Raw genomic sequence first — 56,273 nt, 5'->3', positions numbered from 1 at the left:
CGAGTGTCGGCCATCCAAATCGCCTTAAGACAGAACGTCGAACCGAGACGTAGAACAATGTCGAGCGACTCCGAGAGCGCCGACCGAACCCGAGCGCACGTCTTCGTCTCCGGTACGGTTCAGGGCGTCTACTACCGGGCGAACACCCGCGACGCCGCCCGAGAGCGCGGCGTGGACGGGTGGGTTCAGAACCTCAGCGACGGCCGGGTGGAAGCCGTCTTCGAGGGACCGGAGGACGCGGTGGAGTCGATGGTCGTGTGGTGTCACACCGGGAGTCCCGCCGCCGAGGTGGACGACGTGGAAGTCGAGTACGAAGCCCCCGAGGGCGAAGAGGGGTTCCGCATCCGGCGGTGAGAGCACCCGACGCCGGGTCCGGACCCGACGGGGCCAGCACGACTTTCCGCGTCAGTCGCGTACTGCTCCCGGTCAGCTATGCGCGAGAACACCCCGGAAGTCGGCGTCGAAATGCGAGGTACCGAGACCGAACCACTGCCGCAGGGGGCCGAGGGCGACGGAACCGACCCGGGCGAGCAACTCGTCCTCCGCGTCGCCGTCCCCGTCGTGAATCCGCAGTCGAACACCCGCGACTCGACGGTGGACGACGACGCCCTCGTCGGCCGGATTCCGGTGGCGAACGCCGACACCCCCTGCGCGGACGACCTGCTCGACGCGACGATGGTCACGGTCCTCGAAGAGCGCGTGACTGCCTACTACCCCCGCGAGAGCGAGGACGAAGTCGTCGCACTCGTCTGGGCGGCCGCGACCGACGACTGGCGGTGCGAGGAGTGGGAACTCGACGGCGAGTTCGAGGTCGAATCCGGGCGCAGGGACGACGACGAGGCCATCCTCTGGGAACCGGACGGCTCGATTTAATCCTCCTCGACCGTCTCCGCGTCGGCGGCGTTGGTCATCACGCTCCGCAGGCCCTTCAGGGCGTTGTGCTTGCGGGTGTACCCTTCGCCGCTCGTGGCGATGACGTTCCCGTTCCGGTGGACCAACCGCCAGCGCCACTCCTCGGCCCGGTCGGCGAACACCTCGAATCGGGCGAGACTCTCCCGGGGTTCGGCCGACCCGACCGGGAGTTCGACGGTCTCGTCTCCGTCGTCGATGGCGGTATCGACGTCGGCGATGTCTGCATCGACGGTATCGGCAGCAGGAGACGAGTCGTCTCCGTCGCCGGTGTCGGCGTCACCGGCGTCGGACTCCGCGAGCGAATCGTCGCCTTCGCCGTGCGCGCCCGCCGGGGTGTCGTCGGCGAACGGTTCGACCGCGGTTTCCTCGTCCCACTCCAGTTCGACCTCCAGACTCCGGCCGTCGTCGGTCTCGAACTCTATCTCCAGTTCGACCGCGTCGGGAACTGCGATAGCGATGGCCTCCTCGTCACCGAGTCGAATCGAGCCAGCGGCGACTCCGTCGGCGATTCCGCGGAGGAGTGTCGCAACGTCTTCCCGGTCGGCCGTCCGTTCGAGTGCGTATTCTTCGGACACGTCACTACTAACGGACTCCCGCGTAGTAAAACGCCGGAATCAGTCAGCGAGTGTCGTCGGAGTCCGGAGTCCGGTGCGACGGCGTCCGTTCGTCGCCCTGCTGTTGACTGCGACTCTGATTTTGGCCGTGGCCCTGCTGTTGGCCGCGCCCCTGCTGCTGGCCACGACTCTGCTGTTGGCCGCGACCCCGCTGGTACCCTCGACCGTATCGAGACTGCTGACCGCCGCTCCGGGACTGCTGACCACTACTCCGGGACTGCCGACCCTGCGTCCCGTGACGTTCGGTGCCCAGTTGGCTTCGCTCCTGCCACGACGACTGGGTCTCGGTCCCCGACTGCTCGCCGCCGGGGCCTCGCTCGGTGCGCTGCTGGGACTCCTCTAACCGACGGGAGTAGGTCTCTCTGGGATGGGCGGTCCGTAGTTCGGGCTGTTCGCTCGGTTGCTGGTGGGGCTGTTTGGGCGGCGTCTGCTGGTGAGACTGCTGAGGCGAGGGGCGCTGCTGAGGCATCTCGGCGGGCGCGTCGCGACGGTGGGACTCGCCTCGCTGTCCGGACTGTCGCTCCTGTCCGGAGAACTGCTCCCCGCCGTGCGGGTGGTTGGCGTGACTCTGTTCGTGGCGGGCCTCGCCGCCGAACTGGAGGCTGTGGCGGCTCCCCTGTGTCTGCTGGCCGCCTCCACGCGTCTGCTGGCCGCTTCCCCGTGTCTGTTGACCGCCCCGGCCGGTCTGCTGTCCGTATCGACGCTGCCGACTCTGCTGGGGCTGTCCTCCCGTCTGGGACTGTCGGCCCTGCCGGGACTGCTGGTCTCCTCGCGGGGCCACGTCCTGCTTGCGTATCTCCTCCTGTCGGTTCTGGCCGCCCTCGCGTCGCGAATCGCCGCCGTAGCGGAGACTCGCCTGTCCGGACTGGGACGGGGGACTCCCGGATTCGGCACCGGCCGGAATCGTAGTCTCCTGCCCCTGAAGCTTCTGTTTCACGTCGGACTCGACCCGTTCGGGGCTTCGACGGCCCCCGCCCCGCTGGTCGCCGCTTCGTCGGGCGGATTCGTCGCGACGCTCCTCTCGGCCTCCCTGTCGGTATCGGTCGTTGGACATCAGTACTCTCCCCGTGAGAACCACGGCCCCCGAGTGCCTTATTGATGCTGGCTAGGACGCTTCGGGAACCGGAATTTAGCTGTGAATTTGTTTCTTGAAGAAACCTCTGGGATTCTCTAATCTTCCTGTGGGTCGGTGCCGGGCAATGTCACGTTCGACGACTCCCACGAACTCCGCCCGGCCAGAGCCGAGTCCGGTCGGGGGTCGCCGCCGAGCGACCGGCGTCGCGCGTGCCGACGACAGGACTTAACGCGCTCGCCGACCAACGCCCCGACATGATTTCGGCAGACCGGATGGCGCAGGTGGACGCGAACGCGGCCGCCCTCGGCGTGCCGCGAAAGCAGTTGATGGAATCCAGCGGCAACGCGGTCGCCCGAGAGGTACGAGCGGTCGCCGACCCCGGAGCGCGCGTGGCGGTCGTCGCCGGGCGCGGGAACAACGGCGGCGACGCCTTCGTCGCGGCCCGGTTTCTGGACGGTGACGGGTCGCACCCGTCAGCACGTCGGAACGGTGATTCCGACGGCGGGTACGACACCTCGGTCCACCTGCTCGGTCGGGCGGAGACGATAGCGACCGACATCGCCCGCGAGAACTGGGACGCCCTCCGACGCGGCGAGTACGACGCCGAGGAGGTCGGCGATTCGCGCGACTTCGACCTGCCCGACTGCGACGTGGTGGTTGACGCCATGCTCGGCACCGGCGTCACTGGGGCGCTCCGCGAACCCGAGGCCACCGTCGCCGAGCGAATCAACGACGCGGACGCGACCGTCGTCTCGGTGGACGTGCCCTCGGGCGTGAACGCCGACACCGGCGAGGCACTCGGCGCGAGCGCCGACGCCACTGCGGTCGAGGCCGACCGCGTGGTCACGTTCCACGACGCGAAACCCGGTCTCGACTCGCTCGACGCCGAGGTGACGGTCGCCGACATCGGCATCCCGGCGGCGGCAGAACGACTCGTCGGGCCGGGCGACCTGCTCCCGGTCCGCAGTGGGACGAAGGGCGACGACGCCCGCACCTACGTCGTGGGCGGCGGCCCGTACACCGGTGCCCCGGCGCTCGCGGCGCAGGCCGCGCTCCGGACCGGCGCGGACCTCTCGTTCGTCGCCGCGCCCGACCCGGTCGCGCCCCAGATTCAGGGGTACGCCGAGGACCTCATCGTCCAGTCGTACGACGGCGACCACCTCACCCCCGAGCAGGTGCCGGACCTCGTGGAGACCGCCGAGAGCTACGACGACGTGGTCGTCCTCGGTCCCGGTCTCGGGAACGCCGACGAGACGCTGGAGGCGGCGAAACGGTTCCTCGCCGAGTTCTCGGGCCGGGCGGTCGTGGACGCCGACGCGCTCCCCGTGGTGCCGGAAGTCGAGACCGACGCGACGCTGGTCTGCACGCCGAATCGCAAGGAGTTGGCCGAGATGGGCGGGCCGGAGGTCGAGAGCGCCGACGCCCTGCGCGACCACGCCGACGAAATCGAGGCGTTCGCCGACGAGTTGGGCCACGTCGTGCTGGCGAAGGCGAAGGACGACGTAATCAGCGACGGCGAGCGCACTCGGGTCTCGACGGCGGGGACGCCCGGCATGACCGTCGGCGGCACGGGCGACACGCTCGCGGGCACCGCCGCGGGCCTGCTCGCCACCCACGACCCCTTCCAGTCGGCCTGCATGGCCGCGTACGCCAACGGGCGGGCGGCCGAACTGCTGGACCACCGGCGCCACGACGGCCTGCTCGCGTCGGACCTGCTCGACGCGCTCCCTCGCGCCCTGTGGGGTGAGGACGATGAGTGAGAACGACGGGGAAGAGACCGGTGAAGGCCGCGATGCGGAGTTGACTCACACCGACGACGAGGGCGAAGTCCAGATGGTTGACGTGGGCGACAAGCCCGACACGGCGCGGCGGGCGGTCGCCGCGGGCGAAATCAACCTCCAACCCGAGACGGTCGAGGCCATCAGCGAGAACGACGTGAGCAAGGGCGACGTACTGGCCACCGCACGCGTCGGCGCGGTGCAAGCGGTCAAGCACACGTGGGAGACCATCCCGATGTGCCACCAGATTCCCATCACGAACGTCGAGACCGATTTCGAACTGTTCGCCGACCGCGTGACCCTCGAAGTCGCGGTCGAGACCACCGGCAAGACGGGATGCGAGATGGAGGCGCTGGAGGGGGTGACGACCGGCCTGAACGTGGTCTGGGACATGGTGAAGGCCGCCGAAAAGGACGACGACGGCCAGTACCCCGATACGTCCATCGACCGCGTGCGGGTGGTCGAGAAGACGAAGACCGAACTGTAGTCGCTCGGCGGCCGGGTCGTCGCCGTCGGTCGTTCCGCTTTAGTCGCCGTCGGGGTTACGTCCGTCGGGGTTCGACTCACCAGTGTCGCCGTCGGTTCCGCTGCCGTCGGGGTTCGACTCGCCAGCGTCGCCGTCGGTTCCGCTGCCGTCGGGATTCGACTCGTCCCCGTCGTTCGGTCCGTCGCCGTTCTCTTCCTCGCGGTAGTCCACCTCCTCGTCGAGCGTCCGCAGGAAGTTCGGCGGCGTCTCCTCCGACGGGCGTCCGCGAGACACGTCGTACCAGTAGCCGACGCTCGCCACTGCGAAGAGGGCGACGATGAGCGCGCTGACGGCGACGGGCGTCAGGCCCCCGAACGGCGGCACGTCGTACAGGACCAGTCCGAGCAGACCGGTAGAGAACGCGGTCAGCGCGAGGTACACCTTGTACCACGCCACCCGCGTGCGGGTTGGTTTGCGGGCCATCTGTGGGACGGGGAACGTTGGGCGTCGGCGCTCCCGCAGGTCGGTCGCGCTGGCCACCTGTCGTACTGGTCTGACGGTCGGGACTACTTTGTTATTCGCGGGACTTCGGATTCGGTCGCCGGGATAATCGACGACACCGGACGCGGGCCGACCAGTAACGAGAGTTGAAACGAATTACGCCGACGGTGCGCTGGTCAGGTCGCCCGCCTTGGCGCGGGACTGCTCCACGATGGCGGGCCGGGCCTCGAAGTCCACGACCACCTCGTCGTTGGCGTAGGTCACGTCGTTGACCCGCGCGTGGTCGTGGACCCACGAGACGACGCTCATGGTGTCGTCGGTCATCGGGAGGACCAGTTTCTCGCGCTCCCAGTCGGGGAGTTCGGCGTCGACGCGCTCGCGCAGCCCCACCAGATTGATCTGCTCCTTGCCCGAGACGGCGATGGGGTCGGGAGCCAGCGCCGAGAGCGCCTCGGTCTTCTCGGCGAGTTCGTCCTCGCTCACGGCGTCTATCTTGTTCAACACGGTCACGATGGGTGCCTCGTTGCGCTCGTAGAGCGTGTCGTGGCAGGTGACGAGTTTCTCGCGTATCTCCTCGATGGGTTCGCTCACGTCCACTACGAGCAACACGAGGTCGGCGTAGTACACCGCGTCGAGGGTGGACTTGAACGACTCGACCAGCCAGTGGGGCAGGTCGCTGATGAACCCGACCGTGTCGGTGAGCAGCACGTCCCGGCGGTCCATGTCCATCTTCCGGGTCGTCGTGCCCAGCGTGGTGAACAGGCGGTCCTGCGCCTCCGCCGTGGTGTCGAGGTCGGGGTGTAACTCCTCGTTCTCGCCGAGTTCGAGGTCGGCCGCGAGGCTCTGCATCAGCGTGGACTTCCCGGCGTTGGTGTACCCGGCCATCGCCACGAGGTCGAACCCGGACTCCCGGCGGCGGTCCCGGCGGTCGGCCTCGGTCTGCGCGATGGAGTCCAACTCGTCTTTGATTCGGGATATCTGGTCCTTGATGTCCTGCTCGCGGCTCTCGTCGTACTCGCCCAGTCCCATGAACCCCGGTCGCTCGTCGCGCTTGGCGAGGCTGGTCTTGGCCTCAGCGCGCGGGAGTTCGTAGCGCAACTCGGCCAGTTCGACCTGTAGCTGGGCCTTCCGGGTCTGGGCGCGCTGGCCGAAGATTTCGAGGATGAGTCGGAACCGGTCGATGACTCTGGTGTCCTCGGGGACCCGCTGGCCGAGGTTGTACGTCTGGTATGGGCCGAGTGCGTTGTCGAAGATGACGATTCCGGCCCCGGTCTCGGCGACCGCGCGACCGATTTCGTCGGCCTTCCCCTCGCCGACCTGTAGCGCGGGGTCCTCCTTGCGCGACTGCGTGAACTCGGCCGCGATCTCGTAGCCCGCGGCGCGGGCGAGGTCGCGTATCTCTTCGGTGTCTGGCGTGCCTGAATCGACTCGCTTTGCGATTATCGCTTTCATAGGAACAGTTTTCGGGCGGCGTACGCGGCGTGGTGTGCGGTCTGCACGGTCTTTCGTTCGGCTATACTCTCGACGTACTTGAAACTCGGGCCGAGGTACTGTTCGACTTTCACGTCGGGTTCCTCGTAGAACTCGCCTCGCTCGGCCACCACCGGACCGTCCGGCGGTTCGGGCAGTTGGGCCACCGCGTCGGCGACGACGGTGGCGGCGTCCTCGAACGTCGGCGGGTTCCGACTCGTGGCGAACCCCATCCCTTCGACGTTGCGGAGACGGGTCGTGCCGACGCTGGCGTGGACCGCCGCCGCCACCATGAGGTACTCGCCGGACTCCTCGTGGCGACCGCTGATGTCCACCCCGACGACGCTAGCCTCGCCGGGCCTTCACCTCGGTTTCCGCACCCACGGTACCCATAGGTCGGTCTACGGTCCCATCCCTTTTCAATGATACGACGGGAGCGACCGGGGCGGACGACGCTCCGCGACGTGTAATGAACGGCGGGTGCGGTTCGGTTCAACGACCCGGACCACTTACCACAAGAACCTTATTCCGCCGATGAGGGATAGGTCGTATGCCCCTCGAAATAGACCCCCAACAACTCGGACTCGAATTCGGGTCCGGAGCCGTCGTCGGCGGCGTCATCGGCTTCGCCGCCAAGAAGGTGGCAAAGCTCATCGCCATCCTCGTCGGTCTCGAACTGGCCCTCTTCAAGTTCCTCGAATCGAGAGGAATCCTGACCGTGGATTGGAACCGACTCACCGCGGGCGTACTGCAGGCGGGCGAAGCCGCCGAGGGCGGTGCCCCGCCGTCGTGGGTGACGACCATCCTCTCGACGCTGTCGGTCGGTGCCGGATTCACCGGCGGCTTCCTGGTCGGCTTCAGGAAGGGATAGTCTCCAAGTCGTACTCCCCGGCCGCGTCGCGACGGTTCAGACGCTCCGCGGCGACGCTCGGAACCAACCGCTCCATTTTCGACGACCGACGTGTGACCAGTGCGAAGACCCCCAGCGCCCCGACGACTCCCCACAGGGGCCGCTGGACGAACAGGACCGTGTAGCCGACCGCGATGGCGGCCGCGACGGCCGCGAACGCCCAGAGAACGCCACGGCGCTTCCGGTACTCGTCCTCGTGGGCCGCGACGATTTCCTGCCCGCGACCGGCCTCTACCGCCTTGTAGACGGTCTCGCCGTCGGAGCGCTCGTACGCGAGGACGTCCACGAGCGCCATCTCAGCGCGTCTGAATCTCGTCTTCGTCCTTGATGATTCGGGTCTCGGCCTCGCCGCTCGTGTGTTCGTTCACGAGGTCGTAGAACTCGTTCTGCATCCCGGCAGGGAACGTGAGGACGCCGACCCAACCGCCGTCGTTCTGCCACTCCTCGCGTTCGAGTTCGCCGAACTGCCGAATCTTGGCCTGCGCGCTCCCGGCGTAGTCGGCGGGCACCTGCACTGCGACGGTCACCTCGTCGAACCGGATGGGGATGACCGGCTTGAGCGCGTCGAGCGCGTCGTCCACCTGTGTCCCGACGGGTTCCATCGGGTCCACGCGGAAGTCGGTCTCCTCCAGCGCGGACTCGATGCGCTCGGGCGGGTGGGGCGCGTCGTCCATCTGCGGGTTGACCGCGTTGCGCGTGATGCGGTTGATCAGTTGCTTGTGCTTCTGTTCCTGCATCTCGCGGCGCTGCTCGGCGGTAATCTGAATCTCGCCGTCGCGGATGACCTGCGGGATTATCTCCAGCGGGTCGGTCGTCCCGAACACCTCTTCTAACGCCGTCTCGGCGGGTCGGTCGCCGCGACTCGCGTCCTCGAACACGTCCTCGGCCGCGATGACCTCCTCCAGTTCGCCGTCGAACTCGCCGCGCTTGATTTCGAGCGCCGCGTCGGGGTCTACCAGCACCTCGAACCGTTCGCCGTGGGATTCGAGGCGGGCAGTCACCGCCTCTTCGAGTGATATCATACCGTACGGTAGTGTCCCCCGTCTCAAATAAGCTTGCGTCGCCGCGTCTGTTCGGCCGCCCGACCCCGGTTCGCCGACCACCGCTCGCACGCCCCCGGCCGTCGGTCCACGGCTGGCGGTAGAGTTATTACGAAGGAGTGACACCTTCGGTCAACGGAACGACCGATGACCCGCTAACTCCTCCGACCGGCGTTCACCCCCGGTCGCCCGCCCGTACCGTCACCTCGACTACCGCAGCAGAGACTTCGCACGACACCAGAGACGGCTATGAGTTTACCAGCTAGAGACGACATCGAACCCGAGTACCGATTCGACCTGACCCGCATCTTCGAGACGCCAGACGACTGGGACGACGCCGCGGCGGCGCTCCGCGACCGGATTGGGGCGCTGGAGTCGGCGGCCGCGGCGTCGCTCGAAACGACGGCCGACCTCCGGACGCTCCTCGAACGAACCGAGGAGTGTTACCGCCGGAAGCAGCGACTCGACCTGTACGCGACCCTCTACCGGAACGTCAACACCGAGTCTGATGCGGCCGACGACGTGCGGAGGCGGTTCCGCGACGTCGAGGCCGAGTTCGAACCCGTCGTGGCGGCCGTCCGCCGACGCCTCCGCGAAACCGACGACGAGCGCCTCGACGCGTTCGTCGCCGAACTCGACGGGTATCGCCGATACGCCGAGAGCCTGCGCGAGCAGTCCGAGCGAGTCCGGTCGGCGGACGCCGAAGACGCCATCGCGGCCCACGGCGAGACGCGGTCCGCGCCGACCAGAGTCGTCCGGGCGGTCACGACCGAGGACTTCGACGCGCCCAGCGTGGAGCGACCCGACGGCGAGACGGTCGAACTCCGACACGACAACTACGGCGAGGAGCTATCCCACTCGAATCGGGCGTACCGCAAACGGGTCTACGAGGCGTTCTGGAGCGAGATGGACCGGTTCGAACACACGCTCTCGCGGGCCTACGCCGAGAAACTCGCGGCCGCCGACGCCGAGGTAGAGGTCCGGGGCTACGACTCGATTCGGGACCGCGACTTCCGGGGGACCTACCCCGAGTCGGGGTCGCAACCGTACCTGCCCGGAGCGGTCCACGACGTGCTGCTCGACGCGGTCAGGGCGAACCTCGGACCGTACCACCGGTCGCAGGCGGTCCGCCGAGAGCGCCTCGGCGTCGAGACGCTCCGACCGTGGGACCTCCAAGTGTCCATCGCGGACGCCCCGGAACCCGAGGTTCCGTACGAGGAAGCCAAAGAACATATCCTCGACTCGCTCGCGCCGCTGGGCGAGGACTACGTGGACCGCACGCGGTCGTTCTTCGCGGAGCGTCGCATCGACGCGTATCCGACCCAGAACAAGCGGACCGACATCCCGGCGTACTGCCCGTCCTCGGCCGCCGACGGTGCGTTCGTGCTGGCGAACTACCGCGAGGACCTGTGGTCGCTCTCGGTTCTCGGGCACGAACTCGGCCACGCGCTCAACGTCTCGTACCACCGCGAGGGACCGACCCGGTACGCGACCTGTCCGAGCGCTATCTGCGAGGTCCCGTCGATTCTCCACGAAATCCTCGTCCTCGAACACTGCATCGAGCGCGGCGGGCCGCTCGCGGCCCACGCGAAGAACCGCCTGTTGGAGTGCGTCGGCGGTAACCTCTACGTCCAGACGATGAAGTCGGCGTTCGCTCACCGCCTCGCCACCGCAGTCGAAGACGGAGAGAATCTCTCGGCCGAACGCGTCCGCGAGACCCACGCGGACCTCCTCGCAGAGTTCCGGCCCGAAGTCGCGTACGACGACCGGGCCGGACGGAACTGGCTCGGTCAGGGGACCCGTGACCCCTACAGTAGTTTCCAGTACGTCCTCGGCGCGACGGGCGCACTGGTTGTCCGCGACCGACTCCGCGAGGGGAGTCTCAGTCCCGCCCGGTTTCGCGACTTCCTCCGGAACACGGGCCGGAAGGACCTGCTCGCGCAGTTCGAGGCCCTCGGCATCGACGTGACCAGTCCGGCCACGTACGAGCGCGCGGCCGAGACGTTCGCGGGGTATCTGGAGGAGTTCTGATCCTCGCTGGTCCGACTCGTTTCGACGGAGGAAACGACACCGGCGACACGCCGCGGTTCGTACCTGTCCTGTCGCGGTCACGTCTATTGTCGCATCGCAGAGACGAACGTCGTCGAACCGACTCCGAGCGGTCCCATCGTTCGATTACGGTCCGCGGTAAGTCGAGTATTGGACGAGTTAGACCACCGGTGGAAGTGAGAAATAACTGTTTTCGTATCGACTATTCGAGTCACGTCGCCCGATATTTCGCGGCCCGTACACGACGGAATAGCTATACGAGCCGCTATTAGTGACCATCTGTACAGGTAAGAGGTTGGCGAAAGTAATTATTACCGCCGCTGTCGTCTCACGCTACTGCGGTGCGAGCGAGGTGAACTCAATGAACGGACGGACACTTCTATCGGTCGGACTGAGCGCGTTACTGGTAGCCAGCGTCGTCGCAGTGGGCGCTGGCTCGGCAGTCGCCGCCGGTTCGGCCGACCGTAGCGCGGTCGAAGGGGGACAGTATCTACAGGACGAGGGAACGCAGAACCAGACGACCGGCGGTCTCAACCTCTCGGAACTCAACGTGACGGCGTACGAAGCCGCCGTCCTCGCGCAGAACGAGACCGGCGGAACGGTACTCGGCGCTCGACTCAAGCGGGCGAACGGCACGCCGGGATACGAGGTCCTCGTCGCCAACGAGACGGGGAACGTCACGGGCGTCGTCGTCAACGGGACCGACGCCGGAATCATCCAGACAAACACGAACATCGCGCAGTTGAACCAGACCGTGCTCGAACAGCAGGGAATCGGCGTGAGTGACATCGGCGGAGCCGTCTCGGCGGTAGAGGCGGCCCAGCAGGAGGTCGGCGACGAGTTCGTACCGGTCGAAGTCTCCATCGAGGCCGAACCCAACTTCACCGGCCAGCAGGTCACGTTCGTCTCGCCGAACGCGAGCAAGTCGGTCGTCGTGGACCTGACCAACGGTTCGGTCGTCCAAGTGAGCGACACTACTCCGAAGCGAGGCGCGGAGGCCCAGATGACGGCGACCGAGCAGACGAACGAGACGACCGAGGCGGCCATGGTGGACAGCGACGCGGCGAGTGCGATGCAGGACGACGGTGAGACCGAAGGCTGCTGTGTCGGCGACGACGAATTCAGTAGCGAGTTCGGCGACGCCAGCGAGTACGTCTCTCCCACGCTCACCGGATTCGGTGAACAGGTGTTCGCCGCAGACGACGAGTTCGACACCGCCGACGACTACGGTCCCTTCACCGGCGTCGGAGGAGAGGATGACGAGAACCTCTTCGACGGTGGAGAGGAAGAAGAAGAGGGCGAAGGCTTCGTCGGTGAAGAGGACGAAGACGGGTGGTTCTAACCGCCGTCGCTCGCCTCCGGAGAGAGGCGTAGTGCGACGCTCTATTTTTCGTCTGTTGCTGTCCGCTGCGGTTCCGTTCGCTCTCGCAGCGAGACGCAAGGAGCCGGAGAGTCGGCGCGTCGATCCGGTCGTTCGCTACTCCTCGTTGGGCGCGAACTCGACCAGCGTCAGGTCCCGGTCGAGCATGCAGTAGTCGTGGGGCGGATCGCCCACGATCTCTGTAATCTGGTAGTCCTCGTCGAAGTCCACGCCCGCCGGTTCACAGAACTCGTGGCTCGGGCACTCCGTGTGCGGACAGGGGCCTTCGAGACTGGCCTTGCTCCCGGCGTAGGCGTTCTTGGCGGGGACGTTGGCCTTCGCGCCGACGGGTTCGACCTCCACCGCGGTCACGCCGCTGTCGTGGACGCCGCAGTCGAGGGTCTGGGCACCGTCTCGCACGTCGCTGACGCGGTAGCGCACGCCCTCCGAGAGGTTCAGACACTGGTCCCGGTACGGACACCCCTCGCAGGCCGAGGACTCCCCCCGATAGACGAACTCCTGACCGGGTTCCGCGAGGCGGGTTCCGATGAGGGTGATGGACGACATGGACACGGGTACGCGGGCCGCCCGGTTAAGACTCTCGTCCTGTCGTCTCGGTCGGCCGACCGGACACTACTCCCCAGTCAGTTCGTCCAGTTCCTCGAAGTATTCCTCGCGCGGGACCTGATACGCGTCTCGGTAGTCGAGTTCGCCGCCAGCGAACGCGGCCGCGAGTTCCCGTGCGCCAGCGACCGCCTCCTCGCGCGTGTCGTACGTTCGCGCGGGGACCAACTCGACTTCGGGTTCGAGGAAGAACTCGACGCGCCAGACCCGCGTCGTCCCGTACTCGGCCTCGGAGGCCGGGCGGTTGGGCGCGCCCGCCGCGACGTACAGCGTGGGCATGCACGCCGGCGGGAACTCGTCGCCGTCGAACACGTCGGGCCGGTACGCGAGGATTCGGCGTCCCTCGGGTTCGTCGTTCCAGACCGTCCAGCCAGCGGGTAGGTCGGGGTCGGTCGAACTGCGCTCGGTCGGGTCGCCGTCGCTCATGGTCGCCGGTTCGGCCCTGCCGGGTAAGGCCTTGCCGGTCGCACGCGGCCGACAGCGGACCGCTCGCTCGCCCGGTCTTAAAGGCCGGGTACGTTACCAACTCCCACCGGAGGGGTGATGCCCGTCGCCCGCGTCAGTCGTCGGTGTTCAATGGAGTTAATTCATATAAAAACAAAATCGAGTCGAGCCAACAGTTATATAGCGCTACATCCCATCCATTAAATAGTATCGGTGGTACCGACCCACGCGGTACGCGGTAACACGACCCTACCGATTCACGTCCGCCCGAGTTCGTCGCCCTCCGACGTGAACGTCGCCGTGAATACGGGGTGGGATAGCACGTACATGAACGGCCAGAACGGTAGCGTCCCGCGCACGAACGGGACCGAGGAGGCGGAAAGGGTGTGTGGCACGCGCAGCGCCACCTTTGTGAAGAGTTATCAGATATCAGAGTGGCCGTCACCTCTTTGTGCGTGTCCGTCTACCACATACTCCGGCCGCGAACTACAGAACCACCGGTCAACCGTTCGCTCTCTCTCGACTCTCCCAACAAAATGCGTGATACGATGACAGCAACACTGGAAGAACTCAGCAAGCGATACCAAGAATCGATGCCCGAAGACCTCCGCGAGACCAAGTCGTTCGACTGGTACCTCGACGAGGTGTACGAAGACCCCAAAATCGCTCGGAACGCCCACCAACGGGTGGCCGACATGTTCGACTACTACGGGACCGAGTACGACGAGGAAGCCGGTGTGGTCGAGTACCTGCTCGCCTCGGAGGACCCGCTGCACGACGGCGAGAACACGTTCTACGGCCACGAAATCCACCGCGCCATCCACGAGTTCGTGAACAAGGTCAAGTCCGGCGCGCGCGGTCTCGGGCCGCAGAAGCGCATCAAACTCCTGCTCGGCCCGGTGGGGTCCGGGAAGTCCGACTTCGACCGGCAGGCCCGGAAGTACTTCGAGGACTACACCCTCCGCGAAGAGGGCCGGATGTACACCTACAAGTGGACCAACCTCTGTGACGTCATCCACGATCAGGACCCGGCCGACGACACGGTCCGGTCGCCGATGAATCAGGACCCGCTCGTGTTGCTGCCGCTCGAACAGCGTCAACGAGTCATCGACGACCTGAACGAGAACCTCGACGCGCCCTACACCATCCAGAACGAGCAGTCGCTCGACCCCGCGTCGGCGTTCTACATGGACGAACTGTTGGCGTACTACGACGACGACATCCAGCAGGTCCTCGAGAACCACGTCGAGGTCATCCGTCTCACCGCCGACGAGAACAAGCGCCAAGCGGTCGAGACGTTCGAACCGAAGGACAAGAAGAATCAGGACGAGACGGAGTTGACCGGCGACGTCAACTACTCCAAAATCGCCATCTACGGCGAGTCCGACCCTCGCGCGTTCGACTACTCGGGGGCGTTCTGTAACGCCAACCGGGGCATCTTCTCGGGCGAAGAACTGCTGAAGCTTCAGCGCGAGTTCCTGTACGACTTCCTCCACGCGACGCAGGAACAGACCATCAAGCCCAAGAACAATCCCCGAATCGACATCGACCAAGTCATCGTCGGCCGGACGAACATGCCCGAGTACCGGGACAAGAAGGGCGACGAGAAGATGGAGGCGTTCAACGACCGGACCAAACGCATCGACTTCCCGTACGTCCTCGAATACGACGAGGAGGCCAAGATTTACCGGAAGATGCTCGGCAACGCCGACGTGCCCGACGTCCACATCGAGCCTCACACGCTCGAAATGGCGGGGCTGTTCGGCGTCCTGACCCGCATCGAGGAACCCGACAGCGAGATGGTGGACCTGATGCAGAAGGTCAAGGCCTACAACGGGGAGATAAAGGACGGCGAGGACGTGGACGTGAAGAAACTCCGCGAGGAGGGCGAGGAGAGCGCCGACATCGGCGAGGGGATGGAGGGCGTCTCGGCCCGGTTCATCGGCGACGAGATAGCCGAGGCCATCATGAACTCCACCCACCGCGACAAGGGGTTCCTGAGTCCGCTCTCGGTGTTCAACCACTTCGAGGAGAACCTCGAAAATCACGGCTCTATCCCGGAGGAGAACTTCGAGACGTACTACCGCTACCTCGAGATGGTCCGCGAGGAGTACAAGGACCGCGCCATCGAGGACGTGCGCCACGCGCTGGCCTACGACATCGAGGAGATTCAGCGGCAGGGCGAGAAGTACATGGACCACGTGATGGCGTACATCGACGACGACACCGTCGAGGACGAACTCACCGGCCGCGAGCAGGAACCCGACGAGAGTTTCCTCCGAGCGGTCGAGGAGAAACTCGACATCCCGCGCGACCGCAAGAACGACTTCCGGCAGGAAGTGAGCAACTGGGTCTCGCGGCGCGCCCGCGAGGGGTCGCCGTTCGACCCGCAGGACAACGACCGCCTGCGCCGCGCGCTCGAACGCAAACTCTGGGAGGACAAGAAGCACAACATCAACTTCTCGGCGCTGGTGTCGGCCAACGAGATGGACGACGACGAGCAGAACGCGTGGATAGACGCGCTCGTGGATCAGGGCTACTCGCGTGACGGTGCGAAGGAGGTGCTGGAGTTCGCCGGTGCCGAGGTCGCTCGCGCAGAGATGGAGGACTAACCGTGGCGACCGGCCACGACGACGGGCGGACCGGCCGCGACGAGACGCCGGACCGCGACGCCAGCGAGTTCGTCGAGGCGGCCGACCGCGAACTCAGGGAGACCTACGAGGAACCCAAGAGCCTCACCGAGTTCGTGGACGAGGCGTTCCGGAACCCCACCGTTGCGGCCCACGCCAGCAGGTACCTCCTCGAAGCCATCGAGTCGATGGGCACCCGGACCGTCGTCGAGGTTGGCGAGGAGAAGGAGCGCTACCGCTTCTTCGACGACCCCGCCAACGACGGCGAACACGCCATCCTCGGCAACACGGAGGTCCTCAACGCGTTCGTGGACGACCTCCGGTCCATCGCGGCCGAACGCGGCAAGGCCGAGAAGATAATCTGGTTCGACGGACCGACGGCGACCGGGAAGTCCGAGTTGAAGCGGTGTCTCGTCAACGGACTCCGCGAGTTCTCGAAGACAGAGGAGGGGCGTCGCTACACCGTCGAGTGGAACATCGCCAGCGCCACCGAGGCCCGGGGCCTAAGTTACGGCGAGGAGCGGGCGGCCGCCGACGAGGAGAACTGGTTCCCGAGTCCGGTGCAGGCCAACCCGCTGACGGTGTTCCCCGAGGAGGTCCGCGCGGACATCCTCGAGCGAATCAACGCGGAGGTCGAGGACCACATCGACCTGAAGGTGGACAGCAAACTCGACCCCTTCAGTCGGGAGGCCTACGACTACCTCGAAGAGCAGTACCGGCGGACCGGCGAAGAGGACCTGTTCAGCGCCATCACCGACCCCAACCACCTCCGCGTGAAGAACTACGTGGTGGACGTCGGTCACGGCATCGGGGTCCTCCACTCGGAGGACTCCGGGCCGCCGAAGGAGCGCCTCGTGGGGTCGTGGATGCGCGGGATGTTGCAGGAACTCGACTCGCGGGGGCGCAAGAACCCGCAGGCGTTCAGCTACGACGGGGTCCTCTCGCAGGGCAACGGCCTGCTGACCATCGTGGAGGACGCGGCCCAGCACGCCGACCTGCTCCAGAAACTGCTCAACGTGCCCGACGAGAAGACGGTGAAACTGGACAAGGGCATCCAGATGGACATCGACACCCAGTTGCTCATCATCTCGAACCCGGACCTAGAGGCCCAACTCAACCAGCACGCCGAGGCGGGCGGCGCGGACCCGCTCAAGGCGCTGAAGCGCCGACTCGACCGGCGGCGGTTCAAGTACCTCACCAACCTGAGTCTGGAGGCCGAACTCATCCGGCGCGAACTGACCAACGAGACCGACGTCTGGCGGGCCGACAGCTACGACGAACTGGAGACGCTCATCCGCGAACCCCTCTCGGTCCCCGTCCGGAACGACGACCACGGGACCGGAGTGGGCCAGCGCGAACTCGCCCCGCACGCCGTCGAGGCCGCGGCCCTCTACAGCGTCGTGACCCGACTCGACGGCGAGGACGTGCCCGCGGGCCTCGACCTCGTGGACAAGGCCAAACTGTTCGACCGAGGGTACCTCCTCGACGGCGACGACCGACTCGACAAGGACGACTTCGAGTTCGCCGACGACGCCGACGACGGCGAGCAGGGGATTCCCGTGACCTACACGCGGGACGTCATCGCGGACCTGCTCAACGACGAGAGCGAGCGCGCGCACGCCGAGTACCCGGTCGAGGAGGTCATCATGCCCCGCGACATCCTGAACGCGATGGCCGAGGGACTGACGGGCGCGCCCGTCTTCTCGACGGCCGAGCGCACCGAGTACGAGAACCGACTCGTGCCGGTGAAGAACCACATCTTCCAGCGGCAGGAGGAGGACGTGCTCGACGCGATGATGCGCGACAAGCGGGTTGACGAGGAGACCGTCGAGGAGTACATCGAACACGTCTACGCGTGGGCGACCGACGAACAGGTCGAGAACGACCGAGGCGAGCACGTCGAACCCGACGCGCTCAAGATGAAGGTGTTCGAGACCGACCACCTCGGCCGGTTCTCGCCCGAGAGCTACGGGGCCGACCACGGTCCCTCCCCGGCGGTCGAGGAGTTCCGTCGCAACAAGGTCATCACCGCGCTGAACCGTCACGCGTGGGAGAACCGCGACGAGGACTTCTCGGTGTCGGACATCGACCCCAAGGAGATTCCCATCATCAAGACGGTGCTGGCGAACTACGACTGGGACGACGTGCGCCGGGTGTACGAGGACTTCGACCCCAACCAGTGGGCCGACCCGCCCAGCGACACCGAGACGGCCGCGGTGAAGGAGAAGACGCTGGCGAATCTGGTCGAGATGTTCGGCTACAGCGAGGCGTCGGCGGAACTGACCAGCCGACACGTCATGAGTCAGGTGAGCTACAAATGGGACTGAGAGAGGACTTGGAGCGCTACAGGGAGGTCGGCGAGGAGAAGCGCGAGGACCTCGCGGACTTCATCCAGTACGGCGACCTCGGACAGAGTCTCCCCGACGAGATAAACATCCCCATCAAAATCGTGGACCTGCCGGAGTTCGCGTACGACCGGCGGGACAAGGGCGGGGTCGGGCAGGGCGACCCCGACGTGGGCGACCCGGTCGGCCAGCCCCAACCCCAACCCGGCGAGGAGGGCGACGAGGGCGACGAACCCGGCGAGGAAGGCGGGGAACACGACTACTACGAGATGGACCCCGAGGAGTTCGCCCAAGAGTTGGACGACGAACTGGGACTGGACCTCGAACCGAAGGGCAAGGAGGTCATCGAGGAGAAGGAAGGCGACTTCACCGACATGACCCGGACCGGTCCGGACTCCACGCTGGACTTCGAGCAGATGTTCAAGGAGGGGCTGAAGCGAAAGCTGGCGATGGACTTCGACCCGGACTTCCTCGAAGAGGTCCTGAAAATCGACGGCTGGGGGCCGGACAGGACGTTTGAATGGGCACGGAATAATGCTATCAACGTCTCGAAGCACTGGCTCGAAGAGGCCTACGGCCAGATTCCCGACGACGAGAAGACGAAGTGGGACTCCATCGAGGAAGTCGAGGAGAACGTCACCAACCGGAGCACGGCCCAGAAGATAAAGGAGGAGGGCATCCGCCACGTCCCCTTCCGGCGGGAGGACGAGCGCTACCGCTACCCCGAAATCATCGAGGAGCGCGAGAAGAACGTGGTCGTCGTCAACATCCGGGACGTGTCGGGGTCGATGCGCGAGAAGAAGCGCGAACTGGTCGAGCGCACCTTCACCCCGCTGGACTGGTACCTGACCGGGAAGTACGACAACGCCGAGTTCGTCTACATCGCCCACGACGCCGAGGCGTGGGAGGTCGAGCGCGACGAGTTCTTCGGCATCCGGTCGGGCGGCGGGACCAAGATTTCGTCCGCATACGAACTCACCGCGGAGATACTCGACGAGCGCTACCCGTGGTCGGACTGGAACCGCTACGTGTTCGCGGCGGGCGACAGCGAGAACTCCCGGAACGACACGAGCGAGAACGTCGTGCCGCTGATGGAGGAGATTCCGGCCAATCTCCACGCCTACGTCGAGACGCAACCGGACGGGAAGGCCATCAACGCGACCCACGCCGAGGAGGTCGAGGACCACTTCGGCGAGTCGTCGGCGGTGGCGGTCAGCTACGTCAACAGTCCCGAGGACGTGACCGACGCCATCTACGAGATTCTCAGCACGGAGGCCGAATCGTGAGACGAGCCACCGAAACCGCGACGCTCAGCACGGAGCCAGACCCATGAGACAGCGACCCAGAACAGCGAAGGCAGCCGAACCGCTCCGCGAACCGGCCGAGGAGGCCCGGAATCTGGCCCACAAGCTGGGGCTGGACCCCTACGACGTGAACTACTGGGTGGTCGATTACGACGAGATGAACGAACTCATCGCGTACAACGGCTTCCAGGAGCGCTATCCCCACTGGCGGTGGGGCATGCAGTACGACCGCCAGCAGAAGAAGGGCCAGTACACCGGCGGGAAGGCCTTCGAGATAGTCATCAACGACGACCCGTCTCACGCCTTCCTGCAGGAGTCCAACGACGTGGCCGACCAGAAGGCGGTCATCACCCACGTCGAGGCCCACGCCGACTTCTTCGCCAAGAACCGGTGGTACCGGATGTTCGCCGACGAGTTGGACGCCGCGGCGATGCTGGAGCGCCACGCCCGGCGCATCGAGGAGTACATGTCCGACCCCGAAATCGACCGCGAGGCGGTCGAGCAGTGGATAGACAGCGTGCTGTGTCTGGAGGACAACATCGACCAGCACGAACCGTTCAAGCGCCAGTTCGAGCGGCGGGGCGGCGACGAGGAGGGCGTCGAGGACGAACTCGACCAGAAACTCGACGAGATGGACCTCTCGGACGAGGTGAAACAGCAGGTGTTCGACGAGGAGTGGCTGGACGAGCAGGCCGAGGACCCCGAACTCGACGACCCCGAGATGGACGTGCTGGCGTTCCTCCGGGACCACGGCAAGGCCTACGACGAGGAGACCGGCAAGGCCGAGGAGATGACCGAGTGGCAGCGCGAGATTCTGGAGATGCTGCGAGCCGAGTCGTACTACTTCGCGGCCCAGAAGCTGACGAAGGTGATGAACGAGGGGTGGGCCGCCTACTGGGAGTCGATGATGATGGGCGAGGAGGCGTTCGCGGACGACGACGAGTTCCTCCTGTACGCCGACCATCAGGCGCGAGTCCTCAACTCGCCGGGACTCAACCCCTACCAGCTCGGCAAGGAACTCTGGGAGTACATCGAGAACACCGAGAACCGCCGTGAGGTCGCGCGGAAGCTCCTGCGGACCGAGGGCGTCACGTGGCGCAACTTCCACGACACGGTGGACTTCGACCGGGTGCAGGACCTGCTCGCGCCCGACCCCAGAATCGACGCCATCGACCCCGAGAATCTGGACGAGTTGGACGACCTCGCTCCCGAGAAGGTGGACGAGGAGACGCTGGAAGCCGCGAAAGCGGGGGAGATAGACCTCCGGCGGTACCCGTGGAAGGTGCTGACCTACGAGGGACTGGCCGAGCGCCACTTCTCGCTGTGCAAGCGCCAGAACCGCGGGTTCCTCCGGTCGGTCTCCCAGCAGGACCTCGAACAGTTCGCGCGCTACATCGTGGACGACGCCCGGTACGACTCGGTCGAGGAGGCCCTCGCCGAGGTGGACTACACCGTCGGCTGGGACAAGATGCGCGAGGTCCGGGCGAGCAACAACGACGTGACGTTCCTCGACAGCTACCTCACGCAGGAGTTCGTCACGGACAACCAGTACTTCACCTACGAGTTCAGCCAGACCACGGGCGACTACCGCGTCGCCAGCACCGACTACGAGGACGTGAAGAAGAAGCTGATGCTCCAGTTCACCAACTTCGGCAAGCCCACCGTCGCGGTGTACGACGGCAACTACAACAACCGCAACGAGTTGCTGCTCGGCCACCACTACAACGGCGTGATGCTCGACGTCGAGCAGGCCAAGCGCACGCTGGAGCGGGTGTTCGACCTCTGGGGCCGCCCGGTGAACCTCAAGACCATCGTGAAGGAGGTGGACGACCGCGACGCCGAGATCGCGCGGCGTCGGGACCGCGAACCGGAACCCGAGGAGGTCGGAAAGCTCCTGCGCTACGACGGCGAGCAGTTCACGACCGAGGACTTGGACTGGAGCGAAGTCGAGGACATCGCGGCCGACGAGGTGGACTACGACACCAAGCCCGAAGACTGGTTGGCCTGAAACTCACCTCGTCCGGAGCGGGATTCTGTTTCGTCGGCGGTGTCGAGAAGGAGTCTGTTTTCGGGTAGTCGAGGTCGGTGGTTCGGTCGAATGCATCGAATGAGGTGTACCAGTGGTTCTGTTAAAGGCGTCGAGTAGCTAGCTACGACCGATTCGTAGGAGTCTACCGCACCACAACACCGGGCCTCACACCTCCCCAGCCTCGGCGGCCGCATCCGCGGCCGCCGTCCCTCGCACGCTCGGCGCGGTCACGAGGACCGCTTAAGCGCGCGCCGACGGTGTCCGGTCTCCCGGCCGCGACTCCGGAGCGTCGTCAGGAGAGCGTCGACGGAACGTCGATTTCGTTCTTGATGATGGCTCGCCGCGAGGCATCGAGTCGCTCGGACACCTCGCTCGGAATCGCGGAGCCGAGGTCGGTCCCGTAGACCGCTCGGACGCCGCCTTCGAGCAGTCCGAGCGTGTTGACGGTCCCGACGCGGAACCGGAACTTCCGGTCCACGAGGCTGGCTATCGACCGGAACACCGCCTTGTCCACGTGCTTGACCATGCTGGCGAGGATGACGTCGCTGTACTCGGGGACGCTGCGCGACTGGTCGTTGTCCACGCCGATGGCGAACCGCCCGGCCTCCTGTGCCGCGCGGAAGACGCCGACGCCGGACCCGCCCGCGGCGTGGTAGACCACGTCCGCGCCGTCCGCGTACATCTCGCCGGCGATTTTCTGCCCGGCCTCCGGGTCCGCGAACGACCCGACGTACGCCGACGTGACCTCGATGTCCTCGCTGGCGCGGGCCACGCCCGCCTTGAATCCGGCCTCGAACTTGCGGATGAGCGGCACGTCCACGCCGCCGACGAAGCCGACCGCGAGGTCGTCCGTCGTCCGTCCGGCCCCGGCGCTGAAGTCGCGCTGGGTGACCAGTCCGGCCAGATATCCGACCTGAAACGACCCCTGATGCTCCGCGAACGTGTAGTTGGCCACGTTCGGCAGGAGGCTCCCGTCGTCCCCGGTGGCCACGCCGTCCACGAGGAGGAACTGCTGGTCGGGGTACTGGGTCGCGTTCGCGACGAGACCGCTGGTCTGGGCGAACCCGACGCAGCAGACGAGGTCCTTCGGCGGGTCCGTCGCCGCCGCGAACTCGCGTTGCAGGCGCTCGATGTCCGCCGCCGAGGACGGTTCGGCGTTCTCGAAGCTGATTCCGAACTCCTCGCGGGCCTTCCGTGCGCCCGAGTGAGCCATGTCGTTGAACGAGTTGTCGCCGAGTCCGCCCAGCGCGTACACCATGCCGACGCGGGCGTCGGTGTTCTCTGCTCGCTCGGTCGTCGTCCGTCGCGTCGTCTGCCGCGTCGTGTCCGGCGGCACGTCGGAGGCGGTCGTCCGCTCGTCCGAGCCACCGCCGGAACACCCCGCCAGACCGCCGGTGACGAGCGCGCTGGCCATCCCGCCGAGCAGTCGCCGCCGCGAGACCGGAGACGGCGTGTGCGTCCCGTCGCCGGTCATTCCGGACTCACCGTCCCGGCGGGCGGTCGCTCCTCGGTCTCGAAGTCGAACTGTTCGAGCAGTTCGCTCAGTCGCTCGGACCGGTCGGCGAGGTCCTCGACGCTGCTCGACACCTCGCTGAGCGAGGCGGTCTGTTCCTCGGCGGCCGCCGAGACCGTCTCGGCCTGCGTGGTCGTCTCCTCGCTCACGCTGGAGACGTCCTCGACCGTGGCGACGACCTCCTGCACCGACTCGGCCTGTCGCTCGGCCGCGCGGCTTATCTCGTGGATGCTGTCGTTGGTCTCGGAGACGTCGTCCACGAGGCGTTCGAGCGCTTCGAGGGCCTCTTCGACGGTCTCGGTGCCGTCCGAGACGCTGGTTCGGGTCTCGTGCATCTCCTCGACGGTCGTCTCGGTCTGGTCGCGGACCCGGTCGATGGAGCCTCGAATCTCGTCGGTGGCCGACTGGGTCTGCTCGGCGAGGTTCTTGACCTCCTCGGCGACGACCGCGAAGCCCTGCCCGGCCTCGCCCGCGCGGGCCGCCTCGATGGAGGCGTTCAACGCGAGGACGTGCGTCTGCTCGGCGATGTCGGTCACGAACCCGACGACCTCCTCGATGTCGCCGACCTCGTCGCGGAGGCGCTCGACCGACTCCGCCGTGCGCTCGGTGCGGTCCTCGATGCTGTCGAGTTCTTCGAGCGCCTCTTGGGCGGCCTGCTGGCCTTCCTCGCCCTCGGCGGCGGCCTCCTCGACGCGCCGGGCCACGTTGTCGGTCGAGGACGCGACCTCCTCGACGGTCGCCGAGAGGTCGCTCATCTCGTCGCTGGCGCGCTGGAGGTCGTGGTTCTGTTCGACCGCGCCGTCCGAAATCTCCTGAACGGACTCGCTGACCTCCTCGCTGGCGCGCTGGACCTCGGTGAGGCTGGTGGTCGCCTGCTCGCTCTCGCCCGCGACCTTCCGGCTGAAGGACCGGACCTCCAGCATCGCGTCGGTCAGTTCGTCCATCATGCGGTTGTACGCCGAGGCGATTCGCGCCATCGCCTCGCTCTCGGCGTCGGTGTCCATCCGGCGAGAGAGGTCGCCGTCGGCGGCGTCCTGCATGACCTCGCTGTAACTGTCGGCCTTTTGTTCGAGGTGGCCGTTGAGAGTCTCGGCGCGTTCCTTGGCCTCTTGGGCGTCCTTGCGTTCCCGTTCGGCGACCTGCTGGGCCTCCCGGGCCTCTTCGCGTGCCGACTCGGCGGCCCGAATCTTCTCGCCGATGGCGTCGCGCATGCTGGCGAACGCGTCGTAGAGTTGGCCGAGTTCGTCGATGCGGTCGCTCCGGAGGTCGGTGTCGAGGTCGCCGCGCTCTATCTCCTCGGCCTTCGAGGTGAGTTCGTTCAGCGTCGCGGTCGTCCGGCGCTCGAAGACCAGCGAGACCACGCCGAGCGCGAGGACCGCGGCCAGAATCGTCGTCAGCAGGCTGGTACCGACCCGGTCGCGCATCGAGAACGCGCTGGCCTTCGGCGCGTACGAGACCACGACCCAGTTGGCTCCGGCGACCGACTTGTGGTTGGCGACGAAGTTGTCGGTAGTGACGAGACCGTCGCTCGACCCCGCCGACTCGACGATGGCTTCTCCGGCGAGTTTACCGTCCAGTTTGGAGTCGCCGGTGTCGAACACCTCGTCGCCGTCGAGGTTGTACACCACCGTCTCGCCGTCCTTGACCGGTTGGTGGAGCCCGTTCACCTGTGCGGAGATGTTCGCGGTCAGGACCACGGCGCGGTCGGACTTGTCGGGAACGCGACTGACGAACGCGACGACGCGTCCCTCGCTCCCGGGCGCGTCGTACGGCCGACTCGAAACGAACACGTCGCTGGTCCGCTTGAGGTCCGCGGCCCGGTCGTCGGTCGCCCACGGGACACCGCTCTGTTGCAGGTTCGTGCCCGCGGCGTCGTCGTTCGAACTGACGACGACGTTCCACGACGTGGTGTTGACGAAGTGGACCGCCCGAACGTCGTCGGGGAGGGTCGGCTCTTGGGCTTCGAGGTAGTAGTTCACCCCGCGCTGGTTGTAGGTCCGGAACGCCTGCGCCTGCGAGAGCGTCCGGGTGAGCGTCCGCTTGCTCCGGACCCACTCGCCGAGTCTGCTCGCCTGCAGGTCGGCGGTCGAACTGATGCGGTTCTTCACGTCCTTCTCCAGCGCGTCCTGCGTGGAGGCGTAGTTGTAGGCGCCGACGCTGCTCGTGACGAGGACCACGACGAGGACGACGCCGAAGAACTTCGCGGCGAACGTCCGTCTGAAGACGTTCGGTATCGCTCCGGTCGGGAGTCGGTCTCCCAACCGTGACAGGAGTCCCCTCGACGGGTCTCCCGACGAATCGTCCGGTTCAGTAGCCATACTCGTGAGGAATCCCACTCAGCTCTTAATAACTTCGACCAGAATCAGAATTGATATTCGATTGTTGGACGTCTTACTAAGGAACGTTAAGAACTCGAATTAGTCGTCGTTCGGACGGTCTCGGCGGCGTTCGCACCGGGCGCGACTGCTCGAAAGAGGCCGAGCGCCACCCGCTCTCTGCCAGTGGGTATCGTGGGGCAGTCTCCGTCGGTTCCCCGCCACTCACCGACATCGGTCTACTCCGCGTCGGGGGCGAAGTTCCGGAGCAGGCGGTCGCCGAAGGCGAGGACGAGGAGCGCCCGGAAGAGGTCGGCAAGCTCCTGCGCTACGACGGCGAGCAGTTCACGATGGAGGATTTGGACTGGAGCGTGGTAGAGAAAATCATGGCCGACGAGGTCGATTACGACACAAGCCCGAGGACTGGCTGGCGTAGGGACTCGTCACGCATCGGCCCTTACTCCCTGAGTCTCTACGTAATTTCTATATAGAAGCCGAGATGCGGCTTACTCTATCGGTGACCGAAAGGGTTTTGCAGATGATTCCTAGCGATTGAATTTCATCCAGAACCACTATAATAGATATTAAATTAAGATTCTAAAACACTACGCTTGAGTGGTTGCGTTCATCGTCCAGTAAGGGACGTCTGGCCCAGGTTCTAGGAATCCAGAAAGGAAATCCCAACTCACATCATTTGACCCATCATTGTAGGTATGGCAGTAAATGCATTCGATTTTTTCGGTGTTACTTGATGAACTTCGGTTAATCGGAGTTACAAGTGTGCTAAACCCTGACTGGAAAGATTGGTCATTCCCGTCTGTAGGTGTTCCCGGTTCATCGTATTCGATCCGAGGGCCATAGTCCTTGTACTGCTCATAGGTCATTCGTGAGTCTGAATCGACTCCATCAACATTACTTCGAGTTTGTTCTGTGGCTGTCCAGTAGGTAGTATCCCATGTAATTACTGCACTATCCCGCGACCCTACTTCCTTCGTTGAATCTCCTATATTATTATCCCACTCGCTTAATTCGAAATAGCAGGAAACGTCGTATTCGGAACTAGAAATTTCAGTTACGCTAATCGTGATGTTCGTACTTGAATCTTCAGATGGATCACCGTATCGTTGAGTCGAAACATCGCTTGGAGATTCTTTACTCATTTTATTCTTTAATCCGTATCTCTCTGCCAGCTCTTTTGCTTGTTGTAAGTTCCCGGCCCAAACTAGCTTTCTAAATGCTTCTAAAGGGAACTTGTCTTTACTTGGATTTGCGGACACGGTTGAAACTCCGGAGATGGTTAGCGCACTAGCACCAATGCCTTTCAACAGAGTCCTCCTCTTGCGTGACATCACTATCCCCTTTATTTCCTGCCGTAAAGTTCTTTATGGTTAATATAATAATATAAATATAACCGAGAGTTAGAAAATTACTAAAACAGTTGTGTATTAATAGAACTTGCAATGCGAGAAAAAGAAAACAAGAAATCCAGTAGAAGAGGGTTCTTGAAAGGTTTTAGTGGTTCTCTCGGGGTTGCAACAGGAATGTCCGGACTCAGTTCCGGGAAAAAGGATTCTGTTGGGCCTGTACACGCACGAGGACAACGAATCTATACCTATCGGCCCACAAGTGGAGAGAATTTCGTCTGCAATGAAAGATTCGTTAGTTCAGGACTGAAAAAATATGGTACAAACGTGGTCCACTTCGACCAAGTAGAAATCCCTCGAGAGATGGTCCCCAAGCGCCATAAAAACCCAGATAAATCATTTACAAAAAAGAGAAAAGAAATGGCAATCATAGGAACACCAAAAGAGCATGTGGAAGAAGAAAACCAAATTAGAAAAAGGTCTTCGACAGAGTCCGTTACGACACAAGTGACCTACAACGGTCCGCTTTACACTTACCGAAGTGCTGAAGGGGCCTCCAATGGTGATGTCCAGGAACGTGAATCACCGATAAACACGGGTTGGAGTAATGATTTAAATTATAACACGGCGTCAGAAATCCGGGACGTGTTCCAAGCGACAATGGATTGGAACCAACCGATTCCTACGGACATCCAGAACTCTACAAGATACGTAAATATTTCTGATAGCGATGGGACGTTCAAACAACGATCCTCAAGTGCCGAGGCAATGGACGAGATCGATACCACGAAGCAATGGCACGTTCGACTTTACAACATCGGCGACTACAAGTACAGCAATCACTCTGTCGTCGGCCAAGCGCACGTTGACCCTTACGATCACGGCCTGCGTAAATACCTGCACCTCCTCCCCTATGTAAACGATCTCTCCGTTAATTGGTACTTTGACAAGGCCCGTGAGCGTGTCCTTGATGACTGGGGCTATAATGGATTCTCATACACTCGAAACAATGTCGGAAACGACAATTTCGATTCGGACGACTCGCATAACGGAGAAATAGGACTCATATCTAATTAGTTTACTAACAGATTGAAGTTGCTGGAAACTGTATTCTTTTTCATGGTCCGACAACAAACGAGAACAGAAATGGCAGTCGTTCTCGCCGAGTGGTTCGCGAATACGTTAGCCGAATCGACTTGGCTTTCGATAATAGTCTCGATCACGTTCGGAGTATTATCGTCACTGTCATTATTACTGTATTATTCTATTCAAGATATCAGCTTAACCTTTCAAGGAATATTACTAGTTATCCTCTCATTTGGAGCTATTTCAGCAGTACCGTTGTTCTTACTGCTACGGTTCTCAGTAGTATCTCCGATAGCTCTGTTCGTCGTGATGGCGTATGCGTTCGCTAACGTGAATAAAATTCAGGGACCGGGTGAACCCTTGACCCCCCTCGTAATATTCTCGTTTATACCTCTTATTGTCATGGTAATCCTAGCTATCGTGGAGGTAGCCGTTCGTTCCATTACGTGAGTGGTCGCCTGTTTTGCGAGACGTGCGCCGCGAGGAATTCCCGGAGTGCGCCTGTGAAGAACTCCGGGTTGTCGAGGTTCGAGGCGTGGCCAGCACCCGGAACCTCCCGAACCGTCACGTTCGGAATCTCGTCCGCCAACCTTGGAACGTGGCGCTTGACGAACCCCAATTCGTTCTCGCCGTACAGCACCAGCGTCGAGACCGAAATCTCCGAGAAGTCGAGGTTCGTCTCCGAAAAGCCCATGGTGGCGCGGATGACCTGCCAGTCAAGAGCGCGGGGGGACGACCGCAGGTCGGCACGCGCTGTCGCCGGTCTACTCCGCGTCGGGGACGAAGTTCCGGAGGAAGCGGTCGCCGAACGCGAGGACGAGGAGCGCGCCCAGCAGGTCGAACACCACGTCCAGCAGGGTGTCCGCCGCGCTGTACTGGACGAGCAGGGGTTCGATACCGAGGCGGCGACTGACCGCGTGGACGACGTACTCCAGCAGTTCCCAGACGAGACCGGCGCAGACGATGGCGGCGAGAACCCGCGGACGGGGGTCGCGCCCGTGGCGACGGGCGGCGGCGTGGACGACGCCGCCGAGGAGCGTCGCCGAGAGCGTGTGCGTGACGTGGTCCCACCACCACGTGTCGTCGTACGGTCCGAGCATCCCGACGGCGTGGGCCAGCATCGCGACGGCGGTGTAGACGCGTTGCCACGGGCGGAACGCCACGCCGTACCCGCGTTCGACGGCGTCCGGAAGGAAGGTGGCGGCGAGTGCGCCGACGGCGTTCACGGCGGCACCCGGATTCCGCCGCCGAAGACCCTCCCCGAAAACGGCGACGATGCCCCACCGGACGGCGCGTTCGACCGTGTTCGCCACCGCGGTCCGCGTGGTCCGACTCATGCGTGTCGCAGGGAGTAATCGGCGAACCGACAAATAGGTTGGTCCGCGGGACGACGTTCGTCGCGGGCGGCCTTCGAGCGTCGCCGTCGGAGTCTACTGCTCGTCGGCCAGTCGAATCCCCCGCGAGATAACGTACATCAGCACGACGCCGGACCCGACCGCCAAGACGAACTGCGTCGCCACCGTGAACATCGCTCTGAGGGCCGAGTTGTCCTCGAAGAGAAAGACGAAGGCGAACGGGACGAGGGAGACGGCGACGAACAGTCCGACGAGACGGGCGAGCGGAATCGCCTCGCGGAGCACCTGCTTCCAGTCTATCGCGCCCGTCTTCGGGTCGAGGAACGGAGGGGACGGCGACATTCGTCACGATGTACCTGTCTCTCAGCATATGAGTGTTCTGTTCGTCGTGCCGAGAATCGGCCGAGGCAGGACGAACACGGCCGCTACGCTACCACGCGTACTCCTCGCGGGGGTCCACGTCGTCGCGCTCGCTGTCGTAGACTCGTTCGCCCTCCACGAACACCTGCCGTGCGTCGGAGTCCAACTCGAACATCGGTCCGTCCCAGACTACGAGGTCGGCGTCGGTGTCCGCTTCGAGGGTTCCCACGCGGTCCTCGATGCCCAGAATCTCGGCCGGGTTCCGCGTGACGGTCCGGAGCGCCACGTCCGCCGGAAGCCCCTCGCGGACCGCGAGACCGACGCAGACGTCGAGATGCTCCTGCGGGAGCACCGGCGCGTCGGTCTGGATGGCGACCTTCACGCCCGCCTCGTGGAGGATGCCCGGCGTCTCGAAGGTGATGTTCCGGAGTTCGTACTTGCTGGCCGACGAGATGGTCGGGCCGACTACGGCGGGCACGTCGCGCTCGACGAACTCCTCGGCGAGGACGTGGCCCTCCGTCGCGTGTTCGATGGAGAGATTCTCGATGCCGAACTCGTCGGCGATGCGGAACACCGTGGCGATGTCGTCGGCGCGGTGGGCGTGGACCCGAAGTGGCAGGTCGCCTTCCACGACGCGGGCGAGGTTCTCCATGCCCAAGTCGCGCTCGAAGGGGTCGCCCTCGTCGCGAGCGTTCTCGCGTCGTTCGACGTAGTCCTCGGCCTCCATCAGCGCCTGCCGGAGCGTGGCCGCGACGCCGGGCCGAGTCGATGGCTGGCGGTCCTTCTGGTCGCCGTGGAACCGCTTGGGGTTCTCGCCGAACGCCGCCTTCATGCCGTCCTCGCGGACGAGCATCCGGTCGGCGACGTCGCCGTAGGTCTTCATCGAGCAGATGACGCCCCCGATTACGTTCGCGCTCCCCATCCGGGCCGAGACGGTCGTGACGCCGCCCTGAAACGCGTGCCGGAGTTCCTCGTCGCGCGGGTGGAACCCGTCGAGCGCGTTGACGTGGGGCGTCACGGGGTCGGACACCTCGTTGAAGTCGCCGTCCTCGGGTTCGCCCCACTCGGCCATTCCGGCGTGACTGTGGGCGTCGACGAGTCCGGGGGTGACGTGGTGGCCCTCGGCGTCGAACACGTCGGCGTCGTCCGGAATCTCCACCTCGTCGTCCGGACCGACCGCCGAAATCTCGCCGTCCTCGACCAGCACCGTCCCGCCGTCTATCGTGCCGCGCTCCAAAACCGTGTGGACCGTCCCATTGACGATTGCTCGCACGACTCGTAGGTCAGGAAGTGTGAGTAATAGAGTTTCGGTTCGAAACTCCATCCCGCGACCGGAAGAGAGGACGACGTTTCGTCGGTATCGCCGTCTTCTACCGACGACCGAACAGTCCACCCGCTACGTCAGGGATGGATGTGCTCCGCCTCTGTTCTAACACTTGCTGCCTCCTATCTTCTCAGCGTCGCAGAATTGGTCTTCCCCCGTCACGACGACCGACAGGTCGCCCTCTTCGTTCACGAGGTCGTTCGAGACCAGCGTTATCGAGCTATCACAGTGTTCGGTGCTGTGCGCTTTGGAGAGACAGCCGTCCGTCGATACCGTCGCTCCGACTTGCCCGGTCAGTCCGACTAGGAGTCCGAGTGCGACGACCGCGACGAGCAGTTTCTTGTTCATAGGTAACACCCGGCCATACAATATAACTTACCGACAATAAATCAAGGGAACAAAGTGGCCGATTCTCCGCTACCCTGAAAGATAAACCCGGGTCACGGCATACCACACCCATGTATCGACGCGACCTGCGCGACACCGCGACCGACGACCTGCTGGCCGACGCCGCGACCGCCGAGACGGCCGAGCAAGTCGTGGCGGAACCCGGCGGCGACCGCCTCGTCTACGCCGAGAGCCGCGAGCATCGGACGAACCTCCTGTTGAGAGACGGCGACGAGACCAGAACGCTCACCAGCAGAGGCGTCCTCGCCCAGCGCTACACCCACCTCGACACGCGGTGGTTCGACTGGCACCCCGAGGGCGACGCCATCGCCTACGCCGGTGAGGACGGGGAGGGCCTCTCCGTCTGGACCGTAGACACCGAGATGGGCGAGAAGCGTCGCGTCACGAACCACGATGCGCTCGACTCTCAGCCCCGGTTCTCGCCCGGCGGCGACGAAATCGCGTTCGTGACCGACAACTGGTCGCCGGGGTCCCTCGCCGTCGCCGCCGCGGACGGCCGCCGCGTCGAGGTCCTGCGCGACGACGAGTTCCTCTACGCCGACCCCCAATGGGGCGGCGACGGCGCGCTCTACGCCGTCCGGACGCGCCACCGCGACCTGTCGGACCGCGCGAGCCAGGTCGTCCGCGTGACCCGCGACGGTGAGGTCGAACCGGTTTTCGCCGAGGAGTCGGTCAACGCCTACGCGCCGCGGCCGCGCCCCGACTCGGACGAACTCGCGTTCGTCCACGACGGGAGCGGGTTCGACGCGCTCTACGTCACCGGCCCGGACCGCGCCGACCCCGAGCGACTGCTGGCCGAGCGCGGGACCGACTTCGGCGCGCCCTCGTGGGACGCCGCGGGAGAGACCCTCGCGGTCACGGCGACGCGGCGGGGCGACGTGAGCGTCCGGACCGTCTCACGTGACTCGGGCGAGAGCGAAACCATGACCGACGCTTCCGGCGACCGCTACTTCCCCGAGTGGCGGGACGGCGACGTTCTCGCTGTCGCCGCGGACCCGACCACGCCCCCGGAAGTCCGCAACCTCTCGACCGGCGAGCGCGTGACCGGCCGACCGCCCGCGGGTCTCGACGCCCGGTTCGTAGAACCGGAGGCGATTACCTACGATTCGACGGACGGGGTCGAGATTCACGCGATGGTCTACCTCCCGGAGGGCCACGAACGGGCCGACCCCGACTCGGTTCCCCTGCTCGTCCACCCCCACGGCGGTCCCACCGCGTTCGACGGCTACGAGTTCAACCACCGCGCCCAGTACTTCGCCGCGCAGGGGTTCGCCGTGATAGAACCCAACTACCGCGGGTCCAGCGGGTTCGGCCGGGAGTTCCGGAACCGCAACGACTTCGCGTGGGGCGAGGGCGACCTCGACGACGTGGTGAACGCGGCGGACGCGCTCGCGGACGCCTACGACGCGGTGGACCCCGACCGGGCGGGCATCTTCGGCGGGAGCGGCGGCGGCCTGATGACGGTCAACGCGCTCGGAAGGACCGACCGCTTCGACGCCGGAGCGGCCTTCTACGGCGTCTACGACTACGAGACGTTCGCGGACGACACCGACGACGTGGGCTGGCGACTGATGAAGCGCGAACTGGGCTTCCCCGCGACCGACATCGACAACTACCGCGAGGCGAGTCCGATTCGGTCGGTCCCCGACATCGACGTGCCGCTGCTCGTCCTCCACGGCGAGGAGGACGCTCGCGTCCCCGTCAGCCAGTCCGAGCAACTGGTCGAGGAGTTGGAGCGACACGGCAAGCGCTACGAGTTCCAGCGCTACGAGGACGAGCCACACGGCTTCCTGAAGCGCGAGAACGTTTTCGACGCCTACTCGCGGGTCGCCGACTTGTTCGCCAAGTACCTCGAAATCGACCCCGACGACGGGAGCAGTCGGCCCCACCGTCCGGGCGACGCGGAGTAGGTCGGTCCGAAAAGTAGCCGCGAGAGACTCCGGTCAGCGACCCTCGAACGTGGCGTCCTCGTCCTCGCCGAACGCGGCGAGTCCGGCCGCGTAGTCCTCCGTCGCGGCGAGTCGAGTGATAGCGTCGCTCTCGGCAGCCATCTGGGCGGGCAAGCGCCGACCGTAGCTCTCGGCCAGCAGGCGCTTGGTCGCGCCGTAGGCCTTCGTCGGGCCGTCGGCGAGGTCGGTCGCGAGCGCCGCGAGTCGGTGCTCGAATGAGTCGGACTCGACCGCTTCGGTCGCGAGACCCATCTCGACCGCCTCGTCGGCGGCGATGGGTTCGTCGAGTAGTGCTATCTCCTTGGCCTTCCGCAGTCCCACGAGTCGGGGCAGGAAGTAGGTCGAACCCCCGTCGCCGGAGAGACCGATTCGGGGGTAGGCGAACTCGAACCGGGCGTCGTCGCTTGCCACCACGATGTCGGCGCAGAGCGCGAGACCCAACCCGCCGCCCGCGGCCACGCCGTTCACCCCGGCGACGACGGGTTTTCTGACCCCGGCGAGGTGACCGACCGCGGCGTGGAGTCGCGTGGCGATGCGCCGGAGTCTGCGGGCGTCCTCGCGGGTACCGTCCATGCCCGAGAGGTCCGCGCCGGTGCAGTACGCGCCCTCGATTCCGGCGAGGACGATGCACCTGACCGCGGGGTCGTCCGCGACCGACTCCACCGCGGCCTGTAACTCCGCGGCGGCGTCGGCGTCGAGGGCGTTGTGCGTCTCGGGGCGGTCCAGCGTGATTCGGGCGACGGCGTCGGTTCGCTCGACGGTGACGTGTTCGGTGTCGCTCATGTGTGAGTATCTGTCGCCGGAACGGATAAATCGCCGCGTGTCGGTAGCGGACGCCGCCACCGACTTCGAGTCGGGACAGCGCGGCCGACGGCGGCCCCTGCACCGGACCGGATATTCGTCCGACAGGATTCGGCGAAAATCCCGCGCCGTACTGCCACGAACTCGGAAGGTCAATTCTTTAATACCCGGCGCGGAACCGTAGGGGTATGAAGCGAGTCGACGTTGCAATCGTCGGTGGCGGTCCGGCCGGGACGTCCGCCGCGCGGGCGGCCACCGAACAGGGGGCCGACGCACTCCTCGTCGAGAAGGGCGTTCCGCGCGCCGACCGCGAGGAGTTGGGACCGGACTCGACGGACGCCGCCGGGATGCTCGACTACTGGGTGGACATCATGGACATCCCGTTCGAGGAGATTCCCGACCACGTCGTCCTCCGGGAGTTGGACCGGACCGAGTTCCTCGGTCCGAACGAGGACTGCGTCATGGAGGACACGGGCATCGAGTCCTCCTACGACGGGTTCGGCTTCACCTTCGACCGGCCGCGGATGGACGACTGGCTCCGCGACCGGGCCGAGCGGGCCGGGGCGGAGTACCGCGTGGGCGTCGGCGTCACCGACGTGGAGACCGACCTCACGGGGTCGCCGACCCACACCCTCCAGCTCTCCGACGGTGAGGAAATCGAGGCCGACTACCTCGTGCTGGCCGACGGTCCACAGCGACAGGTCACGATGCGCGTGCTGGACCGACTCTCGCCCGACGACCGCAAGGTCTCGGACGTGATGGCCCCGAACACGGCCAACCACATCGCGTATCAGGAGTACCGGGAGTTCCCCGAGGAACTGTTCGACGACAGTTCGCTCAAGTTCTGGTGGGGCGTGATGCCGGGCGAGACGGCCTACCCGTGGGTGTTCCCCAACGACGGGACGGTCGCTCGCGTCGGTCTCACGATGCCCATCGGGATGACCCTCGACGACGTGGACGACCCCGAATCCTACGACCTCCTCCGACCCGAGGACGACGCCCTGCCCCGACCCGCCGAGTACATCGAGCGACTGCTCGAACGCGAGTACGGCGACGAGTACGACCCGAGCGACTTCCCGCTGGTCGAGGACCGCGGCAAGAGCGGCGGGACCGAGACCTACCCCATCTCCTCCACGCGACCCGTCGACTCGCCCACGGCGGCCAACGTCGCCGTCGTCGGCGGCGCGATGGGGACCACCTCGGCGTTCCACGAGGGCGGCTACCACGTCGCGGTCCGGACCGGGGCGATAGCGGGCGAACTCGCCGGAAAGGGCCGCCTCGACGCCTACAACGACCGCTGGAAAGAGGCCATCGGCGACGAGATAACCCGGAACGTCACCTTCGCCGATATCGTGGCCGACTACGGTCCCGACGACTGGGACCGGACGTTCTCGATGGCGAGCGACCTGCTCGCCGACGAGGGCGAGGGCGGACTCCTGAAGTACAAACTCTCGTCCGGTTTGACGGGCGCGAAACTCGTCACGAAGTACAAGACGGTCAAGCGCAAGTACAGGAAGGGCAAGTACGTCCAGTTCCGCGAAGACGAGTACGAGTTCTGAGTCGGCGATTTACTCGGACGGAATCGAGCGAAGCGGTCACTCGGTCCCGTCGGCCCGGAAGACCAGACAGTAACTGTGGTCGTAGCCGTAGCCGTAGGTTCCGCCGTCCCGCTCGGTCTGCTCCTCGCCCTCCCATCCGACGACTACCTCGCCTTCGAAGCGCAGCGACTCGGAGACGGCATCGGCCACGTCCCACGCCAGCGTCGTCACCCTCTCCTCGTGCTTCATGTTCGAGATATCCACGAGGACAGTAGCGTCGGCGGCCGCGTGGTCGGCCAGTCTGGCGAACAGGTCGGTGAGGTCGGCGAGGTACGCCTCGTAGTCGCTCTCGCTCTCGGCCGCGTAGTTCCGGAAGGGGTTCACCGCCATCGACCGCTCCATGTACGGCGGCGAGGTGAGACAGCAGTCGAACGCCGGGAATCGGTCGAAGTCGAGGTCGAGCGCGCTGGCCCGTCGGACGTTCTCTGGGCGGTCGATTCGGTCGCGGACGAGTTCGACCCGGTCCTCCTCGTACTCGACACCGTACGGCACTCGACCCAGTTCCTCGGCGACCGTGAGGGTGGTCCCGAATCCGGCGAAGGGGTCGAAGACGGTGTCGCCCGACTCGGAGAACTCCCGGAGGAAGTGTCGAACGTACGCCTCCGGCGTCCGCACGTCGTCGTACTCGGCCGGGATGTCGGTCTCCCGGTCGTGTTCGAGGGTGAGGAACGTCTGCACGAGGAGCAACTTCTGGCGGGTACCTGATAACTGCTGGGTGTCGATGCGGGTCGCTCCCCTCCGATAGTTTGACAGTCCTCCGCACACCTCCCGTTCACCAATGACCGACTCCGGGATTCGCGTCTTCGACGGCCACAACGACACCCTGCTGGACCTCCACCTCGAAGAGCGCGGCGGCGGCCGCTCGTTCTTCGAGCGGAGCGAATCGGGCCACGTGGACCTGCCGCGAGCGCGCGAGGGGAACCTCGGCGGGAGCTTCTTCGCCGTGTTCGTCCCGAACGACGGCTACGAGTACGAGCGCACCGAGACCGACGAGGGGTACGAGACGGACCTGCCGCCCGCCGTGGACCACGAGCGCGCCAAGTCGTTCACCTACGACGCGCTGGCGCGCCTCCACCGCGTCGCGGCCGAGTCGGACGGCGCGGTGCGAGTCGTCGGCGAGTACGACGCCCTCGAAGCCGCGCTGGCCGACCCCGACGCCCTCGCGGCGATTCCCCACCTCGAAGGCGCGGCGGCGGTCGCGCCGGACTTTTCGAACCTCGATTTCCTCTACGCCGCGGGAGTCCGCTCCGTCGGGTTGGTGTGGAGTCGCCCGAACGCGTTCGGTCACGGTGTCCGGTTCGAGTACCCCGGCACGCCCGACACCGGCCCGGGACTGACCGAGGCGGGCCGAGACCTCGTGGCGGCCTGCAACGACCGCGGCGTCCTCGTGGACCTCGCCCACGCCACGGCGGCCACCTTCCGAGACGCCGCCGAACTCACGACCGACCCCCTGGTCGTGAGCCACGGGGCCGCCCGCGGCGTCTGCCCGCTGAGTCGCAACCTGACCGACGAGCAACTCGACGCCGTGGCCGACTCCGGCGGCGTCGTCGGCATCACCTTCGCGGCGAGTCAAATCCGGCCAGACGGAGCGGGGGACCCCGAGACGCCGATTTCGACGCTCGCGGACCACGTCGAGTACGTCGCCGACCGTGTGGGCGTCGAACACGTCGCGCTCGGGTCGGACTTCGACGGCGCGACCGTCATCGACTCGGTCGGCGACGCGGCCGGGCTTCCGGACGTACTCGCGGAGATACGGCGTCGGGGGTTCGGCGACGACGAGGTGCGGTCCATCGCGCAGGGCAACTGGCTTCGCGTGATTCGAGAGACGTGGGCGTAGCGTCGGTGGACCGATAGCTGGGCGCGGCGACGTGGGAAGACGGGAACACAACGTCGAAACCAGAACGCACTACTCTCTCCAACTCTTCCTGTAACTGTCGTGGGTGATTCCGGATACCGTAGCGTAGCGAAGCACCCGACGGTCGTCCGACTGTATCGGTTCGTCGTCGTCGGGGCGAGCGCGGCCCTCGTACAGACCGTCGTGCTGTGGCTACTCGTCGAGTACGCTGGTCTCAACTATCTGGTCGCGGCCACGCTGGCCATCGAGATGACGATTATCCTCCAGTTCTTCGTAAACAACGCGTGGACGTTCCAGCACGCGCAGTACACCGCCAGATACGACTACCTCGTCGGCCTGCTCCGGACGAACGTCGTCCGCGGAACCGCGATTCCGCTCCAGTTGGCACTGCTCTGGGCGTTCGTCAACTGGGCTGGGTTCGTCTACCTCGTCGCCAACGGGTTCGCCATCTTCATCAGCGGACTGTACCGGTACTATCTCGACTCGCGCTGGACGTGGCAGATTGCCTGACGGACCGGGAGAAGAACGCGACGCCTTCGAGAGGGTGATTCCGGGGTGTAGCTACTCGCACCGATGTCCTGCGGTACAACACCGTTCCGTCACTGGAAAAACGGGAGTCGAGTTTCGGGAGTTACATCGACTCGTTCAGCGCGGCCTCGATATCGAGGTGGCCGTTGCCGTGGTACTTCGCCGAACCGACGTCCCGCGCGGTCGATTCGAGGTGGTCGCGGATTTCGGCGGGCGTCGCGTCGGGGTTGGCGCTCTTGACGAGCGCGGCGGCCGCAGTGACCTGCGGGGCCGCCATGCTGGTTCCGGACTTCCACCCGTACGACGGGACCATGCTGTCGTCGTCGCCCCACTCGAAGACGGTGCTCAGCACCATGTCGTACTGCCAGTTGGCGTCGGTGCCCTTGGCCTCGGTGTCGTAGTTCCCGCCGTGCGCGCTGATGTCGATGGCGTCGCTCCCGTAGTTAGTGTACGGCGCGGGGACGGTGGGCGACTCGTCGAGTTTGTTGAACGCCGCGCGGTAGTTCCGGATGAACTTCCCGTTGCCCTTGTCGTCCCAGCGGTAGCCGACGGGACCGGTCGCGCTCACGCTCATCACGTTGTCGGCCTCGTTGGGGAGGCTGAGGACGTCACCGTCGGTGTCGAGGTTGACGCCGTCGTTGCCCGCGGCCGCGACCATCAGGGTGCCCTGCGACGCCGCGTAGTCGGTCGCTCGCTCGATGGAGTCCTTCAGGAGTTGGTTCTCCTTGTTGTCGGGGAGCGGGTACACGCCGAGGCTCATGTTGGCCGCGTCGGCCTCGATGTCGCCAGCGTAGGTCATCGCGGCGATGATGTCGCCGAAGAACGCGAACGGCCCGGTGAACACCCGGAGCGCCACCAGTTCGGTCCCCGGTGCGGTGCCGACGATGCCCTCGTCGTTCGTGTCGTCGCCCGCGATGATGCCAGCGACGTGGGTGCCGTGGTCGTTGTACCACGGCGTGAAGTCGCCGCCGTCGCCCGTGAAGTTCTTCGAGAGGTCGGTGTTGAGCGACCCTTTGAGGTCCGGGTGGTTCGGTATCGCGCCCGAGTCGAGGACCGCCACGCGGGTCCCCTCGCCGCGGGTCTTGCCGTGAACACCCGAGACGCCCTGTGACTGCTTGTCCCACTGGAGTTGCGAGAGCTTGTGCGGCCCGGGTTCGTCGCCGTTCCCGTTGTCCTCCGCCTGCGCGAAGTCGAACTTCAGTTCCACGTCCTTCGAGAAGGCCGCGCCCTCGGCGTCGGCCTTCTGGGCTTCGACCACCGCGAGGTCGATCTGGCTCAGGTCGTGGACCACGTCGAGTCCGTCGAGGACGCCGTCGGACGCCGACTCGAGGTCCACGAGGTATCGTTTCTCGGCCGACGACGCCGAGACCGTCGGCGTCAGCGCGAGTCCGCCGAGCGCCGCGCCTGCACTTTTCAAGAACGAACGTCGATTGGTTTTGTTTATCATAGCCGAGAATGAACGTTCATTCTACTTGAATATATATATATATTTCTCCCAGATTGAAATTAAGAACTGGCGAAGAGGAACAAAACATGGCGACGACTAGCGGACCGGTGGATATCGCGAGAAAACGACGGGACGTTACAGAGGGCCGTTAGAAGCCCTTTCCGAGCAGTTCGCGGGCGATGATGTTCTTCTGAATCTCGGTGGTGCCCTCGTAGATCTGGGTGATCTTCGCGTCGCGGTAGAACCGCTCGACGGGGAAGTCGTTGACGTAGCCAGCGCCGCCGTGAATCTGGACGGCCTCGTCGGCCACGTCCACGGCCACGCTGGAGGCGAACTCCTTGGCCATGCTGGCGAGTTTCGTGACGTCCTCGCCCTGATCGACGTTCCACGCGGCCTTGTAGGTCAGGTTACGCGCGGCCTCCGTCTGGGTGTGCATCTCCGAGAGTTTGTGCTGGATGGCCTGGAACTCCGAGATGGGTCGGTCGAACTGCTCGCGCTCTTGGGCGTAGTCGAGCGCGGCCTCGCAAGCCCCCTTGGCGATGCCGACGCCCTGCGCCGCGACCGCGGTCCGGGTCTCGTCGAAGAACTGCATCTGCTGGAGGAAGCCCATCCCGCGCGTCCCGACGAGGTTCTCCTCGGGCACGCGCACGTCGTCGAGGATGAGTTCCGCGGTGTCGGAGGCCCGGATGCCCAGTTTGCCCGTTATCTTCTCGGCCTCGAACCCGTCGCGGTCGGATTCGACCACGATCTGACTGAACCCGTTGTACCGACCGTCGGCGTCGGGGTCGGTCTGACAGAGGACGACGTAGTAGTCGCCGACCGACCCGTTCGTAATCCACATCTTGTTGCCGTTGATCACCCACTCGTCGCCGTCCTTCTCCGCGCTGGTGGAGACCGACGAGACGTCCGACCCGGTGTCGGGTTCGGAGATGGCCGCGCCCATGATGGCGTCGCCCGCCGCGACCGGCGAGAGGAACCGCTCTTTCTGGTCGTCGGTACCGAACTCCATGATGGCGTGAGCGCCGAACGAGGCCGACGTGACGCAGAGACCGATACCGGGGTCCACGGCGAACAGTTCCTCGGTGATGATGGCCGATTCGAGGTTGTTGTAGCCCGCGCCGCCGTACTCCATCGGGATGATGGAGCCGAGCATCCCCATCTCGGCGGCCTTGTCCATGACCTCGTGGGGGTACTTCTCTTCGACGTCGTACTCTTGGGCGACCGGTTCGATCTCGTTCTCGGCGAACCGCCGCACTTCCTCTCGAATCTGCTTCTGTTCGTCGGAGAGTCCGAAGTCCATGCGCGGAATTTGCACACCCACCCGTAAATCGTTTCGTAACCGTGAGTAAACTAGTGGCGAGTTTCTAATCTTCGATAGGGAAACGTTGAAACGGCCAGCAAGTGACCCTACGCGTATGGACGTAGAAGATATCAACACCATCGCGGTTCTCGGAGCGGGCAACATGGGCCACGGCATCGCGGAGGTCGCGGCCCTCGCCGGGTACGAGGTCAACCTGCGCGACATCAAAGAGGAGTTCGTCCAGAACGGCTACGAACAGATCGAGTGGAGCCTCGACAAACTGGCCGAGAAAGACCAGATTTCCGAGGCGGAGGCCGAGTCCTCCCTCGACCGCGTGACGCCGCTCGTGGACTTCGAGGAGGCCGTCTCGGACGCCGACTTCGTGGTCGAGGCGGTCCCAGAGAAGATGGACATCAAGAAGGACGTGTACGGTGAGTTGGAGGAGTACGCGTCCGACGAGGCGGTGTTCGCCACCAACACCTCCAGCCTCTCGATCACCGAACTCTCGGAGGTCACCGAGCGACCCGAGCGGTTCTGCGGGATGCACTTCTTCAACCCGCCGGTCCGGATGCAACTCGTGGAGGTCATCTCGGGTGCCCACACCGACGACGAGGTGCTGGACCTCACCGAAGACCTCGCCGAGGAGATGGGCAAGACGCCCGTCCGCGTCCGCAAGGACAGCCCCGGATTCATCGTGAACCGCATCCTCGTTCCCCTGATGAACGAAGCGGCGTGGATGGTCGAGTCGGGCGACTACACCATCGAGGAGGTGGACAGCGCGACCAAGTTCGACATGGGCCTGCCGATGGGGAGCTTCGAACTCGCCGACCAAGTCGGCATCGACGTGGGCTACCACGTCCTCGACTACATGCACGAGGTGCTGGGCGACGCCTACGAACCCTGCCCGCTCCTCGCCCAGAAGGTCGAGGAGGAGAAACTCGGCAAGAAAACCGGCGAGGGGTTCTACGACTACGAGGACGGCGGTGCCCAGATTCCGACCGACGCCGGGAGCGAGGACGCGGTTCGCCGCCTCCAAGCGGTGATGGCCAACGAGGTCGCCAAACTGGTCGCGAACGACGTGGCCGACCCCGACGCCATCGACGAGGCCGTGATGCTCGGCGCTGGCTTCCCCGACGGTCCGGCGCGAATCGCCGACGACGCCGGTCTCGAAACGCTCGCGGACACCCTCGACGACCTCCACGAGGAGACCGGTGCCGAGCGATACGCGGCCAGCGACTACCTCCGCGAGGCCGCCGCCGAAGGCGGTTTCTACGGCGGTTCGGACGACGCCGACGAGGGCGAGTACGACTACGACACCATCCGCGTCGAGAAGCCCGGCGAGATGGTGGGCAAAGTGGTCCTCGACCGACCCCACCGGATGAACACGGTCAGCGAGGACCTGCTGGACGAACTCGGCGACGCCATCGACGCGCTGGAAGAAGACGACGACGTGCGCGCGCTCCTGCTCGTCGGCGAGGGCGACAAGGCCTTCTCCGCGGGCGCGGACGTCCAGAGCATGGCCGCGGGCGGCGGCGACCCCCTGCAGGCGGTCGAACTCTCGAAGAAGGGCCAAGAGACCTTCGGCAAACTCGAAGCCTGCCCGATGCCGGTCGTCGCGGGCATCGACGGCTACTGCCTCGGCGGCGGGATGGAGATGGCGACCTGCGCCGACATGCGCCTCGCCACCGAGCGCTCCGAGATGGGCCAACCCGAACACAATCTGGGTCTCCTGCCCGGATGGGGCGGCACCCAGCGCCTCAAGCACATCGTCGGCGAGGGCCGCGCCAAGGAGATCATCTTCACCGCCGACCGCTTCGACCCCGAGACGATGGCCGACTTCGGCTTCGTCAACGAGATTGTCGAAGTCTCGGCGTTCGAGGACCGCGCCTTCGAACTCGCGGCCGACCTCGCGGCCGGACCGCCCATCGCCCAGAAGTACACCAAGCGCGCGATGCTCGCGGGCCGGGACGACACCGACGCCGGACTCGAAGTCGAGTCCCAAGCGTTCGGCCACCTGATGAACACCGATGACCTGATGGAAGGCGTCACGGCGTTCATGGGCGACGGTGAGCCGGACTTCGAAGGGAAGTAAGGCGAACGCCGTCAGAGGTAGGCTCTGACGGAAGCGAGCCAGAATTCAAAGGGAAGTGAGCCGCGCCCGGGTGTGAACGCCCGACACGGCCGCCTTCGGGCGATAACGGAACGTTTAAACTAATCCGGCCGGAACGAAGAAATGCACTCGCAGTGAGTGTGGACGTACGCTCCGTTGGTGTAGTCCGGCCAATCATTCGGGCCTTTCGAGCCTGTGACCAGGGTTCAAATCCCTGACGGAGCATCATTTTGCAGAAAACTACCCTAGAACAGCGGCGGTTCTTCAATTCTGATTTCTCGCTGACTCACTCGAACCACAACTCGCCGAACGACTCGAAGAACGACCGCCCGGTGTCGAGTCGCTCGTAGCGTATCCGCAGGTCGCGGGCGACGCCTTCCACGCTGTCGGCGTGGGCGTCGAACTCCTCGCGGTAGGTCCGTTCTAACCGGTTGCTGACGTAGGCCCGGAGCGACTCGTCGCTTTCGAGCGCCTCGAAGACGGCGTCGCGGCCGGTCGGCAGGTCGCGTTCCTCGGGCGCGACGACGTGGGCGAGAACGACCTGATTCGAAGCCAGCGCCTCCAGTCCCGCGTCGATTGCCTCGACGTCCCCGAGGAAGTCGCTGCAGACCACGACCAGCGCCTTCGAGTCGATGGTGGCGGCGTAGTCGGCCAGCGCGTCCTCGAAGGCGGCCTCGCCGTCGGGGTCGACCGCGTTGCACTGCTCGACCAGTCCGAGGACCTCGCCGCGGTTCGACCGTCCGCGGTCGAGTCGCTCCGCGGCGTCGTCGAACGTCGCGAACCGGAACTCGTTGTGGTCGCGGGCGGTCAGGTAGGCGAACCCCAGACCGAGTTTGGCGGCGTACTCGAACTTGTGGGCGTCGCCCTCCCCGAAGTCCATCGACGCGCTGGCGTCCACCAGCACGTGGACCGTGAAGTTGCGCTCGGCCTCGAACTGCTTGACGTAGAGTTCGTCGGTCCGCGCGAAGAGGTTCCAGTCGATGAACCGGGGTTCGTCGCCCGGCGCGTACCGCCGGTAGTCGGCGAACGTCAGGCCCTCGCCCACCGCGTCGGTGGTGCGCTCGCCCTGCTGTTGGGACCGGGCGTTCCGGTCGTTAGCGGCGTCGAACCGGTCGAGTTCGTCGAGGAACTCGGCGGTTATCATCGGTCCTCGACCAGCGCCGTTATCACGTCGTCCGGGGTCATCCCCTCGCGTTCGGCCCGGAAGTCCACGACGACGCGGTGGCGGAGGACGGGCACGGCCATCGCGGTCACGTCCTCGCTCCCGACGTGGGACCGGCCCTCCACGAGCGCGCGGGCCTTCGCCGCCCGGACCAGCGACATGCTGGCGCGCGGACTCGCGCCGTATTCGAGGTCGGCGGCGCTCCGCGTCTCGCGCACGACGTCCACCGCGAGGTCCCGGAGGTCGTCGGCGATTGGCACCTGATGGGTCAACTGCTGCATCTTCCGGAGTTCGCCGGTCGAGACCTGCGGTTCGACCGAGACCGAGGCGTCCACGTCGCGGGTGTACCGGTCCACGATTTCGCGCTCGGCCTCGGCGTCGGGGTAGTCCACGAGAATCTTCATCAGGAAGCGGTCGGACTGGGCCTCCGGGAGCGGGTAGGTCCCCTCTTGGTCGATGGGGTTCTGGGTCGCCAGTACGAAGAACGGTTCCGGGAGGTCGTAGGTCTCGTTCCCGGCGGTCACCTGTCCCTCCTCCATGGCTTCGAGCAGGGCCGACTGGGTCTTGGGCGTCGCCCGGTTTATCTCGTCGGAGAGGACGAGGTTGGCGAACACCGGTCCCTTCTCGAAGGTGAACGTCCGGCCGGTCTCGGTCTCGCGGACCATCTCGGTGCCGATGACGTCCGAAGGCATCAGGTCGGGCGTGTTCTGGATGCGCGAGAACGAGAGTCCGGTCACCTCCGCCAGCGTCCTGACGAGCAGCGTCTTACCGAGACCCGGCGTGCTCTCCAGCAGGGCGTTGCCGTCGCAGAGTAGGCAGGCCAGCACCTGATCTACCACCTGCTCCTGTCCGACGATGCGCTCTCGCACCTCGGACCGTATCGCTCGAATGCGGTTCGTCACGTCGTCGATAGCCGATTTTCGGTCAGTCATCCGTAGTGTTCCCTTGGAGTTGGTGTGCGTATCGCTGTACGAGCGCCGCGTCTTCGACTCGGTCGGGCGAGGCGAACCCGGCGCGCCGGGCGTCCACGCCGTCCCCGTCGGCCGACCCGTCGCCGCCGCTGTCGTAGTTCCAGTCGCGTTGGCCCTCCCCGCCCGGACTCGCGCTCACCGCGGCCGAGAGGTTCTCGGACCCCGCGGTCACGTCGGTCGGTTCGCCCAGCACCTCGTCGCCGCTGTGGAGTTCCGCAGTCTGGTTCGAGAGCGCGCCCCGGTCGGCGGAACCGTCGGCCGGACCGCCCGACCCCGGTCCCGTTCCGGAGAGGGCGACGCCGAGGTCGAGACCCATGGCGGCCGTCTGGACCATCGCCAGACTCAGCGCAAACGCGAGGACGACCGTCGCCGCCAACCGGGTCGTGTTCACGAGACCGACGCTGGAGGTCTCCCGGAGTCGGTCGAGAACGTCGGCGTACAGCGCCCGCGTCATCGGATTCGTCCGGTCGGCCCCGGCGGCGTCGCGGGCGGTCCGGAGCGCCTCGCGTACCTCGGGGTTGGCCGCCTCGAACTGCTCGGCGGCCGGGCGGCGCGTCCGGAGGACGAACTCCGCGACGAACGTCGCGACTCCGGCGACCACGCCGAGTAGCGTGGCGACGTCCGGCGCGGGCAGGCCCAGCGAACTGAACGACGCCGCAGCTATCTCGGCGTCCAGCACGGGGAGGCCGACCGCTCCGGCGGCGAACCCGACAGCCAGCAGGACGCAGACCGCGTCCAGACTCGCGTAGACGAACGCCACCTTGCGACACTCACGACGAATCTGGGCGAGCGCGGCGCGGATCTCGTCGGGGGCGCTCTCGTCGGGACTCGCCTGCGGTTCGGCGTCGTCGCTCATCGTGCCACCTCCGCGTTGCCGGACGGTCGCCCGACCGTAGGTCGCCGGACCGCCGGTCCTCTGCGGTCGGATCGCCCGACCGCCGGTCGTTCCACGTCGGGTCGGCGCGCCACCGGAGTCTCCGACCGACTCCGGCGGAGTCGGTCAGGCCGAGCGTAGTCGTTCGACGAGGAGTTCTCCAGCTCCTCGATTCGCTCGCGGAGCTGCTCGATTTCGTTCCGGAGTTCTTCTATCGTCTGGTTCTTCTCGACGAGCATCCGCTGCTGGCGCCGGACGGTCCGGTTGACCCGCTTCAGCGTCTCGTTGCGGGCGTCGGCCCGCGATTCGAGTCGGTCGATGGTCGCGTTGAGGTCGTCGGTGCGGGCCTTGGCCGCCTCGAACTGGCGTTTCAGGCTGTCACGCTCGTCTTTGAGCGAGGCGAGTCGGTTCCGCGCCCGCTCCAGTCGGCGCTCGGTCGAGTTGAGTTCCGACCGCGTGGCGTTGAGCGACTTCTCGGTCGCCCGCAACCGCTTGGAGACCTCCTCGATGTCCGAGAGCCGCGTCTGGAGCGTCTGGTTGACGTCCCGGAGCGACCGGTTCAGTCGGTCGATGCGCTGTTGTTTGCGCTGGACCTCGCTCTCCAGTTCGGCGTTTCGGTCGGCCAACTGCTCGTTCTCGGTCCGGAGTTGGTCCACCGACTCCTGATAGTAGACGGTCGTTCCGACCAGACCGAGTGCCGACAGGCCGACGAACAGCGCCAGCGCGACGTTGATGGTATCGCCGATGTAGCTCATGGTATCACTCCCTGACCGCGTCGGCGGCGGAGTCGGCGAGCGCAGACCTCGCCGACGAAGACCAGCAGGCCCGCGAGGAGGAACGCCCAGTCCCACGACCGCTCGACTCGACGCTTTCGGGTCGCCTGTCGCTCCACCGCCGAGGCGATGGCCGCGGGACTGTCCGCCGAGAACGTCCGTCCACCGGTTCGCTCGACCGCCCGCTTCAGTTCGGGCGACGCGCCGAGCGCGGCGTACTCGGCGGGGTAGTTGACCGCGTACGCGCTCCCGAGAACCTCGCGGTATCCCGGACGGGTCGGCGCGCTCCGGGCTTCGTACCGGCCGGGCGCGACCTCCGAGAACGACAGGTCGGCGCTCTCCGGCGGATTCTCGCCCGCGTAGACGACCGTCGTGGACTCGCCGACACGGGTGTCCGGCGCGGCCACGACGCCGGTCGCCTTCCGCTGGGGGTCGCCGATGGCCCAGTTCACCGACCGCGAGAGCAGCAGCGAGTTCGGCTTCGACCGCAGGTCGCCGAGACTCCCGTCCGCGCCGTAGGCCGTAACGGCGCCGACCCGGCCGAGACCGAAGCGCCACGCCGAGACGGCGGGCGCGCCGTAACCGGTCGCGACCAGCAGGTCAGCGCCCTCCTTCACGCTCACCTGATTGGCTCCGGGAAGCGAAGCGGTCGGTGAGACCCCGCGAGTGACGAAGTGGCCGTCGTCCACGACGACCGCGTGGTCGCCGCTGTACCGACGGTTCTGGCCGCCGAACCGGACTCGGAGTCGGTTGGTCTCGTCGGCCAGCAGGAACGACCCGCCCGTTCGCTCGGCGACGCCCCGGAGGACGCGCTCGTTCACGCTGCCGACGCCCACGCTGACGACCCGGACGTCTCGGTCGGCGAGTTTCTCGGCCGCCGCGAACGTCGGCTTCGCGGAGTCGCGGCCGTCGCTCAGGAGGATGACGGTGCCGCCGTTCTCTCCGAGCATCTTCGACGCGCCGAGCAACCCCGCGCTGATTCGGGTCCCGCCGCCGCTTTCGAGGCTTCGAATCTTCCGCTTCAACGTCTCGCGGTCGGTCTTCAGCGACACGAGGTCGGCGACCCGGTAGGCGTTCCGTTCGAACGCGACGATGCCCGCCTCGTGTCGGTTCCCCAACTGCGAGAGGACGTCGAGCGCGAGCGCCTTCTGGACTCGCATGCCCGACTTCGCGCTCCCCGACACGTCCACCGCCAGCACGACGCGGGACTTGGGGCCGGTCGAACCGCCGACCTCGACCGGGAGCAGCGACGAAATCCGCGAGTTGCCGTACTGGCCCTTCTCGTAGGCGTGTTCGCCCCCGACCACGAGGAGACCCCCGCCGTCGATGACGTGTTCCTGAAGCGCGCCGACGTTACCGAGGTCGGGCGCGGCCACGTCGTGGACGACGACCGCGTAGTAGTCGTTGAGGTCGGCGGGCACCGACGCCGCGCGGGTGACGTTGTAGAGTTCCCGGAGGTACCCCTCGAAGGCGTAGTCGCCGCGACTCACGTAGAGGACTCGTGGCTGTTCGACGACCTGCACCGTCTTGCGATACACGTCGTTGACGGCGTAGGCGTCGTCACTGGCGAGGCGGGCCGTGACGCGGTGCGGGCCGGTATCGTTGAAGGTGTGCGTGACGGTGAACGACCCGTCCTCGGGAACCTGCCGGGAGGCGACCTGCGACCCGTCGGCGGAGACGGTGACGGTCGCGTCCGTCGGCGCACCGTCGAGTCCGGCGACCGTCACACCGAATCGGTCCTCGACGCCGACGCTGGCCTTCCGCGGCCCGGAGACCGACACGCGGGCGTCCGACTGGTTCTGAGTCAGTCGGACCCGGTTGATGGTGGCGTTCACCGAGCGAGCGAGCGAGGTCGCCCGCGACAGCGACGCGCCGCCGGTGACCTGCCCGTCCGAGACCACCAGCAGACTCCCGTTCGGGCGGACGTTGGCCACGATTCCGGACCCGACGCGCGACCGATTGCCGGTGGCGACCGTGACGCGGTTCACCGCGACGCCCTCGTCCTCGATTCCGGCTTCGAGGTCGTCTGCGACCGGCGAGTGGACGCCCATGCTCGCCGATTCGTCCACCAGCATCGTGACCTGCGGGTCGCCCGCCGTGGTCGTGGTGGAGACGGTCGTCGGACCCGCGGCCGCGACGACGAGGCAGGTGACGACGACGAAGCGAGTCGCCCAGAGCGCGACGCGGGTTCGGCGGTCCGCTACGTCGTCGGTCCGTCCGCCGTCCCGGTCGTCCGAGTCGCCGGTCAGTTCGGTCGCTGTACCCGACCCTCGGACGAGTAGCCAGAGGACGACCGCGGCGACCGGCACGGCCGCGAGGACGACCGGCCGGGTGAACTCGACCGGCGCGTCGAGTGGCAGGTTCATCAGAGGTCACCTCGGTAGCGCAAGAGACCCAGTTCCAGCAGGACGAGCAGCGCCGCGAGACCCGCGACGAGCGGGGTCAACTTCTTCGGGACGGTCGTCGTCTCGGCGTCGGTTCCGACCGCGTTGGTCTCGCCCTCGGTCACGGACGGGGCGGTGACGTTCGACTCGGCGACGCTGGCCAGCGACGCGCCGTACCGCCGCTCCCCGACCTCGTGGAAGCCGACGCGTCGGAAGGCGAGGGCACTGGTGCGTCGGCTTCCGTCGGGCGTCTGGACGGTCACGTTCTCGCCGAGCGGGAGGGTGGTGCCGGTCCGGTGGTTCGTCGCCGACAGCGAGCGTCGGCCGGTCAGTTCGTAGACGACGCGCTTCCAGAACACCGGGTAGCGGTAGTTGTGTTCGAACGACGACCCCGACGCCGGGTAGCCGTAGTAGAACACGCGGCCGCCGTCGAGCCGTGCGGTCGCGAGCAGCGGCGTGCCGTTGACCGTGCTGAGCAGGGCGTTCCCGGCCCGGAGGTCGGCGCGCACGTACGTCTGGGGTGCGGGGAACGTCACGTCCTCGGTGATGGGGGTCGCGCCGGGTTGGCGGACCGCCGGGTCGGTGGCGGTTCCGTTGGGCGCGACCGGGAGCAGGTCGCCGTAGCCGACCGCCGAGAGGTTCGACTGGGCCTGAATCACGACGCCCCCGCCCGAGGACAGCGTCTCGCGGGCGACCCGCAGCGTCCCGTCGAGCAGTCTGTCGGGCCGGACCTCGCTGAACACGACGAGGTCGTAGGACTCCGAAATCGACGCGGGCGGGTGTTTGACCGTCACGCTGGTCCCGCGGACGACCCGCAACGCCGTGATCAGCGGCCGGTTCTCGTCGTTGGTCACCACGAGCACGTCGGTCGTCGGGTCCTCGGGTGCCGCGACCGCGAGTCGGTCGTCGGTCGGGAACGAGTCGCCCGGTGAGAGCCGAACGTTCCCGCCGCCAGCGGGGACCGGGAGCGTCGCGGTGGCGACCTCGCCCGGTCCGAGCGTCACCGACCGGGTGGCGTCGCCGAACGAGAGTCGGCGCGTGACCTCAGCGTCGCCGAAGTTCTTCGCCCGGAGCGAGACGGTACCGTCGGCGAACGAGTAGCCGACGACGCCGACGTTGGCCGACCCGCCGCGGTCGAACTGCCGGAGGTCCACCGCGTACCCCCGGGCGCGGGCGGAGGCGACCGCGGTCCGCCAGTCGCCCGACGCGAAGTCGCTCACTACCACGATTCGCGCGTCGTCGCCCGCGACCGCCGCGGCGCGACTGATTGCGTCCCGGAGGTCACCCGGCGCGTCCGTCGCTCGGAGACCGTCGAGCGCGGCCTTCGCCTCCGCGGCCGGAGCGCGACGGGTGAGGACGGCGGTCTCGTCCCGGGCGACGACGACGGAGGTCTCCCCGGTCGCGGCGTCCTTCGCCGCCCGGACCGCCCGGTCGAAGCGGGTCGCGCCGCCCGCCTCGGTCGCCATGCTCGCGGTGGCGTCCACCACGACCACCGTCTCCGAGACGGTTCGTCGCTCGGAGACCGGGACGTATGGTGCGGCCAGCGACACCGCGACGACCGCGATTGCGAGCAACTGGACGAGCAGGAGCGCGTTGCGTCGGAGTCGCCGGAGTGCTGGGTGTCGCCGACTCTCCTCTCGGTCGCCGACGAGGAACTCGACCGCCGGAAACGAGACGGTCTCCGGGTCGGGTTTGAGCAGGTAGAGCAGTATCAGGGGTATCGCGGCCGCCAGCGCGGCGAGTCCGAGCGGTCGGAGGAACACCGACGACAGGGTCTCGACGGGGGTCACGGTTCGGCGGTCACCTCCGGCACGGGCGAGACGAACGCGAGTGGGCGAACACCGTCTGCGGGGCTACGAGTTTGGTCCATCGTTCGGAGACCCGCCCGCGTTCGGGAACTGTCGGAGGACTAACGGGCGGTTTGGTGATGCTGTTCGCGGATAATGTAAATACTTTTTCATCGCCCGGCGTGACGGTTCCCTGCAGCGACACGAGCCGGTTCCGGGGAAACTACATCCGCGGCCGGGGTCCCCGCTGGAGGTCGCGCTTTCTCCGGCGGAGCGTAGCGGCTCTCGACGCCCCGTGTCGTCGCACTATCGTTGATTCGAGAAGGGCGATTACCGTGTCACGACGTCTCGTTCCTCGTTCGCCGTTTCAGGAGCCACTTTAATCCCCCGCGCCGAAACGACCCACGAATGACCGACGACAGTCCCGACGTAGTGGTCCTGCGCAAGAGCACTCACGGCGTTCCGGTCTCGGAGTACGCCGACGAACTCCGCGAGCGACTGCCCGACCGCGACGTTCGCCACGCCCGAACCCCGACCGAGGAACGGGAACTCGTCGCCGACGCGCCCGTCGTCGCGGGGATGGAGATAGACGAGGCCCTGCTGGCCGAGGCCGACGAACTGGAACTGTTCGCGTGCGCCTACGCAGGCACGGGCCACCTGCCGCTCTCGGCGCTCGAAGACCGTGACATCGCGGTCACGAACGCCTCCGGCGTCCACGGTCCGAACATCGGCGAACACGTCGTCGGGAACCTGCTCGTGTTCGCGCGCCGCCTCCACGAGGGGTGGCGACGCCAACAGCGGCGCGAGTGGCGACACTTCCGCGCCCACGAGTTGCAGGACAGCACCGTCACCGTCGTCGGACTGGGGGCCATCGGCAAGTCGGTGGTCGAGCGCCTGCAGGGGTTCGGCGTCGAGAGTATCGGCGTGCGCTACACGCCCGAGAAGGGCGGTCCGACCGACGAGGTGGTCGGCTTCGAGGGACCGGAGTTCGAGGACGCGCTGGCCCGGACCGACTACCTCGTGCTGGCCTGCCCGCTGACCGAGACGACCCGCGGGCTAATCGGCGAGGCGGAACTCAAGACGACGCCGCCTGACGCCGTCCTCGTCAACGTCGCGCGCGGACAGGTCGTGGACACCGACGACCTGCTGTGGGCGCTCCGTGGCAACCACCTCCGGGGCGCGGCGCTCGACGTGACCGACCCCGAACCGCTCCCCGAGGACCACCCGCTCTGGAATCTGGAGAACTGCCTGATTACGCCTCACTGCTCGGGCCACACGCCCGAGTACTACTCGCGGTTGGCCGACATCGTCGCGGAGAACGTGCGTCGGTTGGACGAGGGCGAGCAACTGGAGAACCGCGTGGTCTGAGCGACAGGCCCGAACCGTCGCGGCCCCTCGGCTTTTCCACAATCGCCACCTAGGACTGACGATGGCTTCGGAGATTTCGATAGACGCCGACTGGAACAGCATCTTCCTCGACGGCGAGTGGGTCCCCTCCGAGGGCGGAGAGGAACTGGCCGTCGAGGACCCTTCGACGCGCGAGGAAGTCGCGCGAGTACCCGCGGGGGTCGAGGCCGACGTGGACGCCGCCTACGAGGCCGCGGCCGAGGCTCAGGAGGAGTGGGCCGAGGTTCCGCCCGCCGAGCGCGAGCGCGTCGCACAGGAGTACGCGCAGGCCCTTCAGGAGTACGAGGAGGAGATAGTCGAGATGCTGGCCCACGAGGCGGGCGGGTCCCGAATCATGGGCGAGACGTCGGTCCAACTCGCGACCGACCAAGCCGTCGAAGCCTCGACGTTCCCCCGCCGGATGAAGGGCGAGCAGGCCGACTCGAACGTCCCCGGCAAGGAGAACCTCGTCCGGGTCGAACCCGAGGGCGTCGTCACCGTCATCTCGCCGTGGAACTTTCCGCTCAACCTCTCTGGACGGGCGGTCGCGCCCGCCATCGCCGCCGGGAACGCGGTCGTGCTCAAGCCCGCGACGAACACGCCCATCACGGGCGGCCTCCTCATCGCGAGACTGTACGAGGAGGCGGGCCTGCCCGACGGCCTGCTCAACGTCGTGACCGGCCGCGGGTCCGACATCGGCGACCGAGTGGTCGAACACCCCGAGAGCGACGTAGTGGCGTTCACGGGGTCTACCCCGGTCGGCCGGGGCGTCGCCGCGTCCGCGGGCGAGAACCTCTCTGTGGCGGCGATGGAACTCGGCGGCAACAACGGCCACATCGTCACCGCCGACGCCGATGTGGAGGAGGCGGTCGACTCCGCGGTGTTCGGGTCGTTCGTCCATCAGGGACAGGTCTGTATCTCCATCAACCGTCACATCGTCCACGAGGACGTCTACGACGAGTACGTCGAGCGACTCACAGAGCGCGCCGAGTCGCTCCCGGTCGGGAGCGCCCACGACCCCGAGACGGTCGTCGGACCCATCATCGACGAGTCCCAGCGCGACGAGATGCTCGGGTACGTCGAGGAGACGGTCGAGGCCGGAGCGACCCTCGAAACCGGCGGCGAGACCGTCGAGACGGACGGCGTCGAGGACTCGCTGGTGGTCGCGCCGACCGTCCTGTCGGACGTGACCAACGACATGTCGGCGGCCTGCTTCGAGCACTTCGGTCCCATCGCGCCGGTCATCCCGTTCTCGGACGTAGACGAGGCCGTCGAGATTCACGACGACACCGAGTACGGCCTGTCGGGGTCGGTCCACGCGGGCGACGTGGGTACGGGGATGAAGATAGCCGAGCGACTCGACACCGGCATGGTCCACGTCAACGACCAACCCGTCAACGACGAAGCGCACGTCCCGTTCGGCGGGACCAACGCCTCGGGCGTGGGCGGCTACAACACCACCGAAATCTTGGACGAGGTCACCGAGAAGAAGTGGATATCGCTGCAACACGAACCGCGCGAGTACCCCTTCTGAGCGGGCGGGGTCGTCTCTCTCCGACGGGAGGACTACCGGACGCGTCGTTTTGGCGTGAAAACGTCTGTCCCGGAGTTTATCGAACCGCGTCGAACCTCAGAGCCAGCCTTCGCTCTGCAGCAACTCGCCGTTCAGCACCGCCGCGCCCGCCGCGCCGCGAATCGTGTTGTGGGCGAGCGTGTTGTACTGGATTCCCGCGGGCGTCGTCTGGACGCCGCCCGCGGCGATAGTCATCCCGCCGCCCAGCGTCCGGTCGAGTCGGGGTTGCGGGCGACTGGGGTCCTCGAACACCTCGACGAGCGGGTCCGGCGAACTCGGCAGGTCGAGGCTCTCGACCGCGCGGAAGGCGTCCTCGACCTCGGCTTCGGTCACGTCGTCGCGGGTCTCGGCCCAGACGTTCTCGAGGTGGCCGTCGATGGTCGGCACGCGGTTACACGACGCGGAGACGTCCGCGTCGTGGTGCGCGAGTTCCGCGCCGTCGAAGGTGCCCAAGAGCTTGCGGGACTCGGTCTCCATCTTCTCCTCCTCGCCGCCGATGTGGGGGATGACGTTGTCGATTATCTCCATCGAACTGACGCCGGAGTAGCCCGCGCCCGAGACGGCCTGCAGGGTCGAGACCTGCACGCGCTCCAGTCCGAACTGGTCGAGGGCCGCGAGCGTGGGGACCATCGTGATGGTCGAGCAGTTGGGGTTCTTGACGACCGCGCCGTCCCACCCGCGCTCGTCGCGCTGGACCTCCAGCAGGTCGAGGTGGCCGGGGTTGATTTCGGGGATGACGAGTGGCACGTCGTCGGCCAGTCGGTCGTTCGAGGAGTTCGACGAGAGAACGTAGCCCGCCTCCGCGAAGTCGGGTTCCACGTCGGCCGCCACGCCCGACGGGAGCGACGAGAAGACGAGGTCCACGTCGTCGGGCATCTCGTCCGGGTCAGTCGCGCGCACGGTCAGGTCCGCCGCCTCGGACGGAATCGGGGAATCGACCCGCCACTTCGCGGCCTCGCTGTACGGGAGACCCGCGCTGTCTTCGCTCGCCGTTACCGCCGCCAGTTCGAATTCGGGGTGGCCGTCCAGCAGTTGGATGCATCGCTGGCCGACCGCACCCGTCGCACCGAGAACGCCGACTCTTACGGTCATTGTACAGATGGCTCGGCGTTACGGCGATAAAACGATTTGGGAAGCGCCACCATTTTGCGGGGCCGCGAAATCGGACCGCAGAGTACCGAATCGCGGAGAGGTTGACCCCGGACGAGCGGACCACCGAGTAGCGAATCGCAGCGTAACCACTGGTCGGAAGATTGTCGCAGTAAGTAGACGGTTCACCGGCGTTACTTCTTGGTCGTCACGTAGCCCGCGATACGGTTGCGGACGCCCTTCGACTCGATGTTGGTGAGTTTCTGGACGCTCTCCTTGTTCTGTTCGAAGTCGGTCGTGAAGGCGTCGGGGTACCGCTCCAGCAGGATTTTCCCCGTCTTCTTCACGTAGTCGGGTTTGATTGCCATACCCGACAGTTCCCCGTTGGCGACCATAAAAGCATCCGTTCGCACCGACGACCGAGACCGACGTTTCGATTCGTAAGGATAATTATAGTGGGACTTCCAGACCGTAGCAGTAACTGTGCGCGGAACTGACCGAGACACCGACCGAGGTACCGTCGAGCGCGAGGCGTCCGACCGCTCGTTCGAGAGCGAACTCGAAGCGCTCGTGCTTCGCGCGTTCGGCGAGGGCGAGGACGTCGAAGGCGTCTGGGATCTCGAGTACGACCCCGAGGAACTGCCCGACTGGACGGTCACCATCGACCGCAAGGACGGCATCTGAGTTCGGTCGGACCGGCGACCACGAATCGTGACGAACCGGAGACGGTGAATCCCTCGACCGAAAGACGGTCTCGAACGACTACTCCGAGAGGTGGTCGCGGAGTCGGTCGAACGCCGCGCGCACGCGGTCGTCACCGCACGTTCTGCCGACGTCCTCGAAGTACGCCAGTCGATTCTGGAGTTCGGTCTGGTCGTAGGCCTCGACGCCGAGGCGCGAGGCCGCGACGGTGGCCTCCACGACCGCGTTGAATCCCCGATTGACGGTCGGCACGGTCTCGCGCTCGACCGCGCCGTCGCGCGGAGTGAGTTCCCACTCCTCCCACCGGGTCGCTCCCGAGACGCCGGAATCGACCTGATCGGCCTCGACTTCGACCCACGCGTCGGCGCTGTCCAGCACCGGTCGCTCGACCTCGAATATCGAGAGCGTGGCGTCCACGAAGTCCACCGGGTCGCGCACGAACTGGACGTACCCGCCGCCCTGCCGGTGGAAGTTGCGCCGGGTCCGGGTGTTCCCCCACGTCCGGGCCGTCACAGGGGAGTCGGCCGACGCGACGGACCCGACCGACTCGGCGGCCGAGTTCCCAGAATCCGCGTCCGACGGCGTCTCGGGCGGGTGGAGACCGAGCGCCGCGACGTTCCACAGGTCGTTCGGGCCGAGCGTGGTCACGAGCGACTCGGTGACGCCGCGGAGTTCGACCGGCCATCCCTCGGGCGAGCGTCGCTCCGC

General features: G+C 65.9%; 51 protein-coding genes and 1 tRNA gene (1 of these 52 running past the window's edge). 21 read left to right on the top strand and 31 right to left on the bottom strand.

The window, feature by feature from the left end; all coding sequences use genetic code 11:
• The first annotated feature begins 57 nt into the window (after positions 1-57).
• Together NGM06_RS04050 and NGM06_RS04045 are read left to right on the top strand one after the other, a co-directional pair.
• Complete coding sequence (locus tag NGM06_RS04050; protein WP_254269047.1) at positions 58-354, top strand: acylphosphatase; 297 nt, start codon at positions 58-60, stop codon at positions 352-354.
• Between the two features lie 78 nt (positions 355-432).
• Positions 433-873, top strand: a complete 441-nt coding sequence (locus NGM06_RS04045) for a hypothetical protein (protein ID WP_254269046.1) — start codon at positions 433-435, stop codon at positions 871-873.
• On the opposite strand, the gene NGM06_RS04040 is transcribed toward NGM06_RS04045, so the two are convergent.
• Both NGM06_RS04040 and NGM06_RS04035 read right to left on the bottom strand, forming a co-directional pair.
• Positions 870-1,487, bottom strand: coding sequence for an amphi-Trp domain-containing protein (locus tag NGM06_RS04040; protein WP_254269045.1), 618 nt, complete (start codon positions 1,485-1,487; stop codon positions 870-872). The genes NGM06_RS04045 and NGM06_RS04040 overlap by 4 nt on opposite strands.
• A 43-nt stretch (positions 1,488-1,530) precedes the next feature.
• Positions 1,531-2,580: a hypothetical protein gene (locus tag NGM06_RS04035; protein WP_254269044.1), complete on the bottom strand. Its 1,050-nt coding sequence runs from the start codon at positions 2,578-2,580 to the stop codon at positions 1,531-1,533.
• Between the two features lie 275 nt (positions 2,581-2,855).
• Between NGM06_RS04035 and NGM06_RS04030 the strand changes: the two genes are divergently transcribed.
• Positions 2,856-4,361 carry an NAD(P)H-hydrate dehydratase gene (locus tag NGM06_RS04030; protein WP_254269043.1) on the top strand — a complete coding sequence of 502 codons (1,506 nt, stop codon included), beginning with the start codon at positions 2,856-2,858 and terminating at the stop codon, positions 4,359-4,361.
• On the top strand, positions 4,354-4,866 hold the full coding sequence (gene moaC / locus NGM06_RS04025) for a cyclic pyranopterin monophosphate synthase MoaC (protein ID WP_254269042.1): 513 nt from the start codon (positions 4,354-4,356) through the stop codon (positions 4,864-4,866). The genes NGM06_RS04030 and moaC overlap by 8 nt, the downstream gene beginning before the upstream one ends.
• Positions 4,867-4,905: 39 nt before the next feature.
• Here moaC and NGM06_RS04020 read toward each other — a convergent pair whose 3' ends face one another.
• From NGM06_RS04020 to NGM06_RS04010, 3 genes are all read right to left on the bottom strand, one after another.
• Positions 4,906-5,385, bottom strand: a complete 480-nt coding sequence (locus NGM06_RS04020) for a hypothetical protein (RefSeq protein WP_254269041.1) — start codon at positions 5,383-5,385, stop codon at positions 4,906-4,908.
• A gap of 117 nt (positions 5,386-5,502) precedes the next feature.
• A complete protein-coding gene (gene hflX, locus NGM06_RS04015; protein ID WP_254269040.1) occupies positions 5,503-6,798 on the bottom strand; it encodes a GTPase HflX in 1,296 nt (431 codons plus the stop codon).
• Entirely contained in the window at positions 6,795-7,151 is a 357-nt protein-coding gene (locus NGM06_RS04010) for a DUF2209 family protein (protein WP_254269039.1), read from the bottom strand. Before NGM06_RS04010 ends, hflX begins: the two co-directional genes overlap by 4 nt.
• A 215-nt stretch (positions 7,152-7,366) precedes the next feature.
• Here NGM06_RS04010 and NGM06_RS04005 point away from each other — a divergent pair, with 215 nt between their 5' ends.
• Positions 7,367-7,687: an FUN14 domain-containing protein gene (locus tag NGM06_RS04005; protein ID WP_254269038.1), complete on the top strand. Its 321-nt coding sequence runs from the start codon at positions 7,367-7,369 to the stop codon at positions 7,685-7,687.
• On the opposite strand, the gene NGM06_RS04000 is transcribed toward NGM06_RS04005, so the two are convergent.
• Positions 7,674-8,021: a hypothetical protein gene (locus NGM06_RS04000; protein WP_254269037.1), complete on the bottom strand. Its 348-nt coding sequence runs from the start codon at positions 8,019-8,021 to the stop codon at positions 7,674-7,676. The two genes, NGM06_RS04005 and NGM06_RS04000, sit on opposite strands and share 14 nt — an antisense overlap.
• A gap of 1 nt (position 8,022) precedes the next feature.
• Complete coding sequence (locus NGM06_RS03995; RefSeq protein WP_254269036.1) at positions 8,023-8,748, bottom strand: ribosome assembly factor SBDS; 726 nt, start codon at positions 8,746-8,748, stop codon at positions 8,023-8,025.
• A gap of 267 nt (positions 8,749-9,015) precedes the next feature.
• Between NGM06_RS03995 and NGM06_RS03990 the strand changes: the two genes are divergently transcribed.
• Positions 9,016-10,797: a M3 family oligoendopeptidase gene (locus NGM06_RS03990; RefSeq protein WP_254269035.1), complete on the top strand. Its 1,782-nt coding sequence runs from the start codon at positions 9,016-9,018 to the stop codon at positions 10,795-10,797.
• Positions 10,798-11,176: 379 nt separating this feature from the next.
• Positions 11,177-12,157 (top strand): PepSY domain-containing protein, encoded by a 981-nt coding sequence (locus NGM06_RS03985; RefSeq protein WP_254269034.1) that lies wholly within the window; start codon positions 11,177-11,179, stop codon positions 12,155-12,157.
• Between the two features lie 135 nt (positions 12,158-12,292).
• Here the strand turns inward: NGM06_RS03985 and NGM06_RS03980 are convergent, their stop codons facing one another.
• From NGM06_RS03980 to NGM06_RS03970, 3 genes are all read right to left on the bottom strand, one after another.
• Complete coding sequence (locus NGM06_RS03980; RefSeq protein WP_254269033.1) at positions 12,293-12,742, bottom strand: UPF0179 family protein; 450 nt, start codon at positions 12,740-12,742, stop codon at positions 12,293-12,295.
• Between the two features lie 66 nt (positions 12,743-12,808).
• Positions 12,809-13,225: a DUF5820 family protein gene (locus NGM06_RS03975; RefSeq protein WP_254269032.1), complete on the bottom strand. Its 417-nt coding sequence runs from the start codon at positions 13,223-13,225 to the stop codon at positions 12,809-12,811.
• Between the two features lie 275 nt (positions 13,226-13,500).
• Entirely contained in the window at positions 13,501-13,638 is a 138-nt protein-coding gene (locus NGM06_RS03970) for a hypothetical protein (protein ID WP_254269031.1), read from the bottom strand.
• Positions 13,639-13,791: 153 nt separating this feature from the next.
• Between NGM06_RS03970 and NGM06_RS03965 the strand changes: the two genes are divergently transcribed.
• From NGM06_RS03965 to NGM06_RS03950, 4 genes are read left to right on the top strand one after another with little or no spacing between them, the layout of a single operon-like run.
• Complete coding sequence (locus NGM06_RS03965) at positions 13,792-15,855, top strand: PrkA family serine protein kinase (protein WP_254269030.1); 2,064 nt, start codon at positions 13,792-13,794, stop codon at positions 15,853-15,855.
• 2 nt (positions 15,856-15,857) lie between these two features.
• Positions 15,858-18,200 carry a PrkA family serine protein kinase gene (locus NGM06_RS03960; RefSeq protein WP_254269029.1) on the top strand — a complete coding sequence of 781 codons (2,343 nt, stop codon included), beginning with the start codon at positions 15,858-15,860 and terminating at the stop codon, positions 18,198-18,200.
• Positions 18,191-19,504 carry a YeaH/YhbH family protein gene (locus tag NGM06_RS03955; RefSeq protein WP_254269028.1) on the top strand — a complete coding sequence of 438 codons (1,314 nt, stop codon included), beginning with the start codon at positions 18,191-18,193 and terminating at the stop codon, positions 19,502-19,504. Before NGM06_RS03960 ends, NGM06_RS03955 begins: the two co-directional genes overlap by 10 nt.
• A gap of 43 nt (positions 19,505-19,547) precedes the next feature.
• Positions 19,548-21,530, top strand: coding sequence for a SpoVR family protein (locus tag NGM06_RS03950; RefSeq protein WP_254269027.1), 1,983 nt, complete (start codon positions 19,548-19,550; stop codon positions 21,528-21,530).
• A gap of 313 nt (positions 21,531-21,843) precedes the next feature.
• Here the strand turns inward: NGM06_RS03950 and NGM06_RS03945 are convergent, their stop codons facing one another.
• The 3 genes from NGM06_RS03945 to NGM06_RS03935 all read right to left on the bottom strand — a co-directional run bounded on the left by NGM06_RS03945 (position 21,844) and on the right by NGM06_RS03935 (position 26,728).
• A complete protein-coding gene (locus NGM06_RS03945; protein WP_254269026.1) occupies positions 21,844-23,025 on the bottom strand; it encodes a BMP family lipoprotein in 1,182 nt (393 codons plus the stop codon).
• Complete coding sequence (locus tag NGM06_RS03940) at positions 23,022-25,382, bottom strand: methyl-accepting chemotaxis protein (protein WP_254269025.1); 2,361 nt, start codon at positions 25,380-25,382, stop codon at positions 23,022-23,024. Before NGM06_RS03940 ends, NGM06_RS03945 begins: the two co-directional genes overlap by 4 nt.
• 602 nt (positions 25,383-25,984) lie before the next feature.
• Positions 25,985-26,728, bottom strand: coding sequence for a hypothetical protein (locus NGM06_RS03935; protein WP_254269024.1), 744 nt, complete (start codon positions 26,726-26,728; stop codon positions 25,985-25,987).
• Between the two features lie 111 nt (positions 26,729-26,839).
• Here NGM06_RS03935 and NGM06_RS03930 point away from each other — a divergent pair, with 111 nt between their 5' ends.
• Positions 26,840-27,820 (top strand): porin family protein, encoded by a 981-nt coding sequence (locus NGM06_RS03930; protein ID WP_254269023.1) that lies wholly within the window; start codon positions 26,840-26,842, stop codon positions 27,818-27,820.
• A gap of 451 nt (positions 27,821-28,271) precedes the next feature.
• Here the strand turns inward: NGM06_RS03930 and NGM06_RS03925 are convergent, their stop codons facing one another.
• The 5 genes from NGM06_RS03925 to NGM06_RS03905 form a co-directional block, all read right to left on the bottom strand.
• Positions 28,272-28,523 (bottom strand): alpha/beta fold hydrolase, encoded by a 252-nt coding sequence (locus tag NGM06_RS03925; RefSeq protein ID WP_254269022.1) that lies wholly within the window; start codon positions 28,521-28,523, stop codon positions 28,272-28,274.
• 70 nt (positions 28,524-28,593) lie between these two features.
• Positions 28,594-29,166 (bottom strand): DUF2238 domain-containing protein, encoded by a 573-nt coding sequence (locus NGM06_RS03920; protein ID WP_254269021.1) that lies wholly within the window; start codon positions 29,164-29,166, stop codon positions 28,594-28,596.
• Positions 29,167-29,259: 93 nt separating this feature from the next.
• Positions 29,260-29,526, bottom strand: coding sequence for a hypothetical protein (locus tag NGM06_RS03915; RefSeq protein ID WP_254269020.1), 267 nt, complete (start codon positions 29,524-29,526; stop codon positions 29,260-29,262).
• An 88-nt stretch (positions 29,527-29,614) separates the two neighbouring features.
• On the bottom strand, positions 29,615-30,817 hold the full coding sequence (locus NGM06_RS03910) for an amidohydrolase (protein WP_254269019.1): 1,203 nt from the start codon (positions 30,815-30,817) through the stop codon (positions 29,615-29,617).
• Between the two features lie 156 nt (positions 30,818-30,973).
• Entirely contained in the window at positions 30,974-31,216 is a 243-nt protein-coding gene (locus tag NGM06_RS03905; RefSeq protein WP_254269018.1) for a hypothetical protein, read from the bottom strand.
• Positions 31,217-31,326: 110 nt separating this feature from the next.
• Between NGM06_RS03905 and NGM06_RS03900 the strand changes: the two genes are divergently transcribed.
• Positions 31,327-33,186 carry a S9 family peptidase gene (locus tag NGM06_RS03900; RefSeq protein WP_254269017.1) on the top strand — a complete coding sequence of 620 codons (1,860 nt, stop codon included), beginning with the start codon at positions 31,327-31,329 and terminating at the stop codon, positions 33,184-33,186.
• A gap of 33 nt (positions 33,187-33,219) precedes the next feature.
• Here the strand turns inward: NGM06_RS03900 and NGM06_RS03895 are convergent, their stop codons facing one another.
• Positions 33,220-34,008 (bottom strand): enoyl-CoA hydratase/isomerase family protein, encoded by a 789-nt coding sequence (locus NGM06_RS03895; RefSeq protein WP_254269016.1) that lies wholly within the window; start codon positions 34,006-34,008, stop codon positions 33,220-33,222.
• 206 nt (positions 34,009-34,214) lie between these two features.
• Between NGM06_RS03895 and NGM06_RS03890 the strand changes: the two genes are divergently transcribed.
• Entirely contained in the window at positions 34,215-35,585 is a 1,371-nt protein-coding gene (locus NGM06_RS03890) for an NAD(P)/FAD-dependent oxidoreductase (RefSeq protein ID WP_254269015.1), read from the top strand.
• Positions 35,586-35,621: 36 nt separating this feature from the next.
• On the opposite strand, the gene NGM06_RS03885 is transcribed toward NGM06_RS03890, so the two are convergent.
• On the bottom strand, positions 35,622-36,302 hold the full coding sequence (locus NGM06_RS03885; RefSeq protein ID WP_254269014.1) for a DNA methyltransferase: 681 nt from the start codon (positions 36,300-36,302) through the stop codon (positions 35,622-35,624).
• Between the two features lie 100 nt (positions 36,303-36,402).
• On the opposite strand from NGM06_RS03885, the gene NGM06_RS03880 reads away from it, so the two are divergent.
• Together NGM06_RS03880 and NGM06_RS03875 are read left to right on the top strand one after the other, a co-directional pair.
• Positions 36,403-37,461 carry a dipeptidase gene (locus tag NGM06_RS03880; protein ID WP_254269013.1) on the top strand — a complete coding sequence of 353 codons (1,059 nt, stop codon included), beginning with the start codon at positions 36,403-36,405 and terminating at the stop codon, positions 37,459-37,461.
• A 99-nt stretch (positions 37,462-37,560) separates the two neighbouring features.
• Complete coding sequence (locus tag NGM06_RS03875; RefSeq protein ID WP_254269012.1) at positions 37,561-37,989, top strand: GtrA family protein; 429 nt, start codon at positions 37,561-37,563, stop codon at positions 37,987-37,989.
• Positions 37,990-38,110: 121 nt separating this feature from the next.
• Here the strand turns inward: NGM06_RS03875 and NGM06_RS03870 are convergent, their stop codons facing one another.
• Complete coding sequence (locus NGM06_RS03870; RefSeq protein WP_254269011.1) at positions 38,111-39,424, bottom strand: S8 family peptidase; 1,314 nt, start codon at positions 39,422-39,424, stop codon at positions 38,111-38,113.
• Between the two features lie 178 nt (positions 39,425-39,602).
• Complete coding sequence (locus NGM06_RS03865) at positions 39,603-40,754, bottom strand: acyl-CoA dehydrogenase family protein (protein WP_254269010.1); 1,152 nt, start codon at positions 40,752-40,754, stop codon at positions 39,603-39,605.
• 115 nt (positions 40,755-40,869) lie between these two features.
• Between NGM06_RS03865 and NGM06_RS03860 the strand changes: the two genes are divergently transcribed.
• Both NGM06_RS03860 and NGM06_RS03855 read left to right on the top strand, forming a co-directional pair.
• On the top strand, positions 40,870-42,846 hold the full coding sequence (locus NGM06_RS03860; RefSeq protein ID WP_254269009.1) for a 3-hydroxyacyl-CoA dehydrogenase/enoyl-CoA hydratase family protein: 1,977 nt from the start codon (positions 40,870-40,872) through the stop codon (positions 42,844-42,846).
• 168 nt (positions 42,847-43,014) lie between these two features.
• Positions 43,015-43,089, top strand: a tRNA-Glu gene (locus tag NGM06_RS03855).
• Positions 43,090-43,150: 61 nt separating this feature from the next.
• Here the strand turns inward: NGM06_RS03855 and NGM06_RS03850 are convergent.
• The 6 genes from NGM06_RS03850 to NGM06_RS03825 are packed head-to-tail and all read right to left on the bottom strand — an operon-like array spanning position 43,151 to position 50,818.
• Complete coding sequence (locus tag NGM06_RS03850) at positions 43,151-44,008, bottom strand: DUF58 domain-containing protein (RefSeq protein ID WP_254269008.1); 858 nt, start codon at positions 44,006-44,008, stop codon at positions 43,151-43,153.
• Complete coding sequence (locus NGM06_RS03845; RefSeq protein ID WP_254269007.1) at positions 44,005-44,958, bottom strand: AAA family ATPase; 954 nt, start codon at positions 44,956-44,958, stop codon at positions 44,005-44,007. Before NGM06_RS03845 ends, NGM06_RS03850 begins: the two co-directional genes overlap by 4 nt.
• Positions 44,951-45,853: a DUF7502 family protein gene (locus NGM06_RS03840; RefSeq protein WP_254269006.1), complete on the bottom strand. Its 903-nt coding sequence runs from the start codon at positions 45,851-45,853 to the stop codon at positions 44,951-44,953. Before NGM06_RS03840 ends, NGM06_RS03845 begins: the two co-directional genes overlap by 8 nt.
• Positions 45,850-46,626 (bottom strand): hypothetical protein, encoded by a 777-nt coding sequence (locus tag NGM06_RS03835; RefSeq protein ID WP_254269005.1) that lies wholly within the window; start codon positions 46,624-46,626, stop codon positions 45,850-45,852. The genes NGM06_RS03840 and NGM06_RS03835 overlap by 4 nt, the downstream gene beginning before the upstream one ends.
• The gene (locus NGM06_RS03830; RefSeq protein ID WP_254269004.1) at positions 46,623-49,010 is read right to left on the bottom strand and encodes a VWA domain-containing protein; all 2,388 of its coding nucleotides are present in this window, start codon (positions 49,008-49,010) and stop codon (positions 46,623-46,625) included. The genes NGM06_RS03835 and NGM06_RS03830 overlap by 4 nt, the downstream gene beginning before the upstream one ends.
• Positions 49,010-50,818: a vWA domain-containing protein gene (locus NGM06_RS03825; protein ID WP_254269003.1), complete on the bottom strand. Its 1,809-nt coding sequence runs from the start codon at positions 50,816-50,818 to the stop codon at positions 49,010-49,012. Before NGM06_RS03825 ends, NGM06_RS03830 begins: the two co-directional genes overlap by 1 nt.
• A 405-nt stretch (positions 50,819-51,223) precedes the next feature.
• Between NGM06_RS03825 and NGM06_RS03820 the strand changes: the two genes are divergently transcribed.
• Complete coding sequence (locus NGM06_RS03820) at positions 51,224-52,183, top strand: D-2-hydroxyacid dehydrogenase (protein ID WP_254269002.1); 960 nt, start codon at positions 51,224-51,226, stop codon at positions 52,181-52,183.
• A 61-nt stretch (positions 52,184-52,244) separates the two neighbouring features.
• Positions 52,245-53,735: an aldehyde dehydrogenase family protein gene (locus tag NGM06_RS03815; RefSeq protein ID WP_254269001.1), complete on the top strand. Its 1,491-nt coding sequence runs from the start codon at positions 52,245-52,247 to the stop codon at positions 53,733-53,735.
• A gap of 96 nt (positions 53,736-53,831) precedes the next feature.
• On the opposite strand, the gene asd is transcribed toward NGM06_RS03815, so the two are convergent.
• Together asd and NGM06_RS03805 are read right to left on the bottom strand one after the other, a co-directional pair.
• Complete coding sequence (asd, locus tag NGM06_RS03810; protein ID WP_254269000.1) at positions 53,832-54,866, bottom strand: aspartate-semialdehyde dehydrogenase; 1,035 nt, start codon at positions 54,864-54,866, stop codon at positions 53,832-53,834.
• A 191-nt stretch (positions 54,867-55,057) separates the two neighbouring features.
• Positions 55,058-55,231 (bottom strand): 30S ribosomal protein S17e, encoded by a 174-nt coding sequence (locus NGM06_RS03805; protein ID WP_163520680.1) that lies wholly within the window; start codon positions 55,229-55,231, stop codon positions 55,058-55,060.
• 115 nt (positions 55,232-55,346) lie between these two features.
• Here NGM06_RS03805 and NGM06_RS03800 point away from each other — a divergent pair, with 115 nt between their 5' ends.
• Entirely contained in the window at positions 55,347-55,547 is a 201-nt protein-coding gene (locus tag NGM06_RS03800; RefSeq protein ID WP_254268999.1) for a hypothetical protein, read from the top strand.
• 78 nt (positions 55,548-55,625) lie between these two features.
• Here NGM06_RS03800 and NGM06_RS03795 read toward each other — a convergent pair whose 3' ends face one another.
• Positions 55,626-56,273, bottom strand: the 3' portion of a protein-coding gene (locus NGM06_RS03795; RefSeq protein WP_379793148.1) for a DUF447 domain-containing protein. 72 nt of this gene lie beyond the right edge of the window; 648 of the gene's 720 nt are visible here — the last part of the coding sequence; its start codon lies beyond the right edge, outside the window; its stop codon occupies positions 55,626-55,628.

It is taken from the genome of Halorussus aquaticus, from assembly GCF_024218795.1.
GTDB classification, from domain to species: Archaea; Halobacteriota; Halobacteria; order Halobacteriales; family Haladaptataceae; genus Halorussus; species Halorussus aquaticus.
This window is presented reverse-complemented; position numbering and strand designations above follow the sequence as displayed.

What these genes read in the sequence shown, in the direction of transcription:
- NGM06_RS04050 (WP_254269047.1), top strand. Translation starts at nt 58, where the DNA reads ATGTCGAGCGACTCCGAGAGCGCCGACCGAACCCGAGCGCACGTCTTC.
- NGM06_RS04045 (WP_254269046.1), top strand. Translation starts at nt 433, where the DNA reads ATGCGCGAGAACACCCCGGAAGTCGGCGTCGAAATGCGAGGTACCGAG.
- NGM06_RS04035 (WP_254269044.1), bottom strand. Translation starts at nt 2,580, where the DNA reads ATGTCCAACGACCGATACCGACAGGGAGGCCGAGAGGAGCGTCGCGAC.
- NGM06_RS04030 (WP_254269043.1), top strand. Translation starts at nt 2,856, where the DNA reads ATGATTTCGGCAGACCGGATGGCGCAGGTGGACGCGAACGCGGCCGCC.
- moaC (WP_254269042.1), top strand. Translation starts at nt 4,354, where the DNA reads ATGAGTGAGAACGACGGGGAAGAGACCGGTGAAGGCCGCGATGCGGAG.
- hflX (WP_254269040.1), bottom strand. Translation starts at nt 6,798, where the DNA reads ATGAAAGCGATAATCGCAAAGCGAGTCGATTCAGGCACGCCAGACACC.
- NGM06_RS04005 (WP_254269038.1), top strand. Translation starts at nt 7,367, where the DNA reads ATGCCCCTCGAAATAGACCCCCAACAACTCGGACTCGAATTCGGGTCC.
- NGM06_RS04000 (WP_254269037.1), bottom strand. Translation starts at nt 8,021, where the DNA reads ATGGCGCTCGTGGACGTCCTCGCGTACGAGCGCTCCGACGGCGAGACC.
- NGM06_RS03995 (WP_254269036.1), bottom strand. Translation starts at nt 8,748, where the DNA reads ATGATATCACTCGAAGAGGCGGTGACTGCCCGCCTCGAATCCCACGGC.
- NGM06_RS03990 (WP_254269035.1), top strand. Translation starts at nt 9,016, where the DNA reads ATGAGTTTACCAGCTAGAGACGACATCGAACCCGAGTACCGATTCGAC.
- NGM06_RS03985 (WP_254269034.1), top strand. Translation starts at nt 11,177, where the DNA reads ATGAACGGACGGACACTTCTATCGGTCGGACTGAGCGCGTTACTGGTA.
- NGM06_RS03980 (WP_254269033.1), bottom strand. Translation starts at nt 12,742, where the DNA reads ATGTCGTCCATCACCCTCATCGGAACCCGCCTCGCGGAACCCGGTCAG.
- NGM06_RS03975 (WP_254269032.1), bottom strand. Translation starts at nt 13,225, where the DNA reads ATGAGCGACGGCGACCCGACCGAGCGCAGTTCGACCGACCCCGACCTA.
- NGM06_RS03965 (WP_254269030.1), top strand. Translation starts at nt 13,792, where the DNA reads ATGACAGCAACACTGGAAGAACTCAGCAAGCGATACCAAGAATCGATG.
- NGM06_RS03955 (WP_254269028.1), top strand. Translation starts at nt 18,191, where the DNA reads ATGGGACTGAGAGAGGACTTGGAGCGCTACAGGGAGGTCGGCGAGGAG.
- NGM06_RS03950 (WP_254269027.1), top strand. Translation starts at nt 19,548, where the DNA reads ATGAGACAGCGACCCAGAACAGCGAAGGCAGCCGAACCGCTCCGCGAA.
- NGM06_RS03945 (WP_254269026.1), bottom strand. Translation starts at nt 23,025, where the DNA reads ATGACCGGCGACGGGACGCACACGCCGTCTCCGGTCTCGCGGCGGCGA.
- NGM06_RS03940 (WP_254269025.1), bottom strand. Translation starts at nt 25,382, where the DNA reads ATGGCTACTGAACCGGACGATTCGTCGGGAGACCCGTCGAGGGGACTC.
- NGM06_RS03935 (WP_254269024.1), bottom strand. Translation starts at nt 26,728, where the DNA reads ATGTCACGCAAGAGGAGGACTCTGTTGAAAGGCATTGGTGCTAGTGCG.
- NGM06_RS03930 (WP_254269023.1), top strand. Translation starts at nt 26,840, where the DNA reads ATGCGAGAAAAAGAAAACAAGAAATCCAGTAGAAGAGGGTTCTTGAAA.
- NGM06_RS03925 (WP_254269022.1), bottom strand. Translation starts at nt 28,523, where the DNA reads ATGGGCTTTTCGGAGACGAACCTCGACTTCTCGGAGATTTCGGTCTCG.
- NGM06_RS03920 (WP_254269021.1), bottom strand. Translation starts at nt 29,166, where the DNA reads ATGAGTCGGACCACGCGGACCGCGGTGGCGAACACGGTCGAACGCGCC.
- NGM06_RS03915 (WP_254269020.1), bottom strand. Translation starts at nt 29,526, where the DNA reads ATGTCGCCGTCCCCTCCGTTCCTCGACCCGAAGACGGGCGCGATAGAC.
- NGM06_RS03905 (WP_254269018.1), bottom strand. Translation starts at nt 31,216, where the DNA reads ATGAACAAGAAACTGCTCGTCGCGGTCGTCGCACTCGGACTCCTAGTC.
- NGM06_RS03900 (WP_254269017.1), top strand. Translation starts at nt 31,327, where the DNA reads ATGTATCGACGCGACCTGCGCGACACCGCGACCGACGACCTGCTGGCC.
- NGM06_RS03895 (WP_254269016.1), bottom strand. Translation starts at nt 34,008, where the DNA reads ATGAGCGACACCGAACACGTCACCGTCGAGCGAACCGACGCCGTCGCC.
- NGM06_RS03890 (WP_254269015.1), top strand. Translation starts at nt 34,215, where the DNA reads ATGAAGCGAGTCGACGTTGCAATCGTCGGTGGCGGTCCGGCCGGGACG.
- NGM06_RS03880 (WP_254269013.1), top strand. Translation starts at nt 36,403, where the DNA reads ATGACCGACTCCGGGATTCGCGTCTTCGACGGCCACAACGACACCCTG.
- NGM06_RS03865 (WP_254269010.1), bottom strand. Translation starts at nt 40,754, where the DNA reads ATGGACTTCGGACTCTCCGACGAACAGAAGCAGATTCGAGAGGAAGTG.
- NGM06_RS03860 (WP_254269009.1), top strand. Translation starts at nt 40,870, where the DNA reads ATGGACGTAGAAGATATCAACACCATCGCGGTTCTCGGAGCGGGCAAC.
- NGM06_RS03850 (WP_254269008.1), bottom strand. Translation starts at nt 44,008, where the DNA reads ATGATAACCGCCGAGTTCCTCGACGAACTCGACCGGTTCGACGCCGCT.
- NGM06_RS03845 (WP_254269007.1), bottom strand. Translation starts at nt 44,958, where the DNA reads ATGACTGACCGAAAATCGGCTATCGACGACGTGACGAACCGCATTCGA.
- NGM06_RS03840 (WP_254269006.1), bottom strand. Translation starts at nt 45,853, where the DNA reads ATGAGCGACGACGCCGAACCGCAGGCGAGTCCCGACGAGAGCGCCCCC.
- NGM06_RS03835 (WP_254269005.1), bottom strand. Translation starts at nt 46,626, where the DNA reads ATGAGCTACATCGGCGATACCATCAACGTCGCGCTGGCGCTGTTCGTC.
- NGM06_RS03830 (WP_254269004.1), bottom strand. Translation starts at nt 49,010, where the DNA reads ATGAACCTGCCACTCGACGCGCCGGTCGAGTTCACCCGGCCGGTCGTC.
- NGM06_RS03820 (WP_254269002.1), top strand. Translation starts at nt 51,224, where the DNA reads ATGACCGACGACAGTCCCGACGTAGTGGTCCTGCGCAAGAGCACTCAC.
- NGM06_RS03815 (WP_254269001.1), top strand. Translation starts at nt 52,245, where the DNA reads ATGGCTTCGGAGATTTCGATAGACGCCGACTGGAACAGCATCTTCCTC.
- asd (WP_254269000.1), bottom strand. Translation starts at nt 54,866, where the DNA reads ATGACCGTAAGAGTCGGCGTTCTCGGTGCGACGGGTGCGGTCGGCCAG.
- NGM06_RS03805 (WP_163520680.1), bottom strand. Translation starts at nt 55,231, where the DNA reads ATGGCAATCAAACCCGACTACGTGAAGAAGACGGGGAAAATCCTGCTG.